We start from the raw sequence: 56,866 nt of genomic DNA on the forward strand, positions 1-56,866 counted from the left end.
CTGGCTGCCGACCGGCGTCGTGCACCGTGTCGGCTCGCCACTCGGCGCCGTGTTCCGCAGTCTGTGGATTGCCGATGAAGCCGGGGCGAACCTACCGAAAGTCCCGACGATCTTCATGATGTCGCCATTGCTCCAAGCTTTGATCATCGAGGCCACGGAATTGGAGGGGCAGGAAGACCGCGACGGCTATTCGAGCCGGGTGACGACACTCATTCTCGACCAGTTTGTGCGGGTACAGCCCTGCCTTCGGCTTTGCCCTGGCAAAAACGCGGCTTTGACGAAGTTGTGCGAGGCGCTCTATCTCGATCCGACCGATGACTTAAGCCCCGAGGAATGGAGCGAGATGCTGAACATGTCGCCGCGAACATTGGCCCGCGGCTTCAACACGGAATTGGGCATGAGCCTGCGCTGGTGGCGCCGGCGCCTGCGGCTCTTCCGGTCGATCGAGCTTTTGGGGGGCGGCCTGGGTGGGACCCAGGTCGCCATGGAACTTCGTTACGGTTCTACCTCCGCCTTCGCCTTTGCTTTCCGCAACGAGATGGGCAGCAGCCCGCAGGTCTACATGCGCAGGCATCTCACCGACGACAACTCGCCGCCCAATAGTGCCCCGCGCAACGCTCATGGCTAGCGACCACGCCGTGGAATTCGCCGATCGACGCCATCAGACTGGCCGATCGAAGGCACGGATTTCCGGGAGGTTTCCGTCGAAACGCTCGACCTGGACATTGGTTAGTTGGCCCGTACCGCCCTGCGCCAAGGCCGAAGTCCCAATATCCCGCGTGAGCACATTCGGATTGCCGTGCACGCAGAGCGACTTTTCCTCATTCGGATCGGCCGGGTCGTACCATGCGCCTGTCGCAAGCTGGATGACGCCGGGCCGAACGCTGTCCGAAAGTGTGATCCCGGCAAGGCACGCGCCGCGCTCATTCGACAACTTGATGATATCACCCTCGCAGATGCCGCGCCCCGCCGCATCTTCGGGATTCATGGTCGCAACCTCGCGGCCCCGGTGCTTCGACGCGACACTATGGCCACCAAAGTCGAGCTGGCTGTGCAGCCGTGTCTTCGGCTGGTTGGCGATCAGCACGAACGGTGTCTTCTCGGTCGGAAGATAGACGGAGCCGAGCCAGGTGGGATGGCCAGGACAATCGGCCTCTCCAAAGCTCGCGATCCGCTCCGAATAGATCTGCAGCTTGCCGCTTGGTGTCGGGAGCGGATGAGCGTCGGGATCATTGCGGAAGGCACGTAGATAACCGCCGTCATCCGGCTGCTGCGGCATAAGCAGCCCCTCGCCGGCCCAGAATTCCTCAAAGCTTGGCGCGGGCAGCCCCTTCTCCACAAGCCCGGCGCGGGTCTCTTCATAAAGATGCTCGAGCCATTGCCGGACGCTCCGCCCCTCCGTGAAAGCCTCGCGCGCGCCAAGCCGCTCGGCGAGGTCCGCGAAGATCGCGTAGTCGTCACGCGCTTCGCCATAAGGGGACACGATGGGATGCATCGGCACAAGCAGCGGGTCGTTGGAGTTTGCGCCGATGTCCTCGCGCTCAAGCGTCATCGTACAGGGCAGGACGACGTCGGCATGGCGCGCGGTCGCCGTCCAGGCAAGCTCGTGCACGACCAGCGTATCGAGCCGGGCGAAGGCCTTGCGCAACCGGTTGAGATCCTGGTGATGATGGAAGGGGTTGCCGCCGGCCCAATAGACCAGCTTGATCTTGGGATAAGTCCGGGTTTCGCCGTTGAAGCGATAGGTCTCGCCGGGATGAAGCAGCATGTCGGCGATGCGCGCGACCGGAATGAAATCGCTGACCCCGTTGCTGCCCTGCGACAGCGTCGGGATCGGCACCGCATTGTAACGCCGCCCGTAATAGGCGACCGCGCCGAGCGCATAGCCATAGCCGCCGCCAGGCAATCCAATCTGTCCCAATGCGGCGGCAAGCACCATGCCCATCCAGACCGGCTGTTCGCCGTGCTCGGCGCGCTGCAGGGAATGCGAGACGACGATCAGCGCACGCTTGCCGGCAAGTCGCCTTGCAAGCACGATGATCCCGTCGGCGGAAACACCCGTAAGCGTAGCCGCCCATTCCGCATCCTTCGGCTGGCCGTCCGCCTCACCCAGGAGGTAGCGCTCGAAAATCGGCCAGCCAGAGGTGTAACGGTCGAGGAAGGCGCGATCGTGGTTGCCTTCGACGACAAGCGTGTGGACGATCGCCATCATCAACGCGGTGTCGCTGCCCGGCATGCAGGAGACCCATTCTGCATTCGCCTCCTCCGGCAGATCGGAGCGCAACGGGCTGACCAGCACGAAATTGCAGCCACGGTCGGCCGCGCTCTTCATGGCGGAGCGCTCGACATGCTTGCTGACGCTGCCGCCCGCGACCATCGCGTTCTTCAGCGCCATGCCGCCGAACGCGACGACGATGTCGGTGTGCTTGGCGATCTGCTCCCAGGAGACGTTGCGCTTGGTAAGCCCCTCGTGGTCACCGATGATATGTGGAATCAGAACCTGCGAGGCGCCGGAGGAATAGCTGGTCACCGAGCGCACATAGCCGCCGCAGGCGACATTGAGAAAGCGGTGGATCTGGCTCTGGGCATGGTGGAAGCGGCCGGCGCTCGACCAGCCGTAGGAGCCGCCGAAAATTGCGCCCACGCCGCCACGGACCCGGATGAGCTCTTGGCCGAGGAGATCAAGCGCCGTCTCCCACGAAACCGGAATAAACTCCTCGCGCCCGCGGCGATCATCCGGACTTGGGCCGTTCTCCAGCCACCCTTTGCGCACCATCGGCTGGGCAATGCGGGCGCGGTGGCGGAGTGCTTTGGGAAAATTCTGGATGATCTCGTTCGGGTCGGGATCATCGGGATACGGCCGGATTTCGAGCCGGTCATCGATCATCCGAGCCGAGAACACGCCCCAATGCGAGGTGTGCGGACGAAAGCGGCTCTCGGCGTCTGGGTGTTGGTCGGCAGCGTCTGGTTCGAGCATCATAGAACCTTTCGTCGGGTCCGGACTCTTTGCGGGTGGAGCGATACACAGAATCCTAGCGCAACCAACATTGGCTGTATCTCGAACAATTGATATTTGATCTAGTACTACAGTTGCGTTTGATGCCTTGCTTTGTAGTGAGAAAGCATTGCGGATGCTTGATGCCTGCGTCGCCAGAGTGACCATGCCAAGATGAGGCGAACTCTAATCGGGGGCTGTAGCAGGAGGCGTTTGATCAGATAGCGGATCTCTGCGACGCTGGGCACGAAGGCCATGGTGTTGGTCAGGCGGCGATTGGCGGGTTTGGACTCGTTTCGTTCGGTTTGCCAGCAGCGGTGCGGCGTAGATCGGCGCCGAGTTTGGCGAGGAATGCAGCGGCTGCCATGACGAGCGTCATGTGCCGCTTCCAAGCATGCCAGGATCGCGCTTCGCAATGATCCAGGCCGAGATCGTCCTTCGCACGCTGGAAGCATTCTTCCACGGTCCAACGCAGCCCGGCAGCGCCCGCCAATTCGCTCAATTCGGTACCGGCGGGCGCAAAGACAAAGTAATAGGCGCGCGCATCGGGTTCGCGTCGGCTGCGCCGGATCAGAAGCCAGCGCTCCCATTGTGGATCCGGGCGAGAGCTGAGAGGAATACGGGCCCAATCATAAAGCCGAAGACCCTTGGCACCTTCGCCTGCTGCATGGCTCTGCCAAACCTCCGGTTTCAACTCATCAGCCATCGTTTCGGGATCGGTCTGCTCGATCCCTTGCTCACGCACAAAGCGCAGGCAATGATTGGAGCGCACTGCCAGAACATAAGGCTGGCCACGGCTTTCCAGCATCCGGCGCAGCTTGGAATCCGAACCATAAAGCGCATCCGCCAATACCCAGGCACAAGGCACGCCGGCATCCAGCGCATCGGCAATGAGCTTGGCTGCAATGGCCGGTTTGGTCGCGAAGGCTTGGGACTGGGGGACGTGAGCCGAAGCACGGCGGGCTTCATCCTCGGCCCACTCCTTCGGTAGATAAAGTTGCCGATCGATCAGGGTCTGACCGTAGCGGCTTGCATAGGCAAGGAAAACACCGATCTGACAGTTCTCGATCCGGCCGGCCGTGCCGGAATATTGTCGTGCGACACCGACTGAATGGGCGCCTTTCTTCAGGAAGCCGGTCTCATCGACCACAAGAACGCCGTCCGCGTCACCGAGAGACTCTATTGCATAAGCGCGAACCGTATCGCGCAATGCGTCAGCATCCCAATGGCTGCGCCCCAGCAGCGATTGCATCCGATAAGGGCGCTCCAGTCCTGCCTGTTCCGCCATCAGCCAGCCAGTCTTGCGCTCTACTCCCGACAACAACCCATCCAGAAAGGCACCGCACGATGCGCGCAATTCTCGGCGACCAAAGACCGAGCCCAACCGCACCTTCAAGGCATCGAGCTCACGATGCCACGCCAGAACCGACCCGGACCAACCCGCAACCGACATTGAACTTCCCTCCCGCCAAATGCGGGAAGTGAATCATGATTTCCGGTAAACCGCAACTGTAGTACTAGAATATCTGCCAAGTTTTTTTCCGGATGATCGCTGCCGACCACCTGACTACGCGCCAATGACCTTTTTCCACTCGTGGATTTTGACCGTGCCGAACAGGCCCGTCTCGCGTAGGATACCGCAAACTCCACGCCTTAGCAGACTAGAGGGACGTATGCTCGACCATAGACCGGGTTGCGTCCTGCCCGGGACAAAATCAACTGTTTTAGTGCAAATCATGCGTAAACCTCGCAGTTGATGGGATTTGAACTAATCACCCGGCTATTCTCCGTAAGTGGCATAGGAGACGTCCGGGAATCGGAATTCACACTGAAGCGTAGGCGCCCGGCGCGAAGAGGCGACGGAGCCGCATCGCCGCACTCAAAAACTGCTAGGTGGCAGCACTCAGGAGACGCCAAATCGCTTGAGCATCGTTCGCAGCCGCAGGTTTTCCTGGCGGAGTTGCTCTATCAGCAGTGTCTTGAGGTATTGGTTATCCGCATCAAGTGCGGCCAAGTCATCAACTGGTCCTTCGACGAAAGCGACGGCCGATCCCTTGCGACGCTCGTCGCTTGCGCTATCGACGTGATTTCCTGAGCGGCTCTCGCCAATGCGCGCTGACGCTTTCCGAGCCTTCCTTTTAGTCGAATGCATTTTCGATTGCGACAGCGGGCCGGCGTGATCGTGATGGTTTTGCGGTGGATTGAGTGGCGCTGGTTCGACCAAAGAACCGACGAGCTGGGACTGATTGCTGGTGCCATGGCCCAGATCGAGCTGATTCGCTGGGTCCTGGTCCTGCGCCACTTCGTCGGATTGGGCGATAGTGTCTAGCCGCAGCTTGGCTTGGAACAGGTGCGGCGCTTCCGTCTCGGCCTGACGGACGAAAGCCTTGAGATCGGTGTTTCCCCAGATCGAATCCGTTTGCGTTGTCGATCGCCGGCGACCTGACTTGAATTCGACGACGAACTTTCGCTGTGGTGTTTTCATATGCTAAACCTCTAAACCTAAACCAAGCTCAAGAAACGTCGAACCGTTTCAGCATTTTCTTGAGCTGGGCGTTCTGCAGCTGAAGCTTCCGAGCGAGCTCACTTCTCAGCTTTTTGATGTCCTCATCAAGGCTTACCACGTCATCGATGAACGCATCGCGAGCTGATGACGGGGACACGCTTTGACCTTCATGCTTGGCGGCAGCTCCCCGCGCGGTTATGCTTGCCTGGAGTTCCTTCGTCCGTTCACGGCGGCTGGGCGGAGATCCTTTCCGAGCCTTAATGCTTGTCTCGTTTGGCACGAGGGCGGCATCTGAATGAAGAGCTTCGCTTGGTGCGGGTGTCCACGCATCGTCACCATCGACCGACGGCGCCGAAGCTTGCATGGCTTCACCACTGCCTTGCTTTTCAGTCAATGGCGATGCCACTTGCTCGACCGGAGCAGCCTCGTTGTAATCCACAGAGGCGGAGACGTCGGTCGACGGAGGTGCCGGCGTCTGCTCCGCCTCGTGATCGAGAGCCGCGGGATCGGTATCATGCCCAATGGAGCTCTCCGGCCCCTTTGCCGCTCGTCGCCGTGACGTCAATTCGGCGAGGAATTTCCACGGTGTTTTCATGGGCATTTCCCCTCGATTAAATCAGGTTGGATGATGCGGCAGCGGCCCTATCCCACTCGCAGGTCGGCCCGGCACGACGAGGCGCCCGGCGGCCGTTTTTTCTGCTGAAGATACGGTGGCTAAGCCGCTTTGGCGGCCGACTTACATGTTGGAGTGCTGATCAATCAAGCCCGAGCCGTTTGCGCAGGTCGGTATTTTCATGGCGCAGCTTTTCCGCCAGCAATTTGCGCAAGCGCTTGTTCTCTTCTTCAAGCTGAAGCAGATCTTCCAGCTCATCGACTGCGGGTGCGGGTGCGGATGTCTTTGCCGTTTGCTCGGCAGGCTTGGGGATCTTATTTCTTCCTCTCCCCCTGGCGGTGCTCTTGGCATCGGAAGGTTTCGCTTCCATCGACCTCGGCTTTCTTCCCCTGCCCCGTCCAGCAGGTTTTGCCGCACCTGCCGCCGGTTCGGTCACCGCCTCGGTCGCGGCAGAAGCCGGGTCGGCAGCTTGCTTTTGACGACGCGGCGCACGCTTCTTCTTAAGGTCAGCCTTTATCGGTGCATCCGGTTCCGCGGCCCCGGCAGCGGCCCCCGTATTATTCTCTTCAGCCATCAGACATCTCCTCTATAGCTAAGTCACTTTTCGACCGAGTGAAGGATGGAGTCAACAAAGGTATCGCGAGCGTAGATATCGAATCGATAACGCCTGACCCCGTAGCCTGCGGACCCTAACTCTTTTGGCTAACTTTTCGCGGGTCATGCATGCGTTCTACTATGCTGGCGGGAAATCTGGAGGGGGCATGCGCTATCGCCTCGTTTGGCAAGCAACACGATCTTAAAGCGGCCGCCCTCGCAGCCTTTGCCGATCATCCCAGCTTTCCGACGGCGCGCAAAGCGTCGTATGGTCGGCAGCCGCATCGAGCGCGAAGACCTCTGGAATGTATTCCCAGTAACGAATGCCTTTGCCGTCACACCCATCTCCTACCAGGAGATCATTGCGATCGCTTGTCGCGTTGGCCTCGACCAAGAACTTTGGAACGGCCTTTCTGCGTGGATCGATCGAAAGATCGCAATAACAGCATCGCGAAAATTGGAACTCCACGAGGTTTGAAATGGATGCTGATATCTGGGATCGAGCGTTCTATGAAGACGGCGAATGGGTTTCCTGGTCCGAAGTAGAAGAACGGCTTCGATACCATGAGTGGCGCGCCAAATATCCGAATGCAGACACATCGTTGATTCCGTATTTTGAGGAGCTCCTGTCGCTGGCAGAAAGCTATCACCTTCAGACAGGTCGTCATCTCAATGTGTACGGAGACATAGGAGAACTCTTCGGCGCCATCACCTTCGGAATAAAGCTGAACAACTCGTACGCGCAGGGTGCTGACGGTCGGCTTGGCAACGACCATGTTGAGATCAAAACCATCACGCCGTTCAAATCCAAAGACGAGGTTTTCGTGAAGGTATCTGGCAACTTCAGCAAGCTTCTCGTCGTGAAGATCAACGCCGACTTCGAAGCCTCATCCCGGATGGTTGATCGCAAGAAGCTTCCCAAGACAGCGAAATCTCTCCTGAGGATAAAATGGAGCGATCTTCCTAACGCCAAGTGAGGTTCGTGCACTCCCCTCAGAGGACGAGACGGTCGACCCGCTGTAGTCATTTGACCATCGGGTAATTTCCACAATGCGTGCAGTTGAAGGGATTCGAACCAAGAGCCATCAAGTTCGAATAAAATCCCATTGTAAAAGCTCGCTTTCCCGGCTCGCGCCCGCGCCTGTTGGTTTCCGGCAGGCTGGCTCGAATGAGATCGCGAACGTTGCCTTACCTGCTTCAGCACGGTTGTCCCAGAAGTCCGCTTGAGTCCAAACGTCTCCGGCCTGAACGAGCGCTGCGTCTGGAAATAAATCCTGATTCTGGATCAAGGGGTTGCCCTCAAAAGCCCGGAAACGGATGGATTTTTTGCCCTTCCCTTGTTGCATTCTTAACGAGATTGAGCCATATCCTACGTCAACAACACCCGCCACGCCTCGGACGGAACTTAGGTTTCGGAACTGCGCACCCCGGCGGGTTTTCCTTTTCTAGGACTTCGAATCTGCTTATGAAATGGCATGAAGTTCGAAAAACCTTCCGTCTCCATCGCTGACCAAATTACGCTGCTTGAAGCGAGGGGAATGGCCGTTCCCGATCGCGCCCATACAGCTCATTGCCTCCAGCATATAAGCTACTACCGTCTGCGTGCCTACTGGCTTCCGTTTGAAGATGCGACGCCGCCAAATGGCGAACATCGATTCAAGAATGGAACCACGTTCGACAATGTGTTGGACCTATACATCTTCGACAGACGGCTCCGATTGCTCGTGATGGATGCTATCGAAAGAATTGAAGTTTCTCTGCGAGGTAGTTGGGCGCATCATCTCGCAATCAAATATGGGCCACACGGCTACCTCGAGCCAGCGCTTTACAATCGCGCCGATCGTTACGCTCAAGCGTTCGCCAAGCTGATTGAAGATCTCAACAGGTCGAAAGACACTTTCATCGTTCATTACAGAAACAAATACGATGATCCGGAACATCCCCCTATATGGATGACGGCAGAGGTTGTTTCACTGGGTCAGCTCTCGATGTGGTACAGTAATTTGAAAAGCCGCGCCGACCGCCAAGCCATTGCGAAAACGTATGGACTTGACGAAACGGTTTTGGTTTCGCTCGCTCATCACCTTACTTACATACGCAACATCTGTGCACATCACGGCCGCCTTTGGAACAAACAGATCACTGTGAAGATGATCGTGCCAAAGTCGCCTGCCAGCCTGAAGTTGGCCATGAATCAGAATGTTCAAGGCCGTCTATATAATACGGTGGCGGTTCTCGGTTATCTAATAGGTATCGTAGCGCCCGGAAACCAATGGCGTCAGCATCTCTTAGAATTGATGAATTCCTGCTCACTCGCAGATGAAAATGCCATGGGCTTTCCCCAGAACTGGAAAAATCTTTCCGCATGGAATTAGATTTCGAAGAAGGTGAACGGATACGAACCCAGCGTCCTATATTGCGTGGAGCCTCCAGGTTCGCTAATCACGTCATTTCCGAGACTTGCGAGAGCGTTGACTTATTCTTCTCTGATCCCCGGGAAGACTGGAGAACTAGCGAAGCTTTGCACCTGATGCCGCCAGTCTTGAAGATTTTCCGTGATCGCTCTGAGCCTGACCCTGTTCTCGCTTCTACCCACGATCGAAGTTACAGGCTGCTCCGAGCTATACGGCGTCCGGTCGGTCTGCGGGTTTCCAAGTCGGAACTATCGCTCGCATTTAGCCGCCTCAGCGATTCTTTTTACGCAAGCGACCGCGTTTGCGCAGACAGCAGGAGGACGGCGTAAAGCCGCGCTTGACCATCAGCGCTGCCAGCAGTTCAGACTGGGCTCCGGTTCAAAGGACAAGTAAAACAGCCGTGCGGAGAGCGTAACAAGGCCGCCCCTCCTCTTTGATAATCTTTTCGAGCGAAAAAATCTAACATTTGATCTTCGGAACGTGAAGTTGCATCTTGAGCATCGCAACCGAGGAACCTAGACAAGCTACGCCTGCGCAAATCATCGAATCACAAAGCATAACGCGCTCGCACAACTGACTGCAGTTTCCGATCCAAGAGGCCGAAATTGGACAGTACGAATGCTCACAGCGCAGACGCCTCCGCCCTGGGGTTTCTTTTTCAGGCCCAGTACGCTCTCCTAAGGCTTTGGAACGAGACAAGCTTCGAAGCTGTCGTCTATCTCGAAACACTCGACGACGTCGTTCTCGAAGCTAATGGTCAAACGATCCTCGAACAGCTCAAACATTCCCTTTCGGCAAAGCCGGATGCCATAACCGTGGCTAGCGTCAACGTCTGGAAGACCTTGAAAGCCTGGATCGACGTGCTTCCCAGTCTGGATCTGCCCAAGACATTGCTGCACCTTGTCACGGTGGCGGACATCTCGCCAACCTCTCCGCTAAAGGTCCTTCTCGACGAGACTGAAGACCGAGACGACCTTCTGGCCGCTCTTCAGGATGAGGCCAGACGCGTCATCCGAGAAAGGGCGGAGGCTGACGCGAAGGGCGTCAAGCCGCTGCCGCATGCAAAGCGGGCGCCGGGTTGCGAAGCATTCCTGAAGCTCTCCGAAAACTTACAGGCCGAAATCCTTTCAAGAGTCCGGATAAAGCCCGGCCAACAGAACATCCGGCACATCGAGGACGAGCTCGCGAAAAGGCTGACGTCCGTGCTCGCGAAGGACCAGTCCCATGTGGCGGCGCTGATGGTGGAATGGTGGAATCGCCAGATCATCCATGCGCACTGCGGAAAGCGCGACAAGGCTATCCACCGCTTCGAACTGGTGAAGCGACACATGGAGATCGTTGCCGACATCGAACACGACAACCTTGTGGACTATTTCGCTGCGGATCTTCCGCCCGACACCTACCGCTCGCATCACATGGTGGAGAACCAGATAAGTCTGGTGGGCGGCACCGAATCGTGGCTTCAGCGAGCCGTTACGAACGAATGGCGAGCTCGCGAATCCCGCTCGCGATGGTCCACCGAAAACCCATCCTGGCGGGAGAGGATCTCCAAGTATGACGACCGGCTTGCGGAGGAGTGGTCTTACAAGCACGTTGACATGTGCGAAGAATGCGGCGGACAATCCGAGGAAGTAAAGAAGACGAAGGGACGCGAACTCCTTAGATGGAGCTTCTACGATGCGCCGGACAAAATCGAGCCCATTGCGTCGAGCGTCACCACGCCCAGCTATATCAGAGGCACGTACCATGTCCTTTCGATCGATGGACGGGTTGGCTGGCATCCTGACTATCTCGCGCTGCTGGGATTCAAGAAATGAATATCGCATACGATCTCTTCGCGGAGACGAATCCCGCCTTCGGCACGTTTGCTCTCGTTGGGTTTTGCCGAAAATACGAGGCAATTGCGGGAAGATCGCCTGAACTCGCCCTGGCGTACCTCGCCCTGCCCATCGCGCTGTCCGATGATCTGGAAACCTCCTTCGAGGAGACTGCCGCAACCACCGGCCTCCTGTCTTGGCTCAACCGATATCCCGACATCCGTCTGGATTTGGGCGCCCGGCTCGACGCCTCGAAGGACATCGTATCGGCCGCGGTGCGGTTCGGGCTTGGTGCAAGAGCGCTGTCGCTCGGACCAGACGGGACGATCGGGCTCGGCGGCCGCAGACCGTCGACGGCACCAGTCGCCGATCTTCCCGAGAGCCCAAAGCGTGCGGTTAGACGGGCGGAGCGCCTCGGCACCTGGATGGGCAAGGCGGGATCAGCAGGAACAATTTTCTCAGCATTCGGAGTGACGCCATGAACCGTTGGAACGTTCGTGAAATTGCTTTCTACGGGACTGGCGGAAGGCGCAGGACGCTCGAATTCGACGTTGACAAAGTCAACGTGATCACGGGGGCTTCGGGCACAGGCAAGTCCGCAATCATCGACGCTATCGACTATTGCCTCGGGTCGAAAGACTGTAAGCTCCCATTCTTCGTGCGAAACCACGCCGAGGCCGTCGCCATTCACTGGGCCCACGGCGAGAGCGACCTCATCGTCGGCAGAAAGATTCCGAAGGCCGGAAGCGGCACCAGCCAGATGTTCGTCAAGACAGGCCGTAACCTCGAGCTTCCGAAAACCTCCGAAGGACTCCAGGGTCCGACCAACCGTGACACCGCACGTGCGATGATCGAAAAGACGTTCGGGATACAAGATACTGACGACCCAGCGGCAGCCGCCAAGGGCGAGAAGGGCCGCGCGACAATTCGCGACGTACCGCCATACCTCTTCCTCTCGGGAGACGTGATCATCAGCCGCGCGACCTTGCTGCACGATCTGAACCGTCCGGAAAAGGCACGGGACATCAAGGCGACAATCCCCTACTTCCTCGGCGCCGTCGACCAGCCGAGCGTCCTCGCCGCTCGGACCCTGCGGCAGCTTGAGGCCGCCCTAGCAAAGATCGAACGCGAGGCCAAGGCACAGGAGCGGAGCCAGAGCCTCCTAACGCAACGCTCCATGGCGCTGTTGACCCAGGCGCAAGGCGTCGGTCTGGTGGCCGAACTGCCGTCAGCCGATGCGTCCGACGAAATCCTTCTCGATCAGCTTGCCGGCGTCGCAAGAAGCGGCGTCTCCTCGACCGACACGAGAGACTCGGAGGCTCGCGCGGCGCTGGAGGAAGAGCGTCGTGGGCTTGTTTCCGAGCTGCAGACCCTTCGCGGAAAGCGGCAGATGCTGAAGACGACGATCCGCGAGGCGACTGGCTACGAAACGGCGGTGTCCGGGCAGTCCCACAAGCTAAGGCTTATCGAGCATCTCAAGCTCGATGACGGGCGATGCCCCGTATGCGATGCAGAAAACAGCGCAGGCCAGGTGATGGCGGAGCAGATCCGAAACTCCTTGAGCATCGTGGCAAACGAAGTTCTTGCGGTCGACGTGATGCGCCCGCGTCTTGATAGCCATTCAGGACACATCGAGAACCTGATCGGGTCTAAGTACAACCGCCTGCGGGAGGTCGAGGCGCAGCTCAGCGGGCTTGTCCGGGTGGAGGAAGAGTCGGTGAAAACGGGGTCTCTTCTTCAGGAGAGGGCTCGGGTCGTAGGTCGCATCGACCAGTTCCTCGAAACGACAGCGAAAGATTTTCAGACAGCATCGACGGACACGACGTCGCTTGTATCCAAGATCGAGGAACTCAGGGATCAGGTCGATCCGCAAGCGCGGAGAGAGCGTCTTCGCGACGCAGAAAACATGGTGAGCGCCTTCGCGACCGAAATGCTTGCCGACCTTCCCACCGAAGTGCCGGCGACGGGCTCACGTGTCGTGTTCTCGTCCACCCTGAACCTTTCGCTAGTCGAGCCGTCCCGTAGGGCGGTACTCGCTATGGCTGAGATCGGATCTGACCAGAACTATCTGTCAATCCATCTCGCCCTTGCCTTCTCGCTTCAGAAGCTCTTCGAGACCATCAGTGCGCCCGTTCCCGGCCTTCTTGTGATCGACCAGATCAGCCGTCCCTATTACCCCAAGGGCGGGGACGAGAAACGGCTGCGAGAAATGGAAAAGGACGACGATCAGGTGGCGATGCAGAAGATCGTCCGATTTCTGTTCGATGAGACTGCACGCCAGACGGGGCTCCAGGTCATCCTCATCGAACACGCCTATATCGAGGAAGACCCGGAATATGTCGCAGCCGTGAAGGGCCGATGGACGAAGGCGTCGGGAGTAAAGCTTATTCCATCCGATTGGCCTCTCCGGAACTAATCGGATTGGCTCTCGGACGACCAGAGGTCAGGACCGCCGGATCATTTACTAGTCGTCTGGACCTCAGGCTCGCCAGAACGGTTCGTCAAGACGGTAGACTGTGCTGACTCGCACCCTGCAACTGTTGCGTCGAATGTCGCCATAATCGCCTCGATGAGCGTGGCGACCGACGAGACCACCGGTCCTTCGACCATAAGGCCGCATTCGAGATTTGCCATTTTTGATCGCGAGAGAAAATTTGCCGATCCGACATAGGCGTCGCTGCCGTCTGCAAGGACGATTTTCGAGTGAAAGGTTTCGTCAGTGTTGCCCCCGCCGTAGATCAAGATTTGCGTTGCCGCTGCACGAAGGGCAGCCTCGTCAACCCCGTACTTCGTGAGCTGCTCGGCAGATTGGAGGATCAGGACTCGCTCACGCGCCTGGGTGCTCGAAAACATGTCGAGCACCCAGGCGCAGCCTACCCGGTCGATGTATGGCGTCATGACGACCAAGCGATGCTGCGCCTTGCGAGCGAGATGTCTGAAGGCGTCCGCCGTCTCCGTCAGGGCAAGCAGCCTGGCGGCAGGCGTCGAGGCTAGCACGGTTTCAATCCTGCTGGGCGAAGGCGGCATCGTGACCACGAATCGGGCGCGACCTTCCTGCGCGAGGGATGATGCTGTCATTGATCGAGCTCCGGATCGAAATAGCCGACGATGTCCGGTGAATTGGCAACCTCCCACTCAGGCGCCGGCCCTCCCTTAAGCACCGAGCGCGACAGGAGCAAGTTGGATGAGCTACAAGACACCTCGCTAACCATGATGCATGCGGGGCAAGCCCCGCCCCTGCTGTCGCAAAGACTTCCCGAACCACAGCGAAGCATCCGGGGTTCGATCGACCTCCGGAGGAAGTCCATGGCGTGGTTGCGCCACATGGCAGAAATGTTGCCGAGATCCGGCGTCATCCCTTTCCGGAAGATCGTGAAGGCCATGTCCGCCGGGAAGACGTACTCGCCTATGCCGTCGCGGTCGAGGCCCGAAGCATCCGCGAGCGAATGGATGAGCTGATGCGAGAACGAGTGTAAAAGCATGTAGGCGAACGGCGCAAGCGTCCGCGGCATACCCTGCCTCTCCTTGTCCTTATAGTCGTCGAGAAACTGTCCGAAATCCTCGTACCGTTCCAGATATGCCTGAGGCAGGCCGACGTCGTCCGGCGGCATATCGACGACACCATTCCGCTTCAGCCATCTACGAATACGGTGCTTGTCCAGTTTGACATAAAGCGCCTCGTTCTTTTGCTGCGTCACATAGATCGGCCGCTGATGGTTTTTCATCTCGTCGAATGCTACCAGCCGGACCGGCATGGGCACGACCCTGTTATTGTGTTCCCGCTGATAGACCGGCGTTGGTGAGACCCGAGAAAAGCCAAAGCTGTATTCACAAATCGGAAGTCCTCTGATGAGGACCATCTGCTCGACACCTGTCTTGTCGAGGACGACCAGCACATCGTTACGGTACCTTGCCAGTTCCGCTGCGACGCCGGCGTTTTCGAACAGAGGGAGATCGGGATTGGTGACGTCCACCGCCGTGTAGCGGGGGCCGCGCATTCCGGCCTTTATGTGTTCTTCGACGAATGCCGCGTGCTCGATCGTCAGGCGGATAGGATCAAACTTCCTCGCCCAGTTCTCTCGCAGGCCGACCTTGTTGGCAATGGCGACGCTGGACAGCTCGCCGCGGCTTATTAGGCCGTCGGTAAACCACTTTTCGCGAAGACTATCCATGTCCGACTTCAAGCCGACTGCGTCCTGCCCCTTTTCCTGCCTCCTTCGATACAGGTTTCGAGTCGCAACGTAATCGTCCCACTCGTCCGATCTGCTCGCCGCCGCGACCGCGTTTTCGATCTCGGCATCCGACGGCTCCCGATATGGGATCGAATGGATCTCCGCCAGCCTACGCAGGAGATCTTCTTGTCGGCCCCGGCTCATCAGCTCGACGACAGTCGCTTCGCGGAGTTCGATGAAGCTCGCACGCTGCGGATAGAACGCGCTGCTGGCACGGTAGGAGACCGGTAGCATGTCGACCTCAACGTACTCGAACTTTCGTCCACCCTTCTGCTGATCAAGCTTCAACTTCAGCAAGACGTGCGGCTCTGCCTTCTTCAACTCACGCGTGGTCTCGCACTCTTCGCATTGGAACCGCCATTCACTAAAGACAGGCGGTTGGTTCTTGAGCTTGAACGTCGTCCACCCGCATGTGCAATTCTGAATTGGCTTCACGTCCTGCTTATCGTCGTCGAAGACGTAGTTGAAGGCGCTCAAAGGTTCGATGGTTCCGTACCAGTGAGCATATACGACGTCGACCTGGGACCATCGGGCGTCATGATCCTTGCATTTTTCCGGAAGGCCGCGCTTCGCTTGTTCTGCGACACTCTTGAATTCTCGCAGCGTCTTGCAGACGCCACACTGGTAGAGAAGCGGATAAGGCACGTATCCGACGACGGTCGGCTGGTTCATGGCGAACCTGGTCGGATCGATTGTCACGTCGCCAGTGCGGTGATCATAGAACGGATCGTCGAGTATGAACTCATCGGGTGCGTTCGGACATCCGTCACGCGCCCTATCACGCCAACTCTGAGCGAATTCCTTGATCCCTTCGAAGATCGTCTGGGTTACGTTCGCTGGCAGAGGGTTCGCAAACTCCTTGACGATTGGAACCGCCTTACAGATCCCCTTGCCGCCTTCCCACGTCATCAGCACGCCGGGTGCATAGCCCGTCGCGATCTGCGAACGCGAGCGGACCATCTTTGGCGGCGTTGCTCTGTTGGCGTCGCCGTCGTCGCCGAAGGAACCCTGTCGACCGTATCCACGCCCTTCGAACCTGCGTGTCCCCAAAGCCATTCTTACCCCTCCCCGCGATCGTCGGCGTCTGTCTCAGCACTGTCGCCACGTTGGCGACGGATCGCCTTCATCACCTTCGCCACGTCGGCCATGTCCACGTTCAATGAGCCGCCCTTGGCAGCGCGATGGAAGTCGGCTGCTGTTATGACGCCTGCCTCGTCGACGTCGCGCAGCGAGGTCATTGGCTTGCGCAGCCTTGCCGCCTGCTCCCAGTACTTCTGCAGCCTAAACTCTATGTCGAGACCACGCAGGCTGGTGCCGAGTTCCTGCGCGGCTCGGTCGGTCGAGGCATGGTAGAAGTTGCGGTACGGGGGACTACCGAAGCCTTCGGTGCCGCGTCCGTTCGCTCCCATCGCCTCGAGCATGAAGCCGCCAAGGTCGTTGGCAAAAGCCAGCAAATCTGCCCTCGCTCGATAGCCAAGAGTTGTGGTGAACTCGTTGGAGCGGAGGTTGAACTTCCTGTCGTCGGGGAGCTCTACGAATTCTTCCGCATCTTTCAGCATGGCCCATGTCTGAACATACGAGGCTGTGACGCGGTCGATTGCGGTCTCGGCCCATCGCTCCACCGCCGGCGGCGAAATCATTCTCTCAAGGAAACGATGAAAGATGTCGTGCGTCTCGATGACGTACCGGTCTCTTCTGCTCTGGGGCGTCGGTAGCAACATGACGAAGCCGACATGCGAGCGGCCGACTCGGCTCGACGCCTGGATGTACTCGGCGATATCGGATGGCAGACCCGCGAAGAACATGCTGTTGAAACGGTCTACGTCGACGCCGTGACTGATGGCGGATGTCGCGACGATACTGCGGAGGGTCTCGCCGACCTCCGGATAGCCGGCGGGTCCGAACGGCGCCTCGGCCTCTTTCATCACGCTCTGGATTTCCTGCATATCCACGCCGCCCGAAATCAAACGGCTGATGAACTTGGTATGCGGCAGGCTTGCCGTCCGATGCTTGTCGGCCACTGCGGAGTGCAACGCGTCGATGATCTGATCTCCGCCCTTCTTATTGGTGACGTAGGCGAGCGCGATACGATGCAGGTCGATCAGCGCCATAATGTCGCCGGCCCTGTCTTCGGCAAGGACGCGGTTGATGGCAGCCCGCCGCCATTCTCCACCCTCGTCGCCGGACACAGCCGAACGGAGTTCTGCAACTGCCGCAGCTGACGTCGAGGGGTCAAGCAGTGCAGACCAGAGGTGGGAGATAACCGTATGGAAGGAGCTGAGCACTCCGACCGTCGTCACCGTGTGGGTGGCGTCATTGGTCATCAAGGAGACGTAGAGCCGCATCCACGGAGCGGTCGCCTCCGGAGCGAGAGACGGCTCCAGCACCGCCGCGCGTTGGACCCTGGCAGCGTTATCCTTCGGTGGGCTCGCAGGCTCTGAGAAGAACGAATGATAGATGTCCGGTCCCGGATAGGGGAAGCGAAGTGGCTTTCGCTGGTATAGCACCTTGAGCTGCCTGTCCGGATTACTGATGGTGGCCGTGGCCGCGATGATCTTTGGAAGCCGAGGCGTCAAAGCGCCGGCCGAGTCCTTGTACCGGCTGACATCGAGCGCTGCTCCCGATATCCGATCAATGGACTTAAAAGTCTTCTCAAGGAGGGTGTCGAACAATGCGCTGAACGTACCGAGGCTATCCTCGAGGAGGTGCGCTTCGTCCTGGATGATCAAGGAAGGGAAAGGATCAAAGAAAACCTTCTCACCTGCGGCATAGGATGGGAACACGCCCGCCACTCCCTCGGCATTGGGACCAGCCTGCAGCTCCTCAACTTTACGCGGATTGCGGAGATGGCCGGCCGAATCGACCCACCGGGCCATTCCGAACATGCCGAGGATTTCCGTGATAGTCGAAGTGCTTTGTCCCAGCATCGCAAGCTTGTCGATGGTGCCGAGCAAGATCGCAGGTGCGCGCTGGTAGATGGTGTCGTCGGTGAGAAGGAAGGGGAGCGGCCCGCATTCGCCATGAGCCTTGTTCCACTCGCACTTTGCATTGAAGCAGACGATCGCGGCTCGCTCCCTCGTCGCACCCGGCGACTTAAATCGGCGCAGCCCGGTCAGCTCGCCGCAGCAAGGGCAGCGGGGCACCTTGTTGTAGGCGGCGACAACCTCGCGGTACCGGTTCGCAATCTTGTCCGTGCCGCTGTCGGCATCGAACGAGCTATCGTCCGGTTGGTCAGCCAGCGTCGGCAGATCGGGCTGCATCTCCGAGTATCTGTTCGGCGTGTTCGACGAACCGACCCAAAAGCCGATCTCGATCGGCCACCCGCCGATCTGCTTCTCGCGCCGTACGATTTCCGCCCATACGATGAGGCGAAGTAGCCGCTGGGCCTGCTGCAGTGTGAGGAGACGCAAGGGATAGCGGATCATCGCGGTGATGCCGCGATTCTTCCCACGAAGGCGGTCGAGGAAGATCGCGAACACAAGCGCGCCGTAGAACGCCTCGGACTTGCCTCCGCCCGTCGGGAAATACAGCAGGCTCGCGGCTTGCTCGTCGCGCTCTGCCTCGAACTCGTGGGCGTATTCCTCCATTCGCGAAGCGAAGGTCGGAATATGGGCAAGTATGAAGGCGAGCTGAAAGAGACGCCATTTGCGTTCCGGATCTTTCGGATCCCGTCTGGCAAAGGATTCGTTGGTCATCAACCATGCGCTCCAAGGAGCGGCCTCTCGGCGAAGCCTAGCATGTTCGGACGGCGCCGAAGTCGCGATCGCCAGTGCGGCCCCGCGAGACTTAACGAGTATCCTGATGCCGCGCTCAATGAGTTTCGCCTCGTAGCGCTGCCCAGCGACGTCCTCTTCAAAACGCTTCCGCTCCCGGACCACCTCGTCGGGCGGAAGGTTGGCGACAACTTTATTGCTAAGTTCGGCGACCTGTCTGTCGATCCATGTGATGTATTCACGGGGAAGATCCAGTAGCGCCGAGACGTCGTGGTCCTTCGCGAGCACGCTGAAACGACACTCGACGTCCACTTGGCGTGGAACGATCCGCGGCTGGGTGAAGCGCGGCGCCCATGTGGTCGAGATTTCCGTAACCTCGCCGGCGTCCGTAGCGACGATCCCGCAGTTCAAGCCGATCGCTGGATAAGAAAGGAAGTCGCGGAAACGGTACGATGGCTCCACGCGGTCCAAATGCACCGGCCGATGGTCGGCCTTGGCAACACGGACCTTCAGCTCGGTTCCGAATAAAGCATTGCATTTGACGGCGGCTTCTCGCGGAGTGAGTTCCCTGCAGGAGTTATCGAGGCTTACCCTCATGGACACCCGCGAGGGATCCATGAAATCGCGTTGGCGCTCGACCTTCAGTTCCAGGCCGCTGAAGTCCGGGAGTATCGCGGCGTCGAGGGGCTCTTGCTTCAGACCTTCGATGAAAGCGTTCCAGCTTGCTTCGCTTTGGGCGTCGGCCGGGCGGACGGTGCGGTTTCGCCAAGCCCACTTGCCCTCCTCACTTTTGAGCCAGTCGGCAAGCTGCGTCGTAATCGCGAGGCGCATGTTGGCTGAATACTCGATGCAAATCTTCTTCAGCGTGTCTTGGCAAGCGGACGCTGGCCATTCGAAGATTGGCAGCTTTAGATCGAGCCTCTTCCACTTCCCAGGAATTGGCGCCGGCGAAACGTGCTGCGTCGGGATCGAGCGCCCCTCGGTAATCAGCTTGCCAATATCGGGCGATGGAGTCGTCTCTTCGCTCTCCGCGGCGCCCTCGGTGGCCGGAACTTCGACCTCCGCTTTGTCGAAGCTCGCCGCCTCGTCGCCGCGTAGCGTGATACCGAACTCGCCGTAGACACTGCGACGAAGCTGATCCTGGATTTCACGCCTTCGCCGATGGAATTCGTCCTTTTGGCCGTGATCCATCGTACCCCAGTCGGGCCGTATCAAGTTTCCGCTAGCGTACAACGCCTCGCGGCGCTCCTTGATTTTCTCGTCGATGGCGGCCTTGGTCTCTCTCGAAAGCCTGAAGTCGATCTCGATCCCATACCGATCGCTGGATATCTCCTCCCAGGTGGGCAGCACTCTGACATAGACGGAAAACCGTGGCACGGCGGTCAGGACGGACCCTGCTTCCGCACAAATGTTGAAGTCCATACCGATAGCGGCGATCTTGATATCGGAGGTTTCGTCCTGGTTCGCACGCGACATGCGCGGCAGAAGTTGCCCAGAGAATACTCCACGCCTTGGCGACTTGCCGTAGACATATCTGCCCGCCTCATCGGTCCCACTCGCGCGCTGCGTGACCATGTTCACCAGCGCGTCGCAGACGGCCTCCTTAAGCTCGACGTCGATCTTCCCAAGTTCCTCGCCTGACTTTGGCTGGATCACGACCTGAACCTCCTGAGGGACCTGATTGGTGAAACATGCTCTTCCGCGAGACGCTGGAGCCGTTTGATCTCGGAGGCTCGCTGCGGTGTGTCTGCGAACGCAGCGGCCGCATGTGGATCGGTCAGGATGTTCCTGTAGGAATCGTGGAACGCCATCCCTGCGCGCATTCTGCTGTTGCGTTGCGCCTTCACTCCCAAGTGCCAGAAGCGGTTGGCGAGTCCCTCCCCGATACCCAGAGCAGAGGTGAACTTGAGAAACATCGCGTGGTGTTGAGGCGCCTGCGTTACGACCTCGTGCAAAGGTGCCCGCAACTGCTTGTCCAGATGCACCCAATAGCGGACTCGCTGCATCTCGAGGTCCGCGTCACCGATCTTTTCGATCAAAGTTCTCATCTTGTCGCTGTCGCTCAGTCCGGGCAACTTGCGGAAGCGCCGGACAACGTCCTCGTGATACTCGCGGATCGCCTCATGGGCGTTTGCTGTGATACTGAGCAACAGCCGAGCGCGATCAATAAAGTTCGCGCTGATCACGCAGAGTTCGTCGCCCTGCCTCACGTCTTGCGCATCGACCTGCTTGAATGCCTCGAGTGATCGGGTCCGGTCATACTGTACCAACCCCGTCCCCGGCCGGGCGATCATTCCCTGCCCGCTTTCCATCGTCAGTTCAATAAGTTCGACGCCGCCTCGGCTAGCCGGACCGGCCAAATCGATCACCGTCTCCGAGGGGAACTGAAGCTCCGCCGGCAGCGGCGGCATCTCGGTTATTTTGATCTGATAGTTTCCGAGACTGCCCAACTCGTCCCCCGATGACTTCGCGTACTTCCTAAGCCGAGACGCTATTTCTTGCTCTTCAATCTCCCCGGCCAACCTGGCAGCATCTCGAGAAGAGAACTGTAGAGTGTCGCCGTCCGCGAGGACGAACACCTGGCTCGGGAGCCAAAGTCGGGCAAAGAACGTGAGCACCCCGTCGCGCGCCGGAGCAACGGCGAAAATCTTCTTGAACTTGTTGCGGTCGGACGTTGGCCGGGCCGTGATGTCGGTTAGACCGCCTGGACCTGAGAACACGATCATATCGTTGTCGAGCCGTCCCTTGAGCTCCGGAATCCGCCTGGAAAGATCGGCCGTCGCAAACTCGGCGAGTGCCTGCGTCCGAAACATGAAGAGCGCCTTTGACGAGGCGTTCAGTATGCTGCGCACGATCGCTTCGAGGAGACTGGACATGGGCGTCGAGCGGGTAAGCCGCGCAATGATATCCTGGGCTTCCCGCAGGAGCGCCACGAGTTCGGAGCCACCGATCTGGCTCGCTGGGACGGAAGGATCGCTCAGAAACTGAACGGCGCCGGCGATCATATAGCTCGACATGAGGTCGGCTGCGGCCGCCTGGCCTTGCTCAGTACTTACAAAGTTGCTGAGCGAGGCGAGCGAGCCGGGAAGCGAGGCATTTCGACGAAGTTTGAAGATGACGTCCTGTACAGCGGCGGCGCCCTGAGCGTCGTGCATGCGCTGCGCCTTGTGTGCAACCGTTCGCAATTCTTCCGCCACCTTGGTGCCAGGGCCATTGAATCCTTTGACAGCAACGTTCTCGCAACCGCACCAGACGGCGCTTTCCTCGTCGCCAGCAAGAATCGACGACGACATTGCCGTGATCGTCTTCGACATAGCCGGCGGCACGGGGCGGTTTCGCACGCGCACGTTTTCATTGAAAATTTCAAAGCGTGCCTTGTCAAATGTCCAGGGGTCTTCCGTCACCACCAGCACGCCGGTCTTCGGGTGGGTCTTTCGGATTGCTTTGAACGTGGCGGCAGCCACACTCGTCCAATCTTCGCCGAGCCTGTTGCGCCCGGTCCGGGTTAGATCGACGATCACCAGATCGAGCCCGCTTCGAACTTTTCGCAGCGAAGCGGCCGGATCGTCGTCCTTTCTCAGGCCGTAGAGGAAATAGCTCGCCTTACTTCCATCGTCGGCATGCCCCTTTATCGTATTATGAACCTTGAGATCGGTCTTCGAACTCGTCCGCCACAGGAGCGTGCCCGAAGAATGCGCCTTGCCGTCGCAGGCGCCGTGAGGAAGTATCTCGTCCAGGGTAGGATGTTCGAACTCGGGATAGGTCCGTCCGTCGCGCGCTTTGCCAGTCAATGTTCGGACCCGGCTCAGCGTGTGGTGGTAGTCCTTTAGTGCGGAAGATTCGTCCTGCCCCACGGCCGAATGCCGTGAAAAGTGCGCCATATGGATGCGGCAGAGGTAGTCCCGATCAATCTGCACATCTCTGGCGGCCTCATGCGTCGTGCGTGCGTAGGGATAGAGAAGAGCCCTGAAACCGTTGGGGCGTTCGAAAGACTGGTGCGAAACGCCGCCGACCTTGATTGACCGCGGCGGGGCTACTGCGACGTCTGCGAGCGCCAGCAGCGATGCCAACGCCGAAAGGCAGATGTCGCGTGCGGGCCACGTCATCACCACCACGGCCTCGCCGCTGTTCATCGCGCCGAGAGCCTCGCGAAGGAGCTTGGTGTAGACGTCCGCCAGAGGGCGCGTGTCCGCTCCGATCGGCTTCAGCGGGATCTCCGACAGCGCAGATAGCCAAGTGTTTGCGTTTCGCACGGCTTCCTGTTGCGGGGCGGGAGCCTCGGTTGCCGATATGGTCCCTGACGCCAACCTCGCCTTTTGGGCTGCCGCCAGTTCTGAACGTCGCTTGAGCTGATCCTGCTGCTGTTTCCGTCGGTCCGAAAGTTCGGTGCCTGGCGCACTTCGGAAATTCGGTCCCGGCCCAGCCATCAGGAAGCCTCCGCCAATCTGTTACCGCCGCCCATCGCGTAGGCGATCAACGCGGCCTTCTCCGGATCCTTTGTCTTGCGCAGAGCCTTGCGAAAGAGTTTCGGCGGCGGCAGGTCTAGCTGCCGCAAAAGCTGGACGGAAACCGTCGCTGTGCCGGACACCGCGCGGTAGCGCTCATCGACGGCCGTGGTGTTCAGCAGTTTCGCCAGCAGCGCGACCTCGTCGGCATCGGGACCGTAGACGACGATCGTATGGTTTTCCGAGACGAAGCCCTTCCACGGTGCAACCGAATCCTTGTCGACGATCGCGGCAAGGATTCGTCTTGGTTGACTATTGTTGGAGGTGCGCTGGACGATAATGGCCGGCGTCGATACGATCGCCTGACTGCCCTCGGGAACGCGCACGAAATCGACGCCGTCACCTGTGCGGTTAACCGGAACGCACGGCTGTCCGGGCCGAACGTTCTTTGCCCAGACCAATGGGAACGCGTTAGTCTCTTCTCCCTTGCAAAACTTCTCCTGCTCCCGGTTCCAAACGAAGTAGCCGGCCTTCGCGACGACGCCGTAGTCTGCGATCGTCGCCCCGCCGCGCTCGCGGTTTGAATCGGACGGTGCTAGCCAAGGCGATGAAATGTCATCCGAAAGCACTCCCGTCGGAACAGGCCGCGTAATGCCCCTCGCCGTGAACTCCGGGAAATTCACCGGTAAGATCGTGCGATGAATGGCGCCTTTCCGCACGAGCAGGACGCTGATATCCTGCTGAACGTCGGCGAAGACGTCCTCGCGATTGGTCACCGTCCCGAGTGCCAAAATCTGGCCCTGGCTGGCGATAAACGATCGCATCTTGTCATAGAACGGTCCGCCCCTGAAACTCGACGGAACGACCAGGGCGACCAACCCGCCTGGTTTAGCCACTCGCAGGCAAAGCTCCGTAAACACGGCGTATTTATTGATATGTCCCGAGTGCGCGACCTTCCTCCAATGATCGTCTTTCAGGGCGGCCGGTGTGATTCTGCCATAGGGTGGGTTCGCTATTACTAGATTGTAAGAAGCGTGCGTGGTGGTATGAAGGCTGTCGTGGGTCTCTACAACACGTCGTCCACGGAATCCGCCGAGCTGCTCGGAGATAAGGTGTTCAGATATCTCGGCAAGGCAACGATCAATCTCGACGCCGTTGAGCCGGTAGGCGATGTCGAGCGGCTTTGCACCGGCGTCTCGCATTCGCGCAGCAATGATGGAAAGGAAGGCCGCTCCACCCGCAGCGGGGTCGAGCACGTCGTGTCGTCTGAGGTCGAATCCATGTTCTACCGCAAGATCGATGACGGCTTCTGCAAGGTACGGCGGCGTGAAATATGCAGCCTGGGCCCGACGGGCTTCCTGCGTCATCATCAGAGTATAGAGGGTTCCAATCCAATAGTTGCGCTCGTTGACCGGAAGGGCCGCGAGCCTGTTCCTCAGCAATGCGACCGGCGCCGCGTCATAGGGTGCCAGATCCATGCACACCGCCCCGAAGTCCGAACCATCAGGAAGCCGTTTCAAAAGCGCGCGCGCGGCCAAACGGGTCACCGTCAGCATCGATAGTTCGCTTAGCCCCCTGCCACTCAAGTCCTCAACCTCAGTCCCCCAAAGACAAAGATACCATGCCAGCGTGCACCCCGAGACTCAACCAGTGATTTTGAATTACTCTTGCAGAGTCTCGCCGCATATGCACGTTGAATCATGCTATATTGTCGCATGCCAAGCGGAATCACGGCTGGGTTTGGTGGCGAACTAAAGATATATTGCAAAAGTCAAACCTTGGGCTTCTTACAAGGTAAACGCAGACGTTCTACATGACTCCCCATGCCCGAGACCTCCCCCTCCCCCTTACCGTCATCTCCCTCAGGCCCAGTTCGCCAACAATCCGCCGCGCCGCCTGCGGCGTGACGTCGAGCGTCTTCGCCACCATGCCAGCCGAAAACAGCCGCCGCGCCATGACGAGTTCGACAAGTTGCGGGAGCCTCGATGACGTCCTGCATCCCTCGAGCTTTCGCTGCATCATCTGCCGCGCCAGCACCAGCCGGTCATGTTCCTTCAACCCGATCTCGGCGGCGATGGTCAGAGCCCGGGTTATGGACAGCAACCGCGTCTCCCGATCACGCTGCCGGCGCCGATCGACGGGAATGGCCTTGTCTTATGATTTCCACGCTTCTTGTTGAGATAAAGAAGCGCCGGAGAGGACGGCCATCCTTCTCCGGCGATGGGGGACGGATCGTGAAATGGCAGGTCGACGTTCTTGCGAATGCCGGGCCGAGCTAGAGTTTGATCGCCCCCATCTTTTCCTATCGTCCTGAACGGATACCTGAGCTTTGGGCTCGGATGACAAGCATAGGAGGCGGAAAAGATGACGGATATTACCATCGGCGCGGACATCTCGAAAGACCATATCGACTTGCACCGCCTGCCGGACGGCCAAACGCTGAATGTTACCAATGACCGCAAGGGCTTTGCTGCCATTCTCAAATGGATCGGCCCAAAGGGCGCGGGGCGCATTGTCTATGAGCCAACCGGCCCCTATCACAAGGCCTTCGAGCGCTTCATGGCGATGCAGGGATTGCAGCTCTGCAAGGTCAATCCCCGCGTTGCCCGGCGCTTTGCAGAGGCCACCGGCCGGCTTGCGAAGACAGACAGGATCGATGCCGCACTGTTGGCCCGCTTCGGCGCGCTTCTTGAACCGCGCATCCTGCAAGCCAACACGCAAATCCACAATGATCTGAAAGAGTTGCATATGGCGCGGCTGGCCCTCATCAAGGACAGGACCGCCGCGAAGAACAGGGCGAAGAACCTGTCCAATCCACTGTTGAAGAGACATAACACCCACCGGCTCAGGCAGATCGAGCGCCAGATCAAGGCCGTGGACGAGGCCATCATGGCGCTCATTGCCGAAGACGCGACCCTGAAGGCCAGGCTCGAGATTCTCATCTCGATCCCTGGCGTGTCGCGGGTCACGGCCTTTACGCTGCTCATCGAGATGCCCGAACTGGGGGAACTTGACGAGAAAGCCGCAGCCGCGCTCTCGGGACTGGCGCCGATCTCCCGTCAGTCCGGACGATGGACCGGACGCGCTTTCATTGCCGGCGGAAGGGCCATCGTCCGGCAAGCACTCTACATGCCGGCCCTCGTTGCATGCCGCTTCAACCCGGAACTCAGCGCCAAATACGACCTCCTCATCAAAGCCGGCAAGCCGCCGAAGGTCGCCATCAACAGCCATCATGCGAAAGATCATCCTGCTGGCAAACGCACTCCTGCGGAAAAACCAAAAATGGACACCAAAAGCCGCTTGATCAAAACGGATACTCTAGCCCCAGATTGGGTGCCGGGCTTTGTAGACCGCTTCTGGGTCTACCAGCTCGGCAACCAGCGCACCGACACCATCGGCGGCATGGGCAAGACGTATGACAGCAAGCCCGTCTTCTACATGGTGGCTGAAGGTCACGCTCGGTCAACCCGCACGGGTTTTCGACGACGCCGCATTCATCCAAACCATTAAAGTGCTATCGATCTTATGAGCGAAATTGGCAATCGATTTGCGTTAGCCGTCGCTTTTGAGACGCATGCCTTCGCATGCGGGCAAAGACGCACCGGGAAACGCATGACTCTTCACAAGACCAACGAGGCCGAGCTGCCCCTTCTTACGGTTAGCTCTAGCGAATTGGATTTCCGAACACTCATCGAGGCTGATTGTCCGCCGCCGATCGCCTTCAAGGACCGTCATGCACTGCAGGCATGGGCTGATGGTAAGGGGCTGGAAATCACCTCGATTGGAAGACGAAATGAAAATGATCACGTCGCAGTCGTCCACGGAAAGATCGTGCCGTACGGACAAAAAAAAAAGGCCTCGCCTACGAACAGGTATGGGCCAGCATCAACTATGAGCGTTACCGCAATGCCGTAAAATTCAAAATCAGGACGACTGAGAAGAGCTTAAAGACGGTTGATCTCTATGACAGCGATCATGCCGTGGCAAAAACACGCTTATCGAAGGTCTGGCCAGATGCATGGGTCAACATGCTGCTCGTTGAAAAAAGTCTGAACCGGTCGATTGGCAGCCTGCTGGAAAAGGACCCGATAACACCGGAGGCCGGAGCAAACCTAATTGTTGCGAACCTCGAATGCATACTGAAGCTGTTTCTTGTAAGGACTGCCGAACTCAAGCGTGACCGGGTGGGCGAATACCTGAAGGAAGCTGAAACGCAGTTTCTTTCCTTTCCCCGCGGCTCGGCCGATCTGATTCACGCGATGATGGGAAACAACGCTTCCGGATTCTTCGCTCATCTGGAACGCGAGCAACTGGCTACAATCACAGCGGTTACCCAGTAACAAACGTCGCCGCACGTCCGGGAGCGGAGGCTGCAAGTAGCAGGTAAGGGCCATCTGCCGCGCGCGGGCCGCACAATGTGCGTGCCCGAACCTTGATCAGGCTGGCGTCGGGTGTCCGCTGTCCGAGGACTAAGGCCGGTCTGGAAGGCACCGTTTTGGCTTTACTGGCACGTTTAGTGTCTTATCTAGCGAGAGAAGCGCACTGCCCGTCGCCACCAAACAACGACGAACCGGTAGCCGACTACAGAACTCCCCACGCCCGAAACCTCCCCCTCCCCGTCATCTCTCTGAGGCCGAGCTCCAAAACAATCCGCCGCGCCGCCTGCGGCGTGACGTCGAGCGCCTTCGCTACCATCCCGGCGGAGATCAGCGGCTTCGTCATGACGAGCTCAACGAGCTCCGGCAACTTCGACGAGGTCCTGCGTCTTTCCAGCTTGCGCTCCATCATTTGCCGAGCCAAAACCAGCCGGTCATGCTCCTTCATGCCGATCTCGCCGGCTGCGATCAGCCCGTGGGCGATGGCGAACAGCCGGGTTTCCCGGTCGCGATGGCGGCGCCGGTCAACGGGAATGGTTTTCAGGCCGAGATTGATGGCGGCGAGATGGGCGCCTGATGTGATGCCCGCTTCCCGCAAGATGGAAGCGGCAAACAGCCGGCCGAGCCAGGGCGCGTGTTGCAGCACGGACAGTTCGTTCCAGGCATCGAGGGCGACGATCGCCCGCAGCACCGCCGGCAGATCACTTGCTTGCCGCAACACGCCTTGCCATTCGTCGAGACGGGCATCCTCGTCCCAGTCGAGATCATAAATCATAGGGTCCCTCTCGGCTGCAGCGCGGCCTTTGGCTCCACCAGGCCGGGTTGCGTTTTCGATCGCGGCCGACGATCGCGCAAGCGTCGCATCGATGGCCGCGATATCGAGACCCGGAAGACTGACGCCGTCATTGTCGTCATCCCCCTCCCCTTCCAGAACTGTGGCAGCCGCGGGCCGCTTTACACCCGCCGGATCCACCGCCTCGGCGCCGAGCGCACCAGTGTCCGACGATTGTCGCAATGTCCGGATACCCTCTGGGGACAGGGCCCAATCCGGCAACTGGCCGGCAATGCGCCGGCGGGTGCGCAAAACGTCGCGGGCGATGGTGAGTTCGTGGGTCGGGGTGCGGGTGTCGCGAAAGGCGTCGTGCAGGATGAGGTCTTCGAGATGGACGAGTTCGCCGTCGATCCACAGCGAGGCGCAGGCGTCGGCGAAATTCTGACGCTCAATCCAGCCAGCGCCGACAGGCGAACGCGCGATGCGCTCGTCCAGACGCGTGAAAGCGATACCAGCGTCGAAAGCCGGCCGCATCAGGGCTGTCATGCTGATTTTCGCGAGGTCGTAAGCCATTGAAATCATGGTAAATGATTTCTTACACGAACTCTATATCAAAGTTAATGTTCCTCACTGAGTGTGGCTGCCAGCCGGCCCTCTCACTTCCGATAAGTACCTCTTATCGGAGGTTATGCGTACAAAGCTATTGTACGCATAGCCATTCGAGCATAATCTGGCGCCCGGATCAGTTTTCGGAGGCCGTCCCATGCCACAGTCGACCTACAAGATCAGCGAGGCGCGCAAGAATTTCGCCGAGGTGCTCGAACGCGCCAACCAGGGCGAAGAGATCATCATCATGCGCGGCAATGAGATCTATGCCCGCGTCGGCCCGGCCGACGGCGGCAAGCGGCCGTTTGGCCTGCTGCGTCATCGCCAACTTCCCGACGATTTGTTCGACGAGGTCGATGCCGAACAGGCGGCGATCGACGCCGGCGACTTCACCGACGATACCGGCATCTGGCAGGGCGCGTCCACCGATCCCAAGAACCACTCATGAAACTGCTGCTCGACAGTCATGCCGTCTACTGGTGGACGATCGGCAGCGACCGCCTTTCCATAAAGGCACGGTCGCTGATCGAGGACAAGGCCAACACGATCCTCGTCAGCGCCGTCTCCTTCTACGAACTCGACAACAAGATGCGGCTGAAGAAGCTCGACTTGAAACCGCAGGAATTGCGCGCCGCGGTGACAGCCAGCGGCCTGCTGACACTTGCCATCAGCGATCTGCATGCCGAGCTGGCGGCCGCTTTCGATTGGGAGCATCGCGATCCCTGGGACCGGATCCTCGCCGCCCAGGCGCGGCTCGAGCATTGCGCTTTCGTCTCGACCGATCTGGTATTCGATGCAGTGCTGCACGAACGTGTCTGGTAGAGGACGTTGAACATGAAAATCCTGGTTGAGATTGACGAGGCCTCGGCACGGCTCGAGGAATTGATTGACCTGGCGGCCGATTGCTGCGCTGACATCGATTGCCGCCGGGGAAGGGACGATGGACGAGGTCCTGAGGCTGGCTGCCGAGGGACGCGCCACCGTGCCCGCTGACGCGACCTCCAACACGGTGATCACTATGACGACCACGGCCTGCGCCGATGAACGTCGTCAATCGCTGCGCTCATGGACGAGGAAGAGGGTGCCATGGATGGCCGGGTGAGATTTGCGCTCGAAAAGCTGCTGAACGTCGCCCACGAGGACACCGGCCAAGGCCGGCGTGTCGCCAACTTCCTGCTTGCTTGGTGGAACGCCGAAGTGCATGGCGGGTTCGATCTCACCGATCTTGCCAATGTCGATCCGCACATCGGCGAGGACATGGCGACGATCTTCACCTTTCTCGCCCGCGAGGAGGACATCCTCTACCCGTATGACTACCGCAGCGAGATCGAGCAGATAATCGCGCCGTGGCAGCCACAGAAGGAGCAGGCCTAATGGTCGCCCGGCCGCGTCAGCCGGCGGTGCCGCAGGCGGTCGAGCGCCGCGCAGAACAACTCGATACGATCGCCGCGGTGCTGCCGATCGACCGACGCGACAAGCTCGCCGAACTGTTGACCGACCAGGATGTCGAGACACTGCGGCATCTCGTCAACGAAGGCATGGGCGAAAACACGCTGCGCGCGCTGACCTCCGATCTCGCCTATCTGGAAGCCTGGTCGTTAGCCGCAACCGGATCTCCCCTGCCCTGGCCGGCGCCGGAGGCGCTGCTGCTGAAATTCGTGGCACATCATCTTAGGAATCCGCGCCAGCGCGAGACTGATCCCGAGCACGGTATGCCGGCCGGCGTCGAGCACGCGTTGCGGGACGGCGGCTTCCTCAGGTCCACCGGCCCGCATGCGCCGGACACCGTGCGGCGGCGGCTTGCGAACTGGTCGACGCTAACGAGATGGCGCGGCGCTCAAGGTGCTTTCGCCTCCCCTGCCCTGAAATCGGCCGTTCGCCTCGCGGTCCGTGCCGTGCCGCGACAACGCCGTCGTAAGAGCGCCAAGGCGGTGACCGGCGACGTGCTGGCGAAGCTGCTGGCAACCTGCGGCGAACACAGTCTCCGCGATCTGCGCGATCGGGCGATCCTCATGGTCGCCTTCGCATCCGGCGGTCGTCGCCGCAGCGAAGTCGCCGGCCTGCGAAGAGAACAATTGAGGATCGAACCGCCGGTCAAAGGGGACGATGGCACAGCCCTCCCGTCTTTGTCGATTCACCTCGGCCGCACCAAGACCTCCGGCGCCGATCAGGACGAAGTTGTCTATTTGACCGGCCGACCTGTAGTCGCCCTGAACGCCTGGCTGGCGGCCGCCAAGATCGAAAGTGGCAGCGTGTTTCGGGCGATCGATCGCTGGGGCAATGTCAGCCGTCGGGCGCTTGATCCCAAGGCCGTCAATGACATTCTCAAGCAACGCGTAAGGATGGCCGGGCTGGAGCCGGGGGAGTTTTCGGCGCACGGGCTGCGATCCGGGTACCTCACGGAGGCTGCGAACCGAGGCATTCCCCTACCCGAAGCGATGGAGCAGTCGCGGCATCGTTCAGTGCAGCAGGCAACCAGCTACTACAATGATGCGTCCCGGCGTAGCGGCCGAGCCGCTCAACTCCTCAAGTAGACCGGGGCCGAAATCAGCGGTTCAGTACCTCATCAGTTGACGGCATGCGAAATCCCTAGGTGTGGCACTCAAGCGTTGGAGCGCACTACCCTTGCTTTCCTGTTTCGCCCGGGCAGGGCATGCCGAACACATGTTGCCACCCCGAGCATCGTCGGGCCTTCAGATTTGGCCCTTGCCGGTACCGCATTGCGGATGCCTCCATTCCGACCGCGGCTATGAGTTCCTCATAGGCGACACCTTTGTCCATAGGCCGAGTTGGCGCTTGGAGAATCGCGGTTGGCCCTAGATGGCTCGAGCTTGCGTAAGAGTCTGAGCCATCGCGCGATTGCCCCGTTTTTCTCAATTCGTAGGACGCTCTAGGCACTCCTTCCGCCGCGGAGACGAACGAAGTAGCGGAAGTATCGGACATGGTGGTCACCGATGCTACCGATCACAGGAAGATCGAATGTTCAAACGACGGCGATCGGCCACGACAATCTTCTATCCAGCCGGGCATACTTGAGGCTTGCTCAAAGAGGTAATGGCGGGAACGCACCTCGGCCCAAAGACAGCACTTAGCTCAGTCCGCTAGGTGCCCTGCCGCGTAGCTCAAAGCCCGCGGCAGGAGTCCGATCCAAATAGTGTTTCGACCAAGCAACCCGCGTCGATCAGCGATCCGCTTCTGCCTTGTCGCGGGAACATTTTAGCATCACCTTTCGGCGAGGGGCCGCTTCAACTGTCACAATAGAGGAGTCAAAAGAAGTGTCCCGGAGGCGAGTTTGCTGTCAGTTCATGGACGCGCTTAGCACGCCGCATAATCTGTGATGGGGGAGGAGCCCCTCGCAAAGGCCTTGATATGCGTCCGTCCTCCAGTCGCAGTTAGCCGCGGCTAACTGCGACTATGAGCCAGGAATTTGCAAACGCTTGAGCCTGCGCCGTCGGTCCCCCTTTGAGGCTTGAATCGCGGCGGCGATATTTGGGCGTGGGGGCCCTTTCTGCAGTGTCGAACTTGTGGACTGGGTTCCGCCAGAACGTCCACTGGGGAGGACCAGGCTAGTCGTTGACGAAGCGCTTCCTGGTCCGGGCGGGTCGGCGGCAGCCTACCCGATGACCCAGTCGGCCGTTAAACGTACCGGAGAAACTGCCGCTAGCCATGCAACTACTGGCCTTATTCGATCCGTTCTGAACGCGTGCTGAAGGAGCACCAAAATGCGTCAAGACCAAAGGATGAGCAGACAGACAGTTCCTTTCCCGTTCACGCACAATGCCGGCTGTAAGTGGCGGCTGCACCGCGGATGCGGCCCCCCCTGGCGAAAAGCGAACCAACAAGAATCACACTTCGACGAGGCACTCAGCGCTAAAGGAAGGCGACCCTAGGCCGCGAAGCTGTGCTTCGCAGGACCCGCCTTCTGCGAACAACCATTCGCCTGCTTGTCGATGTGCCTGACCGAAGCACCAGGTATCTGGAGCGAGTGGCCCCGTTGCACATGCATGAACCGCGCGAAGGTCAGCCAAGCGATCGCGGTTGTTGACGTGCTCGTCCCTGAACCATGATTGTCGCCGAGCAAGATGGGAAGGAGAGCCGTGACCCGGACCACGCGTGATAGGCCTCCTTCCTCACCGCTGGTACTTAACATTTGGCGCGGCCACCAAAGCTCATCGCAGTGTCACCAGCAGCCCGACTTGAGTTGTTGCCTGACCGACCGCAGACTGATCGTCACGACCGATCTTCGGATAGTAGCTGTCTTGGCCTCCTCGAGCCTCGCCGACCTTCGCTCCTGCGGCCAAGAGTCATCATTCCGCGTCGAACCTGTGATACGTGGCTCTAGATTGCCGAGTTAGCCGCGGCTAACTGCGCAAACAGGTCAGGCATATTAACTTTTCGTTAACCAAAAAGCCCTTGCCATCACGAGAGAATCGGGGGCAATAATACAACTGCGGTCAAAACCGAATTCTTCGACCAAAACCGCAGTTAGCTAAATTGGGCGAATCAGCATGACACAGACAGCAGAGAAAATTGTAACGGCGGACACATCCGATCTCAAAGGATTGATTCAGCGCCATTCCTCTGCGCTGTCAATGCAGCTCCAAGCCCATCACGCTACCGTTTTTCCACCGCATTCCGAAAAGGGAATCCGAAACTTTACTCCCGCGGAGACATCCAAGCTCATTGGAATAGGGGAGGGGTACTTGCGCCAAGTCGCCGCCGAAATGCCAAACCTATCCGCGGCGCAAACTGGCGGTCGGCGAAGCTACTCCGTCGAAGACATCCACGAATTGAGGAAGCATCTTGACCAAGGCACGAGGGGAGGGCGCCGCTATCTACCCCATCGCCGCGCTGAAGAGGAACTGCAGGTTATCGCCGTTATGAACTTCAAAGGGGGTTCGGGCAAAACGACAACATCAGCACATCTCGCGCAACACCTCGCTCTTCGTGGGTATCGTGTCCTCGCGATTGACCTCGACCCACAGGCAAGCCTTTCTGCCCTATTCGGCCACCAACCGGAAGTCGATGTCGGTCCGAACGAAACGCTCTACGGCGCCATTCGCTATGACGATCAGCAAAGACCCATCGCAGAAATTGTTCGCGCAACCTATATCCCAGATCTTCACCTGATCCCCGGAAACCTGGAACTCATGGAGTTCGAGCATGACACGCCGCGTGCGCTGATGAAGCGGCAGCCCGGCGACACGCTGTTTTTTGCCCGTATCGGTCAGGCCATTGCACAAGCGCAGAACCTCTATGACGTCGTCGTTATCGACTGCCCGCCCCAGCTCGGCTACCTCACGCTCTCTGCGCTCACGGCGGCCACATCCGTTTTGGTTACGGTCCATCCGCAGATGCTTGATGTAATGTCGATGAACCAATTTCTCGCAATGACCGGAGATCTCCTCGAGGAAATCTCCGCCGCCGGCGCTCGTTCTGACTACAACTGGATGCGCTATCTCGTGACCCGATTTGAACCGAGCGATGGACCACAGAACCAGATGGTTGCGTTCCTACGGTCCATATTCGGAGATCATGTCCTTATTCATCCAATGCTGAAAAGCACTGCCGTCTCCGATGCCGGTCTGACGAATCAAACATTGTATGAAGTTGAGCGCAGCCAATTTACGCGGGCGACCTACGACCGGGCTCTAGAATCGATGAACAACGTCAACGCTGAAATTGAAGGGTTGATCAAAAAGGCGTGGGGTAGGGTCGCATGAGCAGGAAAGACGTTTTCGCCAGTCTTGGCCAGCATGGTGCCGTCGCAGCAGATTCCGCCGAAGTTCGGGTCCAGAAAAACCGCGTGCGGCCGATCCTCGGATCGCCTGAGCTCATTCAAGATACCTCACGTTCACCGGTGGGTGCGATCGGACAGTCACTGAGTGAGGTCAGCGAGCGTAGCCGGCGCGCAGATGACATCGAGAAGCGACTTGCCGAAGGCCATGCGGTTGTTTCCCTGGACACGGCCGATATTGATCCATCGTTCATCCCGGATCGAATGCCAGGAGCGGCGGAGGCCCATGAGCGCCTCGTAAACTCTATCCGAGAACAAGGCCAACAGGTTCCCATTCTGGTCCGCCCACACCCGGACAAGCCGGGCCGGTACCAAGTTGCCTTTGGACATAGACGTCTTCGCGCAATCACTGAACTTGGCACCCGTGTGAACGCGATCGTCCGAGAGTTGACCGATGAGCAGCTCGTTGTGGCGCAGGGCCAAGAGAATAATGAACGGCAGGATCTCACCTATATTGAAAAGGCTCGGTTCGCCGATAAGCTCCAGCAACGCTTCTCCCGCGACGTGATCATGTCAGCCATGTCGGTGTACAAAAGCGACCTATCGAACATGTTGTCGGTAGTGGGGCGCATACCCGATGATTTGATTGACTCGATCGGCCCAGCGCCCTCCATCGGTCGCCGCAACTGGATGGAGCTTGCCGAGCTTCTATCGAGCAAGAAGTTGCTGGATCGAGCAATCGCATTCACTGGAGCAGAAGAAGTCCAAAGCCTTCCGTCCGAAGGGCGCTTCAAGGCGCTCCTCGCACATTTGAAGCCTCGTCCTAAGAAGGCGCAGGCGGACGTTTGGTCATCTCCCGCTGGCGAACGCCTCGCAAAAGTCACGCACAGCGATGCCAAGGTCGAGATGGTGATTGATCGGAAACAAGCGCCCGATTTCGCTGCTTTCGTCCTCGACAAGCTTCAATCGCTGTTTGAAGAGCATCGCTCAAAAAACTGAGCACCTGAAGTCATCGGAATAAGGAGAAAGCCGCAAAAGAAAAAAGCCCCCGAACGTAGCCGTCACGGAAGCTCTTCTCGATGTTTAGCAGCTAGAGAATCGCACTTCCGGGAATCACTGTCAAGAGTCTAGGCGTCATTCGACGAGCGGATTTCTTTTGCCTTTAGAAAGGTGAAGGAAATGGAGAGTGGAAGTGTGACGACGCCCTTCGGGCGGCGGACGATGTCGCTTGGGCTGTTTGCCAGACAGGTGGCATCCCGCAAGATTGAACCTGGCAAATCCATCGATAAATGGAAACTGTATCGAGCGCTCTGCGAGGCGAAGCCTCTTCTCGGCGTGACGGACCGAGCGCTTGCGGTGCTCAACGCACTGCTCAGCTTCTATCCGCACAACGAACTGTCGGAAGAGCACGGTCTCGTCGTGTTCCCGTCGAATGCCCAACTGTCGCTTCGCGCGCACGGCATGGCCGAGCAAACAATCCGGCGGCATGTTTCTGTCCTTGTCGGCGCAGGATTGCTCATCCGTAGGGATAGCCCTAACGGTAAGCGATACGCACGCAAATCCAGATCCGGTGAGATCTACGTCGCCTATGGATTTTCTCTGGCGCCATTGCTGGCCAGATCCGTAGAGATCGAGCAGCTCGCCGCCAAGGTCGTTGCTGAACGGCTGCACCTCCAGCATCTACGCGAACGTTGGACGCTCTGCCGCCGAGATGTCGTCAAGCTGGTCGAAACCGCGTTGCAGGAAAAGGCCGAAGGCGACTGGCCTGAGATTACCCTGGATCTCCAGGAACTGACAGCCAAGCTGCCCCGCGTCCCGACGATCGATCAACTCGAAACCGCGCTTGACGAATTGGAACTGCTTCGCGAGGAGGTGATCAAACAATTGGAATTGCAGCTAAAAAGCCAAAAAGAGAGCGGCAATCCCTGTCAGAATGAGCGGCACATAAAGAATTCACACACCGAATCTCTTACTGAATCTGAACCGTGCTTGGAAACCGATAGGATGGTGACCACGCAAATCGCTCAATTGGCACCGCAATCCGTACCTCAGCGGCGAACTGATCAGCCAAACCGGGAAAATTCAGGCTCATCGACGAGGGGAGGGGACCCCCAATCTGCCGAGTTGAGATCCTTCCCGCTCAGCCTCGTGTTGCAGGCTTGCCCCCAAATATCAGACTACGCTCCCGGCGGCAGGATCGGGAATTGGCGCGATCTGATGTCGGCCTCAGTCGTCGTTCGGTCGATGCTCCAGGTCAGCCCCTCAGCCTATCAGGAGGCCTGCCTAATCATGGGACCCGCAAATGCCGCTGCCGTCATGGCCTGCATTCTCGAGAAAGGAGAGAACATAAACTCAGCCGGCGGCTATCTGCGCGATCTCACCCGGCGGAGCGAGCGTGGCGAGTTCGGGCTAGGACCGATGCTTATGGCTCTGCTGCGCGCCAATGGACAGCAAGAGAGACTGGTCAGTTGAAGGGAGCGGACTTCGTTCCTTTGCCGCCCAGAAGGGACGCACGGATTCGCTGCGTCTTGTCAGGCTGAACTTGGCTTGGACCAGTCGTTTCAACTGACAGGTCTGTGTTTCCCTGTTTCCGGCTGAGTCCCAAGAAGCGCTGTTGGGCGAGCAATCTGTCTTCCGTTGACACAGGTTCGACCGGGCAGCCGTTGATGTCGTGCCTGTACGCGTCGGGCTGAGCGCTCGCAAAATAGTACCGTTTCGAGTGGACAAAAGCGGCAACCGCACGACGGAGCGTAGTAACGGTCACATCCGGTTTGAGTGCGGAGCGAAACTCCTCAAACAGACCGCGGGCGAAAGGGCGGATCGCATCACCTGGCGAAGCGGGCAGAATGCCAGCTGGCTATCTGAGCAGGTTGTTGATGGCAGCTGCTTTTTCAACATCTATGGGTATTGCCGCTACGGGGCCGCGGCTGACCGTCCATGACTTCATGTTCATCGTGCCTCTTTGCAATCGGCAGGCAGGTAGGCGTCGATCGTAACAGACTCAAGACGGACACTTCGACAATCGAGCAGCAGCCCCGCACCCGCTTTGGGAGGACTACAGCACGGGAATAGCTGCATTGCACAAAATTTGGGTTCCTTGTGCCGAATTTCTCGTCATACTGCACGTAGCTGAAGCACATGGCGGTCTACTCCTCCCAGTACCGCTGCATCAGCTGTTCCCCTCTGGAGGTTATTGACCTTCACCCTTTAAAGGGCCGCGGTTTCCGCTGGCCCTCTTTTTTTTTGCCGGCATGGCTTCCAGTCCAATGTCTGGAGGCAACCTAGCAGAGCACCTAAACACGGGCGATCTGCGGCTGTCGGCGGTTCCGACCCAGCTCTGCGTTCGTGAAGTTTGCTGCAACCGAGGCACGCCGACGACGATCAGTGTCCAAAAGGTGAAGGAGGTGCCGCCGGCGACACCGCGATGAACAGAAGTTCGATGCTTCCCAGCTCCATGAGTGTCAGCCGCGCGCTCCGACGAGGCGCTCGCGAGCCTCATGTGTCATTTGTGTAGCGCGCCGTATTTTAGCCAACCCTCAGCCATGTAGGATTCTACAGAAGCCATCATAGATTCCGCGATGTCTAATCGGAGGACCGCAACCATCGATGGAGAGAGATATGTCGATCCCACTCATATCACCAGTATTCCTGCCGGAGGATCATCCCGACCTGCTCGAAAACACGGATCTGCCGGCAAAGGTCATACGGAAGCTGCGCGACGCCTGCTTCACCCGGCTTAGCGATTTTGACAATTTGTCCGACATCGACTTGCTCCGCGAGCCAGGAATTGGTTTGCGTGACGTCCGGATCGCCGGGACGCTCGCGCTCGGCAAAAACTCAGCAATGGTGACAACCCTGTTGACTAGCCTCATCTTCGTGCATCGCTCACCCAGATCTAACCAATTTCCTCACTTCCAGGATGGTGGTCGTCCAAGAGCGGGGAATCGAAACTGTATCGGCAACGATAGAACAGCCATTTTCTCGTTGGCGGACTTTCCCCGGGTCGTCTCTTGCAAAGGTCCAGGACAGGGTCAGAAAGCTACATGTGCCACGGCTTTCGCCGCGTCGTGGTGAGCACGACAATCAGTTCGGGATGGGCAAGCTCGGTCTTGAAGTGCTCCTCGTTCGTTTAGTGAATAATTTGCGCCATCCTGCGACCGATTCTCCGGGGAGGACAGGCGTTGCCGGCAAGGGCAGGCTGGGTGTTTCGTTGCTTGGTTCAAAAATCGCCGTTTGGCAGTTTGTTATTGGCGCTAACGCGCCAGTACGCTGCCATGCTCAATCACCATCGGGTGCGCCAAGCATTTCGAAGAGAGTCTTCGATATCTCGAACTGCCGCGCAATGCCGCGCCCCATGGAGTTTTTAATGATCGTCTCCGTCAGAAGACCCCTTTTTACAAGAAGATTGACGGTTTCCTTCGCGCCGCTGCGTGTCAGCTGCAAAAGCTCGGAAATATTGGTCAAGGTCAGCGGCTGATGGGCCTGGCTCATCGAATAAAGCACCGACATCATGCCGATTTCCTTGAGCCGCGCGGTCGGCGTTTCGTCCTCCAGCGGATGATCCAGGATCTCCTGTAGGACGAGTCCGTTGAACAAGGCGTTGTGCCAATGTGTCTTGATCGCTCTTGTCATGTTTTTTTTAGTGGTTTAAACGCGTCATTATAAGTTTTGCTGCATCGGGCACGATTCGCTTCATCGGTGATCGCAGCCTGTCGTCCTGGAAGGGCCTGTGCATGAAAAAACCTGTGCTCAATTTGCTGTTCCCCATTTGCTGCATAGTATCACTCTATCTTGCTTCCGCTAGTCATACGCGGGCCGACGATTGGGGATGCCAGGTAATTTTATGCCTTTCCAATCCGGGCGGCCCCACGCAATTCGCCGAGTGCCGCCCGCCGGTCGAAAAGCTTTGGCGGCATCTCGCTCGGGGCCATTCCTTCCCGACCTGCAGCGGCGTCGGCTTCCACAGCTCAAAGCCCGGCTATGAACCCTATTACTGCGACGACGGCTACAAGCTCGTCGGCCGCTATGAGCCGCGCGGCCAGGAAGCCACCTGCATCTCGACGACGCTCAGCGAAGTGAGCCACACGCTGTGCCGTTTCGATTCAGATCGGGAAGGAAGCTCTTCCGGATCGGTTCTTTCTCCGCGATGGGAGCGCGTGAACGGTCATTCCAGGTGCATGGCCTATTCCATCACGCGCCCGAATGTTCGATCGCAGCCGCATTATGTCGATGTCACCATTGACGGCTCCGGCACCCATAGGGTCTGGTACTGACCATGGGGGCATTCGTAGATTTCGCCCAAACCTGCGCGCCGGCCGTGCAGGTCGAAACGCTGGCGGCCGTCGTCAGCCTCGAGAGCCGGTTTCAGCCCTACCATCTCCGCCTCAGAAACGGTGACCCGCTGACAGCGCAGCCGACGTCGAAAGCCGAGGCGATCGAACTTGCGACGTCGCTGATGGCTGAGCACCAGCAGATTCAGCTCGGGCTTGGCGGCATTTCAACCGCCGAACTCCAGAAGCTCGGCCTCTCCGTCTCGGACGCCTTCGATCCTTGCCTCAACCTCAAGGCCACAGGCGCTCTGCTCGACGGCTATTACCGGCTCGCCGCCGGCGCCGGGGCTGAACCAGCAAGAGCGGAGGCAGTGATGCTGCAGTCCTATTATGGACGCGGCGATCCCTCGACTGACGCCATGGCCGGATATGATGTGCGGGTGCGCGAGGAAGCCAAGCGTCTGTTGCCGGAGCTGTCCTCACTGACCGTTTCGAGCGCACCCGAACCGGCGGATCTCGACCAACAGCGCGACGTCGAGGACGCGCAGAAGCAATCCGTACAATCGTCTCGAACCGCCGAAGCAATGCCGTGGGATGTGTTCAGCACCCGGCGGCAGTCTTCGGTCCTCGTTTTTCAAAACCGCCGACCGGAGCCAACCGAATGATTTCCAGAGACACTCTTCGCCCTTTCGCCGCATCGACCCTGATGGCCGTAGCCCTCGTCGCATTGCTAGTCGAGCCAGCCTTCGCGCAATCGGCCGGCATCGAGACCGTGCTCCAGAACATTGTCGACATGCTCACCGGCAATATCGCCAAGCTGCTCGCCGTCATCGCGGTGATCATCATCTGCATCGCCTGGATGTTCGGCTACATGGATCTGAGGCGGGCCGGCTTCTGGATCATCGGTATCGGCGGCATTTTTGGCGCCACCGAACTCGTCAACACCATCGTTGGAAGCTGACCCGTGGCGAGCGCCCCGACATTGGAAGAAGACACGCTGTTCTTGGCCTGCACCCGGCCGGCCATGATTGCCGGCGTGACCATGGAGGCGATGGGTTTCAACATCATGCTGACGACCATCCTCTACATCACCGCGGGATCGATCGCCTATGCACTGGTCGGCGTCGTTTTTCATTTCATATTCCGGGCGCTGGTCAAACACGACCACAACATGTTCCGGCTACTTGTCGCCTGGCTTGAAACCCGCGGTCGCTCGCGCAATGCCGCCTATTGGGGCGGCGCAAGCCTCTCTCCGTTGAGACTTCGCAGACGCTATGACGAGAGGGACCTGAGCCTTGCCTAGTCTTGTGACGCTTCGCGCCCGTGAACTCGGGCCGGAAACCTTCATTCCCTATGTCCGCCATGTGGACGAGACGACCCTCGCGCTCTCCTCGAGAGCGATGATGGTGATGCTGGTGCTCGAGGGTGTGTCCTTCGAAACGGCCGACATTCTCGATCTCAACGGGCTGCACCGCGATCTCAATACGCTTTACCGCAACATTGCCGACGAGCGACTGGCGCTCTGGACGCATGTCATCCGTCGGCGCGACAACGCCTATCCCGATGGTGAATTCACAAATCCGTTTTCCGCGGAGCTCAACGCGAAATACCGCGAGCGCATGGTCCGGGAGGATCTGTTTCGCAATGACCTCTATGTCAGCCTGATCTGGCATCCCGATCGCGATCCGGCCGAAAAAGCCGCAAGCTTCGTAAAGCGATTGCGTAGCGCCCGCCGCAGGGGCGGGGAGGTGGACGAAACCGCGCTCAAACACCTTCGCGACAAAGTGACGGATGTGGTCGCCGGCCTCAAGCGCTTCGAGCCAAGATCCCTTGGCCTCTATGAGAAAGACGGCATCCTGTTTTCCGAACCGAGCGAAGTGCTGCATCAGCTTGTCGGCGGACGACGCGAGCCTGTCCCGCTGACCGAGGGCCAGATATCCTCGGCGATCTACTCCGACCGCGTGATCTTCGGCCGCGAAACCGCCGAGATCCGCCACGAGGCGATGAACCGCTATGCCGGCATGTTCGGCTTCAAGGAATATCCCGCTTCGACGCGTTCCGGCATGCTCGACGGCATCCTGACCGCGCCCTTCGAGCTCATCTTGACGCAGTCCTTCGCCTTCGCCTCAAAAGCCGACGCGCGCACGATCATGGGGCGCAAGCAAAACCAGATGGTCAGCGCCGGCGACAAGGCCGCCTCGCAGATCGGCGAGCTCAGCGAAGCGATGGATGATCTGGAATCCAACCGCTTCGTTCTTGGCGAGCACCATCTGACGCTGTCGGTCTTCGCGCCCTCGGTCAGGGAGCTGACCGACAATATGGCCAAGGCCCGCGCCCATCTGACCAATGGCGGCGCGGTGGTCGCCCGTGAGGATCTCGGACTGGAAGCGGCCTGGTGGGCGCAACTGCCGGGCAATACTCGCTTTCGGGCGCGCTCCGGCGCCATTACCTCGAAGAACTTCGCAGCTCTCTCGCCCTATCACTCCTACCCGACGGGACAGAAGGACGGCAATGAATGGGGTTCTGCCGTCGCCATGCTGAAGACCGCGTCGGGCTCGCCGTTTTACTTCAACTTCCATCATGGCGATCTCGGCAACACCTTCGTCTGCGGCCCATCGGGCGCCGGCAAGACCGTGCTTCTCAATTTCATGCTCTCGCAACTCGAAAAGCACGACCCGTATATGGTGTTTTTCGACAAGGATCGTGGCGCCGATCTTTTCGTTCGCGCCGCCGGCGGCAATTACCTGCCGCTCAGGAATGGCGTTCCCACCGGCTGCGCGCCCTTAAAGGCACTCGACCTCAACGCGGCCAATAAGGTGTTCCTGGCGCAATGGGTGGGTAAGCTTGTCGGGTCCGCGACGCGGGAGCTGACCGTCTCAGAACTGCGAGACATCGCCTCGGCCGTGGATGGTCTCGCCGACCTTCCCGTTGAGCGCCGCTCGATCGGCGCGCTTCGGACATTCCTCAACAATACCGATCCAGAGGGTATCGCGTCGCGGCTCAGGCGCTGGGAGAGGGGAGGGCCGCTCGGCTGGGTGTTCGACAATGAGCTCGACGACATTGGCATTGGCGCGAAGTTCATCGGCTACGACATGACCGATTTCCTCGACAACGAGGAGATCCGCACGCCTCTTATGGCCTATCTCTTCTACCGCATCGAGCAACTGATAGACGGTCGCCGCATCATCATCGTCATCGACGAGTTCTGGAAGGCGCTAAAGGACGAGGGTTTTCGCGAGCTCGCCCAGAACAAGCTCAAAACCATCCGCAAGCAGAACGGACTGATGCTGTTTGCCACTCAAAGCCCACGCGACGCGATCGCCTCGCCGATCGCGCATACGATCATTGAGCAATGCCCGACACAGATTTTCCTTCCCAATCCGCGCGGCGACCAAGGCGACTATGTCGACGGCTTCAAGCTGACCGGGCGGGAATTCGAACTGGTTGCACGCGAACTCCCAGTCGAAAGCCGTCGCTTCATCGTCAAGCAGGGCCATAACAGCGTGGTTGCAGAGCTGAACCTCAATGGCTTTGACGACGAACTTGCGATCCTGTCGGGGCGAACCGCCAACGTGGAGCTTGCCGACGCCGTCCGCGCCGAGCTTGGCGACGACCACTGCGAATGGCTCGCCGTATTCCAGCAAAGAAGGAGAGCGCTCTAATGGGTATGCGCCAAACCGCCGCGATCACAACGATCCTGGCTTTGATCCTCCCCGCCAATCACCCCTCAGCCCAAGGCATACCGGTGATCGACCAGACGGCGATCGCCAAGCAGATCGAAAGCATCGCCCAGCTGAAATCCCAGCTCGATGCGCTCAATCAGCAGATCGAGCAGGCCCAGCAACTCTATGGCTCGCTGAACAAGATCACCGACATGGCCGATGTCGCGAGCCTGTTGAACGACCCCGCGATCAGAAGGGCGTTGCCCCCTGACTTCAAGACGGTCGAGAGCCTGTTTAACGGCCAAGGCACCGGCGTCTTCGAGAGTTCGGCCACGAAGTTCCTCGACAGTAACTCCACATACCGGACCGACGCTGAAGATTTCTATGCCCAGGAACTGAGCCGCGTGCAAAATCAGAACGCCGGGCAGATGAGCCTCGGCGAACAAATCTATGATGCCGCGACCAAGCGCATCGACGGCATCGACCAGCTTCGCCAGAAGATCTCCAGCGCAGCCGATGCCAAGGACATTGCCGACCTGCAGGCGCGCTTGCAGGCGGAGTCGGCGTACTTGCAGACCGACGTTCTTCGTATGCAGGGGCTCCAGATGATCCAGAGCGCGCAAGGTGAGGTCGACGACCAGCGCAAAGCGGAGGATTGGCGAAAGCGCATGGACGCCATGGGAGCGGCCCTGCCATGAAGCGCGTTCTCCCACTCATTATGCTGGGCGTGCTCGCTTCATGCTCCGGTGAAACGCAAAAGGTCCATACCGTCGATGAACTTCTCGCCGACGAGCCCCTTCTGGCGAAGATCCTCGGCGAATGCCGCAACAATCCCGGTGAACTCGGCAGCACGTCCAATTGCCAAAATGCCGAAAGCGCCGACGGCAAGCTGCGTCTGGAGCGGATGCGCCAATCGCTTGGAGGCTGATGCATGTACCAGGTCTTCAGCTTCGTCGATGCGCAATTCAAGGCACCGCTCGAAAATTTCATTTCTTCCGGCACGTCGAATATTGCCAATTGGGTCAGCGGACCGCTGACGGCGGCACTCACGCTCTACGTCGTACTTTACGGCTATCTGGTGCTACGCGGCTCGGTGCAGGAACCCGTTCTCGAATTTGCTTTCCGGGCTATCAAGCTTGCCATCATCGTCATGCTGGTCAGGAATGCCAGCGAGTACCAGACCTACGTCACCAATATCTTCTTTGAGACGCTTCCGAAAGAAATCTCCCAGGCGCTGAACAGCGGCACGGCGCCGAGCGCCTCGACCTTCGACAGCCTGCTCGACAAGGGTCAGCGCTGCGCCTACGAGATCTGGTCTCGGGCCTCCTGGCCGGTCGATATCGTTACCGGGATCGGCGGCATGATGGTGATCGGCGCAAGCTTCATCGTCGCGGCGATCGGATATATCGTCTCGCTCTATGCGCGGCTGGCGCTCGCAATCGTACTGGCGATCGGTCCAATTTTCATCGCGCTGGCCATGTTTCAAGCAACACGCCGCTTCACCGAATCCTGGATCGGCCAGCTCGCCAATTTCGTCATCCTTCAGGTCCTTGTCGTGGCAATCGGGTCGCTGCTGATCACCTGCATCGATACAACATTTACCGCCATCGAAGGCTATAGCGACGTGCTGATGCGGCCGATCGCGCTTTGCGCCATCTGCCTCGCCGCGCTCTACGTCTTTTATCAATTGCCCGGCATCGCCTCGGCGCTTGCAGCCGGCGGCGCCTCGCTCACCTACGGATACGGGGCGGCACGCGATGCGCACGAAAGTACGCTTGCCTGGGCCGCCTCCCGGGCCGCCGGCGCGGTCGGGCGCGGCGCGCGATCGCTGAGCCGACGCACGACAGAACGCACGGCCGAATGACGGCCGCCCGGTAAACTCCTCAAGGTAATTCCGCATGATCCGCACGATTTTATCGCTCTTTCTCCTTACCGGTTTGGCGAGCTGCGCCTCGATCTCCTACCCGCTTCCCAAGTGTGACGGCTATGCCCGCCGTCCGCTGAACCGCGCAATGTGGCAGTGGGAGGACAAGAGCCCCACCAGACAGCCGACCTCCGCTGCAACGCCCTATGCCGAGGTGCAGAACCAGGCCGCGCCTGCCGCCTTCGAACAGTTCGACATCGCCGGCTCCTACCGAAACTGCGGGGAGGAATGACATGGTGACCACGGACAGTCTCAAGAGCTATTTCGATAAGGCCCGCCGCTTCGATCAGGACCGCCTCCTTCAGGTCGAGCGATCTGCGCGCATCGCCTGGTCTGTTGCGATCGCCGCCGGCGTACTCGCCGCCGCATCCGTCTTTGCGATCGCGGCGCTGACGCCGCTCAAGACCGTCGAGCCCTTCGTCGTCCGGGTCGACAATTCGACCGGCATTGTTGATGTCGTCTCGGCGCTCACCGCGACCGCCGGCAGCTATGATGAGGCCGTGACTAAGTACTTCGCGGCCAAATATGTGCGGGCTCGCGAAGGTTATGTTTGGAGCGAGGCGGAAGAGAATTTCCGCAACGTGGCACTCCTGTCGACCCAGGCCGAGCAGACCCGATTTGCCGCACTCTATCGCGGCAGCAACCCGGATTCGCCCCAGAACGTCTATGGCCGCGGCGCGACCGCACGCATCAATATCGTGTCGATTTCGCTGATCAACGCCAACGTCGTCTCGGTCCGCTACATGCGTACAGTCACGCGCGGCGAGGAGGTGAAGACCACCCATTGGGTGGCAACGCTCACCTTCTCCTATGCCAACGCCCCGATGTCCTCCACCGACCGCCTGGTCAATCCTCTGGGGTTCGTCGTCAGTGACTATCGCGCCGATCCGGAGACCATCAATTGAGACCGCATTACCTCATTTCCCTTCTGCTGGTCGGAAGTCTCGCATCCTCAGCCCTCGCACTCGAGGTTCCGCGCGGCGCGACCCAGGACAACCGTATCCGTTTCGTCAACTACCAGCCCTATAACATCACGAAGATCGTCGGCGCGCTGAGATCCTCGGTGCAGATCGAGTTTGCCGCCGACGAGGAAATCGCCCATGTCGCACTCGGCAACTCCGTCGCCTGGGAGGTGGCACCGGCCGGACACATTCTCTTCCTGAAACCCCGGGAGAACCAGCCGGTCACTAACATCTCGGTCGTGACCACGCGCCGCGACGGGTCGACCCGCAGCTACCAGATGGAACTGACCGTGCGCGACGGCTCGGTCGCCGCCGGCCAGAACACTTACTTTTATGTGAAATATCGCTACCCGGCCGATGAAGCGGAGAGGCGGCGGCTGGAGGCGGCCGCCCGGGCTCAGGCCGCGCAGTCGGCGGAGGCCGATCGGGTGCTCGGCCTCCACGAAGCCTATGGTCCGCGCAACTGGCGCTATTCGGCGGAAGGGTCGCAAGCACTCGAGCCGCAGGCGGTCTATGACAACGGTAAGGTCACCACCTTCTCTTTCGTCGGAAACCAGGAGATGCCGGCGATCTACATGGAAAATTCCGACGGCACGGAAAGCCTCGTACCAAAATCGGTCTCGGGCAACCTTGTGCTCGTCCATGCGATTAGCCGCAAGTTCATCCTGCGCCGGGGAGGGGATGTGCTCTGCATCTTCAACGAAGCCTACGATCGCGTCGGTATCAATCCCGAGACCAACACGACATCACCGTCCGTCGAACGTGTCATGAAGACGCCGACGGGCGAATAAGGATAGGGAGGTCCAATGGCCGAGGAAGAACCGAACCGGATCCCGGGCGAGCGCGCCGAAACGACCACCGGCCGCAGGCTCGACAACAATCCGGTGCTCAAACGCGGCGCGGTCGCGCTTGCGATCGTCGTCTTCGTCACCTTCGCGCTCTGGTCGATGCGCGGAGAAAACAAGGATGGTGACGGCGCACAGCCCGAGCGCGTCGTCATCCGCCAGACATCGGACTTCGAGCCGGCGAAGGAAAAAGCCGAACCGGTCGTCACGCCGACCGAAGTCAAATTGCCGACGCCGGTCGTCACCGAGGCGGCCCCGTCGGAGGACGATAAGCTGCTCGACGCCGCACGTCGCGCGCCGGTGATCGCTTTTGGCGGCAGATCGCCGTCGACGCATCGCCAGACAGACGAGAAGACGGCCGACGCCACGTCGAACTATCTGCCGCTGGGTGTCAATCCAGTGGGCATCAACACACAAGCCGAAAACGAAGATCAGCGCTTCAACCGCCTGATGACCCCCACCCAGTTGCAGGGGTCGCGCGCCGGCACGCTCGGTAACCGGGACTTCATCGTTGCAATGGGAACCTCGATCCCTTGCGTGCTCGAAACCGCGCTCGCCTCCGACCAGCCGGGCTTCACCAGTTGCGTCATCAATCGGGATGTCCTCTCCGATAATGGCCGCGTCGTGTTGATGGAAAAGGGCACGCAGGTGGTAGGCGAATATCGCGGCGGCCTGCAGCGCGGACAAAAACGCCTGTTTGTACTTTGGAACCGCGCCAAGACCCCGAAAGGCGTGATCGTCACGCTCGCGTCGCCGGCAACCGATGCGCTCGGGCGCGCCGGTATGGACGGCTATGTCGATACCCATTGGTGGGAACGGTTCGGCAGCGCCATTCTGCTATCCATCGTCGGCGACGCGACCTCCTATGCCAACAGCCGGCTGCAGGACAGCGATGTCGATGCCCAGAACACCACAAATGCGGGCAACCAGGCGGCGGCCATCGCGGTCGAGCAGTCGATCAACATTCCGCCGACGCTCATGAAGCATCAGGGCGAACTGGTGTCGATCTTCGTGGCGCGCGACCTCGACTTCTCAAGCGTCTATCGCCTGCGCGTTACCGAACCTCGCAATCGCATCTATGACCGCGCCGTACTCGGGGATTTCCTGCCGGGTTCGAAGCTCGTGACCAAATAGGCTCTCTCATGACCGAAGGCCCAGACGCCGGTGTCGTACGGGAGCTGCTTGTTCCCTTTGCAGACTTCTTGGCTGACGAGACACTCTACGAAGTGATCGTCAATCGGCCCGGGCAAGTCCTGACGGAAGGTGTCGGTGGGTGGCGGACCCATGACCTGCCGGCCCTTTCGTTCCAAAAGTTGATGCGCCTTGCCCGGGCCGTGGCCAGCTTCTCCCATCAATCGATTGATGAAACCCGGCCGATCCTGTCGGCTACGTTGCCCGATGACGAACGCATCCAGATCGTTATTCCGCCGGCAACCGCCAAGGAGACCGTCAGCATCACGATCCGCAAGCCGTCTTCCGTGTCGCTCAGCCTGCAGGATCTGGAGAACGGCGGGCTATTCGCCGACGTCGCTCCGGTAAGCGGCGACGCAGCACCCTCCGACCACCGGCTCTTGGAACTCTATCGAACCGGCGCCCTTAGGGCCTTCCTTCAGGAGGCCGTGCTTGCGCGAAAGAACATCATCATCTCCGGCGCCACGGGCTCGGGCAAGACGACGCTTTCAAAGGCACTGATCCGGCATATTCCGGATCACGAGCGCATCATCTCGATTGAGGACACGCCTGAGCTCGTCATCCCGCAGCCCAACAACGTGCGTCTGTTCTATTCCAAGGGCGGGCAGGGTCTTGCAAAAGTCTCCGCGAAGGAATTGCTTGAATCCTGCCTGCGCATGCGCCCCGATCGCATCCTGCTTCAGGAACTGCGCGATGGGACGGCATTCTATTACATCCGCAATGTGAATTCCGGTCATCCCGGTTCGATCACAACAGTGCATGCGGACTCCGCCGAACTAGCCTTCGAACAGTTGACGCTGCTCGTGAAGGAATCGGACGGCGGCAAGGATCTCGAGCGCCGCGACATCCGTGAGATGCTCAAAATCGCCATCGATGTCGTTGTGCAATGCAGGCGCGTCGACGGGAAGTTTCGAGTGACGGAAATCTATTTTCGGGCCGCTGGATCTGACCCAGACGCCATCAACAGTCACTAGCGCGAATAGCGGGGCGGGGTAAACGGCTTCACTGCCGGCTGGCGGTCACCCACGCCGATCAAGATGATGTGGGTCAGATGATAAGGTCGTCGGCATAGACCGAAAGGACCCATCCCGGCAGGTAGGGAGCTGCCTGCAGCAGGTGGCCCCTTTCAAAGACCAGAACCTGCCGAGGCGGTTCGTTGAGATGTGAATTGTCAAAGACCATGCCCCGGTCGGCACGGAGGACGGCTTGCCGGATCAGCGGCTGCCCACGATCGTAGCGTGCTCGAATCTTTTCTTCCGGGACATCATGGCCGCCTTCTTCGGTGCGTCCCTTGACCCGCGCCACCGAGAGATCGGGACTGTCGACACCGACATGCATGACAATGACGATGTAGCCATGCGTTCGCGCTCTTTCGATGATCTCCAGCTTCGATGGGTGAGAGAAGACAGTCTCCGTCGCAAAACTTTGCCTGCCTCAAACATCTCCGCCCGGCGGTCGCGCGCAATCTCGGCGGCTTTATAAGCCGCTTCCATCGAGTTGTCCTTGAGCTCCTCGCGCTGAATGATGTCGGCATTGATAAAAGGACCCGCGAAGCTTGGAGCAACGCGGGTCTGGTAGAGAGTCGACTTGCCGGCGCCATTTGGTCCGGCAAGCAGGACAAGACTGGGTCTCATGCGGCTGCGTCATCCTTTGCGTAGATGAGGTTGCCACCTGCATCGAGACCAACGCCGCGACCCAACATTCTGCGTTGAGCAAAGAACTCTTGTTCAGCCGTCGTCGCTTCAGCCATCTTGGTCGTGAACGCATCGAGCCAAGCCGCTTCTTCATCCTCTTGGAGTTCGGTCGTATCGAGCCGGCCCTCCAGCGCCAGCTTTATCCGGCCGTAGTCGAAGGTCCCGGAATGCTCGATTGCTCGCCCGATCTTTACCCAATGGGTGATCTGACCGGCAACAGATCGGCTCTGAAGATCGGCTTCGCGACGGATGAGCGCCATAATGTCGTCAGCAAGTTTCACGGATTGAGCCATGGTCATCTCCTGCGTGACTATATGGGTAGCAAAATGCCACCTGAAAATCAAGGTGCGGGGCGGACGAGCCCCCAAGGCTGGTGATGTCGACACCTTCATGGCGCAGAGGCCGGTGTGGGGGATGACCGAGATTTGCTACAGAGGCGCGACCTGAGTGGTACGTGGCCAGATTTCAGAAGCGCTGGGCGTGGGTCGAGCTTGTGACCAAATTGAACTGATCTGTAAATCACGCCTGTGGTCGACTGGATTTTAGGCTTCGGAGGCGGCTCGACCATGAGATCGAACAGGGGTCAAGGCTTTACATGAGCGGCGGGCTAAATTATATATTCTCCACAAGGAGAATGATTATGGCCAGCACATCACACGCCTACACGCCAACCGAAGCGGCGGCTGTCAGCGAGATCGCTGTGAAGTCGGTGCACAATGCGATCGACAAGCGCATCATCGAGACTCATCTTGTTGGCAGCAGGGGGCGAGCACTCACCGATGAGGATCTGCTTCGGTTGAAGCTCTGGTATGGCGTCGGATCGATCTTGTCTGCCGAGCGGCGCAAGCGCCTCTTCGACACCATCGACCAGAACCCCGATGCCAAAACCGTGAGGGCAGACGATTATCTCATTATCGACGTTGCGCGGGCACGAGAACAACTGGCCGCGCGGGCCGAGGCGCTTCGAGAAGCCGAACGAATGATTGAAAGCGTGAAAGGCGTCGTGGGCGGCGAGCCGGTTTTCAAGCGAACCCGTGTTCCCGTGCGAACGATTGCCGCGATGAAGATCCAAGGCGCAAGTACAGCGGAAATCGTCGAGGGCTATCCTTCGCTCACCGAGCGCATGGTGGAACTTGCCGAGATCTGGGTTGCGGCCCACCCCGCCAGAGGACGTCCGAAGAAGCTTTCGGAGCAGGGCCTGAAGGTGAAATCCGTGAAGCACCTGAGCCTTCGGAGCGAGAACGCCTCAAAACCGTCTGGCTCGACCTCGTGAGGTTTCTTATCGATGAATGCCTTCACACGTCTCTCGTGGCGGTGGCTCAAGCGCACGGCCACGATTGTTTTCATGTGAACTGGCTGGGACTGAGCGGCGAAACCGACTGGGACCTGATGCCTCGGATCATCGAGGAGGATTTTACTTTCGTAACGAACAATGCCCGCGACTTCCGGAAGCTCTACGCCAAGGAAGAGCTGCACGCGGGTCTGGTGATTATCGTCCCGCAGGTGCTGCCTGTGCTGCAACGAGACTTGTTTGCCATCATACTGCAGGATTTGGCGGACACCCAGGATATGGTCAACGAAGTCATCGAAGTGACCCTCGATGGCGAAGACGCTGTTCTCACGCGCTATTCGCTTCCAGAGGCATAGCGGTCTTCCCACGGAGATCATTGTCCTCCAATCGTCGACAGGTCGATCCGCATCTCGGCCGATCCAACGTTTTCGCTTTTCTCGACGCTTTGAGCGTCTGTATCGGCAGCCGGTAGGCATAAAGGGAAGGCGCCTGGCGATCAACATGCAATCGCCGTCGGGTTGGCCGCTTAAGAAGCGCGCCGGATGTGGCGGGCGAGGGAGGTGAGAGGGGGAGGGGGGAAGGGGTGTTCGCGACGGGTTAAGGTGGTCGGAGAGAGGCTCCGGCCGGCCCGTCATGGAGAACCGACATGGCTCAGGCCATCCAGAAAATTACCCTTAGCGCGGCGCGCGACATTCCCTTCAACAAGCTGGTCCTCAGCCAGAACAACGTTCGCCGGATCAAGGCCGGCGTTTCGATCGAAGACCTTGCGGAAGACATCGCGCGGCGCGGCTTGCTTGCCAGCCTCAATGTCAGGGCTGAGCTCGACGGCGATGGCAACGAGACCGGTTTCTACCGGGTTCCGGCCGGCGGTCGCCGCTACCGTGCCCTGGAGCGACTGGTCTCCCAGAAGCGGCTCGCGAAAACCGCCGGTGTCCCCTGCATCGTCAGCCAGGCGGCAACGCCGGAGGTCGAGGATTCCCTTGCCGAAAACGTGCATCGGGTCGACCTCCACCCGCTCGACCAGTTTCGGGCCTTCCAGACTTTGAAGGAACAGGGGCAGGATGAAGACGACATCGCCGCCCGATTCTTCGTCTCCGTCGCGACGGTGCGGCAAAGGTTGCGGCTTGCAGCGGTCTCACCGCGCCTTCTCGATCTCTACGCCAGCGACGAGATGACCCTGCAGCAGGTCATGGCGTTCTCGATCACCAATGATCATGTCCGGCAGGAACAGGTTTGGGACACGATTTCGCGCCAGCATGTCCGCGAGCCCTATTACATCCGCCGGCTTCTGACCGAAACGGCAATCCGGGCGAGCGACCGCCGCGCCGTCTATATCGGTATCGAAGCCTATGAGGCTGCCGGCGGTGTGGTCATGCGCGACCTCTTCGACGAGGACAATGGCGGCTGGCTGCAGGACCCGGCCCTTGTCGAGCAGCTCGTCATTGAGAAGCTCAATGCCGACGCCGAGGCGATCAGGTCCGCTGAAGGCTGGAAATGGGTCGATGCTGCCTTCGATTTCCCCTACGGCCATACGTCGGGGCTTCGCCGCTTCTACGGCGAGCAGCCGGAGATGACCGCGGATGAGCTGGAGCGCTACGATGCCGTCAAAGCCGAGTACGACGCGCTCGATGCAGCTTATGCCGAGGCCGAAGACTATAGTGAAGACACCGAGCGCAAACTGGAGGAACTTGGCGGCGAACTCGACCGGCTGAACGACCGCGCTTACGTGTTTGACGGCGACGAAGTCGCGCGCGGCGGCGCATTCATCTCGCTCGGTGCAAACGGCGAGCTCAAGATCGAGCGAGGTTTCGTCCGTCCAGAGGACGAACCGAAGATGGACGTTGATAGGAGCGACGCGTCGGAAGGTGATTACGATGTCGCCGGCGGCCGTCCGACCGGTTCTGCCGACGGCAACGCGGCGCATGGTGTCGGCTCCGTGAATGCCGAAAGCGAAGAAGAGGATGGTTCGCTTCGGCCGCTCTCCGAACGCCTGGTCCTGGATTTGACGGCAACCCGCACCGTGGCGCTGCGCAATGCGCTCGCCAATGATCCTGTCATTGCATTCGTCGCTGTGCTGCACGCCTTCGTGCTGAAGACCTTCTATCTCTACGGGTCCGATACATGCCTGGAGGTGACGCTGCAGAGCGCCCGATTCTCGCAGACGCCGGCGCTTGGTGATACCGCGTGGGCCAAGGAGATCGACCAGCGGCAGGAAGCATGGGGTCAGGATCTCCCCAAGGATCCCGACGCGCTTTGGGGCTTCCTGATCGGGCTCGACGACGCTAGCCGGCAGGCACTCTTTGCACATTGCGCCTCGCTGTCGTTGAATGCGGTCATCGAACCCTGGAACAAGCGCAGCCGCGCGATCGCGCATGCCGACCAGGTCGCACGATCGATCGGTTTCGACATGGTCGAGGCCGGTTGGACGCCAACGGCCGACAACTACCTGGGTCGGGTCACCAAGGCTCATATCCTCCAGGCCGTGCAGGAAGCGAAAGGCGAGCAATCGGCACAGCTGATCGGCCATCTGAAGAAGAGCGATATGGCGCGTGAGGCCGAACGGCTCATCGCCGGAAGCGGATGGTTGCCGCAGCCGCTCCGCGCGGCCGAAGACGTCACCAGCGATGATGTCTCCACAAAGGTCGAGAACACCGGTGTCACTCCTGACGCCGAGGTTGGCGCCGCGCTCCCCGCCTTCCTGACGGAAGACCTCGATTCCTGCGATCGGGACGACGACGCGGATCGAGAAGACGGCTACGGCCATCTCGACGCCGCTGAGTAAACCGATCTCCCCATCTCATCCAAGGCCCGGCCCCACAGCTGGGCCTTTCTTTTTAAGGAGCATTCCGATGCCCGACTATACGATTGAAACCACCTATCGTCTGCCGGTCTTCCGCCATCGCACCTATCGCGCCGAGTCGTGCGATGCCGCATGTCGCGCGGCAATTGAGGACAACGATTGGGACGACGCCCGGCATGACTACGAATCCGCAGGCGAGACTCATGTGACCGGCATCTGGCAAGGCGCCGATGCCGCCTATCGCGCTCCGGCCATCACAATTCGCTCTGAGTTGAAGGAACCGGTTCAGCGCAAGGCGGTGCACTTCGAAATCCTGCTCGGGGTCCTGAAGATCATCCTCGCCGACATCCGGTCGGACAGGCCAACCGCCTCCGATTGGGTCGCAAGAGCGTCGTGGGCGGTCGCCCGCGCGGAGGCGATCCTTGCCGGCGCACCCGATCCCGAATCCCTATCCGGGACGATCATAGGAGGCGAGAGCGATGGCTGAGATCATCGAGACCGTCGTCTATCGGTTCCATGAGCTGTCGGATGCGGCGAAGGACAGCGCCCGCGCCTGGTACAGCGAAGGCGGCTTTGACTACGACTGGTTCGATTTTGTCTATGAAGATTTCGAGCGCATCTGCGAAATCCTCGGCCTCCGCCTCAAGACACGCACGGTCCGTCTCCAGGGCGGCGGCTCCCGCCAGGATCCCTGTATCTGGTTCAGTGGGTTCTGGAGCCAGGGAGATGGTGCGTGCTTCGAAGCCTACTATTCCCACGGCAAGCAGGCGCCGCGCCGGATCAGGAAATACGCGCCGCGGGATGCAGAGTTGCATCGGATCGCCGACATGCTCCAAGCAATTCAGAAGCGCAATTTCTACCAGCTCCGCGCGGATGCCACCCATCGTGGCCACTACTACCATGCCTATTGCATGGCGATCTCGGTTGAGCGGGACAGTCCGTCGTACCAGGCAATGACGATCAACGCGGAGGAAGCCGTCATCGAGAGCCTCCGCGATCTTGCTCGCTGGCTCTACCGGCAACTCGAGCGCGAATACCAGTATCTAACGTCGGACCAGGCCGTCGACGCGGCGATTTCGGCCAACGGCTACACCTTTACCGCATCCGGCCAGCGCTTCGGCTGATCCGCGCCGGTGCGGCCAATCTCAGAGGAAGAGGGCCGTCAGGCGGGGGCGGTCAAGATGCGGCGGAGGGAGAGAAGAAGTCTCGCCCGTCACGGGTGCGGAAACCTGCCGTCGCGAACTCACATCTGACCACATCATCGGCTGCCACCGCCTCCGGCAGTCACCATCCCCAACAGCCCGGCCCAGTGCCGGGCGTTCTCGTTTCAGGAGACTCCTATGAACACGATGATTTACAGCGTTCAACCGGCATCGTCCGGCTTCAAGGTCGAAATTTCCCGCGGCGAACGCATCGGACGGGTTTCATCCGAATGGTTCTCGCGCCCCGACGACGAGCGATACCTGTCGCTTTCCGAACTCCATCATGCCGTCAAGTCTAGGGCCGAGCGAGCGCGTGTCCGGACAGTGGAAACCTCGGCGATCCGCGTCGAAGCGACCCGCAGCAATGCCGAGCGACTAGAACTGGTGGTGCCGGGCGGACGCCAGCCGATCGCGCCGACCCATTGGAGCTACGGCCAGCTTTGCAGCCTGGTCGGCGCTCCCGCGAGCTACATGCGCCAGCTTCCCGCGCCGCTTGCCGCGATCAACCTGCAGCACGGCCTCCTCGACGGCCGCACTGAGCTCGTAAAGACGCTGGAGATGGACGACGGCCGCACCGAGCTCAGGGCTGTGACGGGTCCCGACTATGGCAGGATCTGGGATCACGCGCTCGTCTCGGCGATCATGAACATCGCCGGTAATGGGACTGGAGATACCCTGTGGAAAATACCAGGGGTCCTCGATTGGTCTTCCATGACCCACAACCCCTTCGTCGACATCACCAAAGACACGACGACACTCTATGCCTCCGACCGCGATGTCTTCGTATTTTTGGTCGATGACACCCACCCGATCGAGGCGGGGCGGTTGCCGAACGGCGAGCCCGATTTGTATTTCCGCGGCTTTTATGCCTGGAACAGCGAGGTCGGCTCGAAAACACTTGGAATCGCGAGCTTTTACCTGCGTGCCGTTTGTGCCAACAGGAATTTGTGGGGCACCGAAAATTTCCAGGAAATCACCATCCGGCACTCTAAGTTCGCGGCACAGCGCTTTGCCCATGAGGCAGCACCGGCGCTGACGAATTTCGCCAATTCCTCGCCCGCCGCCTTTGTGGCCGGCATCCGCGCGGCACGCGAGCGGGTCGTTGCGCGAAACGACGAGGATCGCACGGATTTCCTGCGTAAGCGCGGCTTCTCCAAGGCCGAATCCGGCAAGATCATCGAGACGGTGCTTTGCGAAGAAGGTCG

General features: G+C 59.5%; 51 protein-coding genes and 3 pseudogenes (1 of these 54 cut by a window edge). 38 read left to right on the forward strand and 16 right to left on the reverse strand.

Features of this window, described 5'->3' with window-relative positions; translation table 11 throughout:
* The coding region (locus ACQ7C1_RS26745; protein ID WP_430960443.1) for an AraC family transcriptional regulator at positions 1–628 on the forward strand (628 nt) is incomplete at its 5' end.
* 33 nt (positions 629–661) lie between these two features.
* Here the strand turns inward: ACQ7C1_RS26745 and ACQ7C1_RS26750 are convergent.
* From ACQ7C1_RS26750 to ACQ7C1_RS26770, 5 genes are all read right to left on the reverse strand, one after another.
* A complete protein-coding gene (locus ACQ7C1_RS26750; protein ID WP_430960444.1) occupies positions 662–2,980 on the reverse strand; it encodes a molybdopterin guanine dinucleotide-containing S/N-oxide reductase in 2,319 nt (772 codons plus the stop codon).
* Positions 2,981–3,260: 280 nt separating this feature from the next.
* The gene (locus ACQ7C1_RS26755) at positions 3,261–4,448 is read right to left on the reverse strand and encodes an IS701 family transposase (RefSeq protein WP_216755744.1); all 1,188 of its coding nucleotides are present in this window, start codon (positions 4,446–4,448) and stop codon (positions 3,261–3,263) included.
* 450 nt (positions 4,449–4,898) lie between these two features.
* Positions 4,899–5,480 carry a hypothetical protein gene (locus tag ACQ7C1_RS26760; protein WP_430960445.1) on the reverse strand — a complete coding sequence of 194 codons (582 nt, stop codon included), beginning with the start codon at positions 5,478–5,480 and terminating at the stop codon, positions 4,899–4,901.
* Positions 5,481–5,508: 28 nt separating this feature from the next.
* The gene (locus ACQ7C1_RS26765) at positions 5,509–6,096 is read right to left on the reverse strand and encodes a hypothetical protein (RefSeq protein WP_430960446.1); all 588 of its coding nucleotides are present in this window, start codon (positions 6,094–6,096) and stop codon (positions 5,509–5,511) included.
* A 160-nt stretch (positions 6,097–6,256) separates the two neighbouring features.
* On the reverse strand, positions 6,257–6,688 hold the full coding sequence (locus ACQ7C1_RS26770) for a SyrB2 regulator (RefSeq protein ID WP_430960447.1): 432 nt from the start codon (positions 6,686–6,688) through the stop codon (positions 6,257–6,259).
* Between the two features lie 499 nt (positions 6,689–7,187).
* Between ACQ7C1_RS26770 and ACQ7C1_RS26775 the strand changes: the two genes are divergently transcribed.
* From ACQ7C1_RS26775 to ACQ7C1_RS26795, 5 genes are all read left to right on the forward strand, one after another.
* The gene (locus ACQ7C1_RS26775) at positions 7,188–7,685 is read left to right on the forward strand and encodes a hypothetical protein (RefSeq protein WP_430960448.1); all 498 of its coding nucleotides are present in this window, start codon (positions 7,188–7,190) and stop codon (positions 7,683–7,685) included.
* Positions 7,686–8,183: 498 nt separating this feature from the next.
* The gene (locus tag ACQ7C1_RS26780) at positions 8,184–9,083 is read left to right on the forward strand and encodes an Abi family protein (RefSeq protein ID WP_430960449.1); all 900 of its coding nucleotides are present in this window, start codon (positions 8,184–8,186) and stop codon (positions 9,081–9,083) included.
* 644 nt (positions 9,084–9,727) lie between these two features.
* Positions 9,728–10,939, forward strand: coding sequence for an ABC-three component system protein (locus tag ACQ7C1_RS26785; protein ID WP_430960450.1), 1,212 nt, complete (start codon positions 9,728–9,730; stop codon positions 10,937–10,939).
* A complete protein-coding gene (locus tag ACQ7C1_RS26790; RefSeq protein WP_430960451.1) occupies positions 10,936–11,421 on the forward strand; it encodes a three component ABC system middle component in 486 nt (161 codons plus the stop codon). The genes ACQ7C1_RS26785 and ACQ7C1_RS26790 overlap by 4 nt, the downstream gene beginning before the upstream one ends.
* On the forward strand, positions 11,418–13,355 hold the full coding sequence (locus tag ACQ7C1_RS26795; protein WP_430960452.1) for a DUF3732 domain-containing protein: 1,938 nt from the start codon (positions 11,418–11,420) through the stop codon (positions 13,353–13,355). Before ACQ7C1_RS26790 ends, ACQ7C1_RS26795 begins: the two co-directional genes overlap by 4 nt.
* A gap of 41 nt (positions 13,356–13,396) precedes the next feature.
* Here the strand turns inward: ACQ7C1_RS26795 and ACQ7C1_RS26800 are convergent, their stop codons facing one another.
* The 6 genes and pseudogenes from ACQ7C1_RS26800 to ACQ7C1_RS26825 form a co-directional block, all read right to left on the reverse strand.
* Positions 13,397–14,017 carry a phospholipase D-like domain-containing protein gene (locus ACQ7C1_RS26800; RefSeq protein ID WP_430960453.1) on the reverse strand — a complete coding sequence of 207 codons (621 nt, stop codon included), beginning with the start codon at positions 14,015–14,017 and terminating at the stop codon, positions 13,397–13,399.
* Positions 14,014–16,227, reverse strand: coding sequence for a hypothetical protein (locus ACQ7C1_RS26805; protein WP_430960454.1), 2,214 nt, complete (start codon positions 16,225–16,227; stop codon positions 14,014–14,016). The genes ACQ7C1_RS26800 and ACQ7C1_RS26805 overlap by 4 nt, the downstream gene beginning before the upstream one ends.
* 2 nt (positions 16,228–16,229) lie before the next feature.
* Entirely contained in the window at positions 16,230–20,540 is a 4,311-nt protein-coding gene (locus ACQ7C1_RS26810) for a DEAD/DEAH box helicase family protein (RefSeq protein WP_430960455.1), read from the reverse strand.
* Positions 20,537–23,311, reverse strand: a complete 2,775-nt coding sequence (locus tag ACQ7C1_RS26815) for a hypothetical protein (protein ID WP_430960456.1) — start codon at positions 23,309–23,311, stop codon at positions 20,537–20,539. Before ACQ7C1_RS26815 ends, ACQ7C1_RS26810 begins: the two co-directional genes overlap by 4 nt.
* The gene (locus tag ACQ7C1_RS26820; protein ID WP_430960457.1) at positions 23,311–24,885 is read right to left on the reverse strand and encodes an N-6 DNA methylase; all 1,575 of its coding nucleotides are present in this window, start codon (positions 24,883–24,885) and stop codon (positions 23,311–23,313) included. The genes ACQ7C1_RS26815 and ACQ7C1_RS26820 overlap by 1 nt, the downstream gene beginning before the upstream one ends.
* A gap of 253 nt (positions 24,886–25,138) precedes the next feature.
* A pseudogene (locus tag ACQ7C1_RS26825) lies at positions 25,139–25,480 on the reverse strand (helix-turn-helix domain-containing protein); the annotation flags it as partial.
* A gap of 213 nt (positions 25,481–25,693) precedes the next feature.
* Between ACQ7C1_RS26825 and ACQ7C1_RS26830 the strand changes: the two are divergent.
* From ACQ7C1_RS26830 to ACQ7C1_RS26845, 4 genes and pseudogenes are all read left to right on the forward strand, one after another.
* Positions 25,694–26,633, forward strand: a pseudogene (locus tag ACQ7C1_RS26830) (IS110 family transposase).
* Entirely contained in the window at positions 26,612–26,839 is a 228-nt protein-coding gene (locus ACQ7C1_RS26835) for a hypothetical protein (RefSeq protein WP_430960458.1), read from the forward strand. Before ACQ7C1_RS26830 ends, ACQ7C1_RS26835 begins: the two are co-directional and overlap by 22 nt.
* A gap of 102 nt (positions 26,840–26,941) precedes the next feature.
* The gene (locus tag ACQ7C1_RS26840) at positions 26,942–27,244 is read left to right on the forward strand and encodes a hypothetical protein (protein ID WP_430960459.1); all 303 of its coding nucleotides are present in this window, start codon (positions 26,942–26,944) and stop codon (positions 27,242–27,244) included.
* 65 nt (positions 27,245–27,309) lie between these two features.
* Entirely contained in the window at positions 27,310–27,669 is a 360-nt protein-coding gene (locus tag ACQ7C1_RS26845) for a hypothetical protein (protein ID WP_430960460.1), read from the forward strand.
* A 241-nt stretch (positions 27,670–27,910) separates the two neighbouring features.
* On the opposite strand, the gene ACQ7C1_RS26850 is transcribed toward ACQ7C1_RS26845, so the two are convergent.
* The gene (locus ACQ7C1_RS26850) at positions 27,911–29,059 is read right to left on the reverse strand and encodes an RHE_PE00001 family protein (protein ID WP_430960461.1); all 1,149 of its coding nucleotides are present in this window, start codon (positions 29,057–29,059) and stop codon (positions 27,911–27,913) included.
* A gap of 181 nt (positions 29,060–29,240) precedes the next feature.
* Here ACQ7C1_RS26850 and ACQ7C1_RS26855 point away from each other — a divergent pair, with 181 nt between their 5' ends.
* The 8 genes from ACQ7C1_RS26855 to repC all read left to right on the forward strand — a co-directional run bounded on the left by ACQ7C1_RS26855 (position 29,241) and on the right by repC (position 37,292).
* A complete protein-coding gene (locus tag ACQ7C1_RS26855; protein WP_430960462.1) occupies positions 29,241–29,531 on the forward strand; it encodes a type II toxin-antitoxin system Phd/YefM family antitoxin in 291 nt (96 codons plus the stop codon).
* Positions 29,528–29,905, forward strand: a complete 378-nt coding sequence (locus tag ACQ7C1_RS26860) for a type II toxin-antitoxin system VapC family toxin (RefSeq protein WP_430960463.1) — start codon at positions 29,528–29,530, stop codon at positions 29,903–29,905. The genes ACQ7C1_RS26855 and ACQ7C1_RS26860 overlap by 4 nt, the downstream gene beginning before the upstream one ends.
* 64 nt (positions 29,906–29,969) lie before the next feature.
* Positions 29,970–30,185, forward strand: coding sequence for a hypothetical protein (locus ACQ7C1_RS26865; protein WP_430960464.1), 216 nt, complete (start codon positions 29,970–29,972; stop codon positions 30,183–30,185).
* Complete coding sequence (locus tag ACQ7C1_RS26870) at positions 30,170–30,457, forward strand: DUF7673 family protein (protein ID WP_430960465.1); 288 nt, start codon at positions 30,170–30,172, stop codon at positions 30,455–30,457. Before ACQ7C1_RS26865 ends, ACQ7C1_RS26870 begins: the two co-directional genes overlap by 16 nt.
* Positions 30,457–31,617: a site-specific integrase gene (locus tag ACQ7C1_RS26875; RefSeq protein WP_430960466.1), complete on the forward strand. Its 1,161-nt coding sequence runs from the start codon at positions 30,457–30,459 to the stop codon at positions 31,615–31,617. Before ACQ7C1_RS26870 ends, ACQ7C1_RS26875 begins: the two co-directional genes overlap by 1 nt.
* Positions 31,618–33,591: 1,974 nt before the next feature.
* On the forward strand, positions 33,592–34,806 hold the full coding sequence (gene repA, locus ACQ7C1_RS26880) for a plasmid partitioning protein RepA (protein WP_413990732.1): 1,215 nt from the start codon (positions 33,592–33,594) through the stop codon (positions 34,804–34,806).
* On the forward strand, positions 34,803–35,819 hold the full coding sequence (repB, locus tag ACQ7C1_RS26885; RefSeq protein WP_430960467.1) for a plasmid partitioning protein RepB: 1,017 nt from the start codon (positions 34,803–34,805) through the stop codon (positions 35,817–35,819). Before repA ends, repB begins: the two co-directional genes overlap by 4 nt.
* Before the next feature lie 180 nt (positions 35,820–35,999).
* Positions 36,000–37,292, forward strand: coding sequence for a plasmid replication protein RepC (gene repC / locus ACQ7C1_RS26890; protein ID WP_430960468.1), 1,293 nt, complete (start codon positions 36,000–36,002; stop codon positions 37,290–37,292).
* On the opposite strand, the pseudogene ACQ7C1_RS26895 reads toward repC, so the two are convergent.
* Positions 37,285–37,767: pseudogene (locus tag ACQ7C1_RS26895) on the reverse strand (ProQ/FINO family protein). The gene repC and the pseudogene ACQ7C1_RS26895 sit on opposite strands and share 8 nt — an antisense overlap.
* Before the next feature lie 671 nt (positions 37,768–38,438).
* Here ACQ7C1_RS26895 and ACQ7C1_RS26900 point away from each other — a divergent pair.
* Positions 38,439–38,894 (forward strand): hypothetical protein, encoded by a 456-nt coding sequence (locus tag ACQ7C1_RS26900; RefSeq protein ID WP_430960469.1) that lies wholly within the window; start codon positions 38,439–38,441, stop codon positions 38,892–38,894.
* A gap of 204 nt (positions 38,895–39,098) precedes the next feature.
* Here the strand turns inward: ACQ7C1_RS26900 and ACQ7C1_RS26905 are convergent, their stop codons facing one another.
* On the reverse strand, positions 39,099–39,452 hold the full coding sequence (locus ACQ7C1_RS26905) for a MarR family transcriptional regulator (RefSeq protein WP_430960470.1): 354 nt from the start codon (positions 39,450–39,452) through the stop codon (positions 39,099–39,101).
* A gap of 101 nt (positions 39,453–39,553) precedes the next feature.
* On the opposite strand from ACQ7C1_RS26905, the gene ACQ7C1_RS26910 reads away from it, so the two are divergent.
* The 13 genes from ACQ7C1_RS26910 to virB11 are packed head-to-tail and all read left to right on the forward strand — an operon-like array spanning position 39,554 to position 49,648.
* Positions 39,554–40,093, forward strand: coding sequence for a hypothetical protein (locus tag ACQ7C1_RS26910; RefSeq protein ID WP_430960471.1), 540 nt, complete (start codon positions 39,554–39,556; stop codon positions 40,091–40,093).
* 2 nt (positions 40,094–40,095) lie between these two features.
* Positions 40,096–40,755: a lytic transglycosylase domain-containing protein gene (locus ACQ7C1_RS26915; RefSeq protein WP_430960472.1), complete on the forward strand. Its 660-nt coding sequence runs from the start codon at positions 40,096–40,098 to the stop codon at positions 40,753–40,755.
* On the forward strand, positions 40,752–41,051 hold the full coding sequence (locus ACQ7C1_RS26920; protein ID WP_278026079.1) for a TrbC/VirB2 family protein: 300 nt from the start codon (positions 40,752–40,754) through the stop codon (positions 41,049–41,051). The genes ACQ7C1_RS26915 and ACQ7C1_RS26920 overlap by 4 nt, the downstream gene beginning before the upstream one ends.
* A 3-nt stretch (positions 41,052–41,054) precedes the next feature.
* Entirely contained in the window at positions 41,055–41,393 is a 339-nt protein-coding gene (locus ACQ7C1_RS26925; protein ID WP_069460906.1) for a type IV secretion system protein VirB3, read from the forward strand.
* Positions 41,386–43,752, forward strand: a complete 2,367-nt coding sequence (locus tag ACQ7C1_RS26930; RefSeq protein ID WP_430960473.1) for a VirB4 family type IV secretion/conjugal transfer ATPase — start codon at positions 41,386–41,388, stop codon at positions 43,750–43,752. Before ACQ7C1_RS26925 ends, ACQ7C1_RS26930 begins: the two co-directional genes overlap by 8 nt.
* Positions 43,753–43,757: 5 nt before the next feature.
* Positions 43,758–44,450: a P-type DNA transfer protein VirB5 gene (gene virB5 / locus ACQ7C1_RS26935; RefSeq protein WP_430960514.1), complete on the forward strand. Its 693-nt coding sequence runs from the start codon at positions 43,758–43,760 to the stop codon at positions 44,448–44,450.
* The gene (locus ACQ7C1_RS26940; RefSeq protein ID WP_430960474.1) at positions 44,447–44,680 is read left to right on the forward strand and encodes an EexN family lipoprotein; all 234 of its coding nucleotides are present in this window, start codon (positions 44,447–44,449) and stop codon (positions 44,678–44,680) included. The genes virB5 and ACQ7C1_RS26940 overlap by 4 nt, the downstream gene beginning before the upstream one ends.
* A gap of 3 nt (positions 44,681–44,683) precedes the next feature.
* Positions 44,684–45,616, forward strand: a complete 933-nt coding sequence (locus ACQ7C1_RS26945; RefSeq protein ID WP_430960475.1) for a type IV secretion system protein — start codon at positions 44,684–44,686, stop codon at positions 45,614–45,616.
* A 34-nt stretch (positions 45,617–45,650) separates the two neighbouring features.
* Positions 45,651–45,908: a hypothetical protein gene (locus ACQ7C1_RS26950; protein WP_278026074.1), complete on the forward strand. Its 258-nt coding sequence runs from the start codon at positions 45,651–45,653 to the stop codon at positions 45,906–45,908.
* A gap of 1 nt (position 45,909) precedes the next feature.
* Positions 45,910–46,581, forward strand: a complete 672-nt coding sequence (locus ACQ7C1_RS26955; RefSeq protein ID WP_430960476.1) for a virB8 family protein — start codon at positions 45,910–45,912, stop codon at positions 46,579–46,581.
* Positions 46,578–47,429: a P-type conjugative transfer protein VirB9 gene (gene virB9 / locus ACQ7C1_RS26960; protein WP_430960477.1), complete on the forward strand. Its 852-nt coding sequence runs from the start codon at positions 46,578–46,580 to the stop codon at positions 47,427–47,429. Before ACQ7C1_RS26955 ends, virB9 begins: the two co-directional genes overlap by 4 nt.
* Before the next feature lie 15 nt (positions 47,430–47,444).
* Positions 47,445–48,617: a type IV secretion system protein VirB10 gene (gene virB10 / locus ACQ7C1_RS26965; RefSeq protein ID WP_430960478.1), complete on the forward strand. Its 1,173-nt coding sequence runs from the start codon at positions 47,445–47,447 to the stop codon at positions 48,615–48,617.
* Between the two features lie 8 nt (positions 48,618–48,625).
* Complete coding sequence (gene virB11 / locus ACQ7C1_RS26970; RefSeq protein ID WP_430960479.1) at positions 48,626–49,648, forward strand: P-type DNA transfer ATPase VirB11; 1,023 nt, start codon at positions 48,626–48,628, stop codon at positions 49,646–49,648.
* Between the two features lie 73 nt (positions 49,649–49,721).
* Here virB11 and ACQ7C1_RS26975 read toward each other — a convergent pair whose 3' ends face one another.
* Positions 49,722–50,012, reverse strand: a complete 291-nt coding sequence (locus ACQ7C1_RS26975; RefSeq protein ID WP_430960480.1) for a hypothetical protein — start codon at positions 50,010–50,012, stop codon at positions 49,722–49,724.
* A 292-nt stretch (positions 50,013–50,304) separates the two neighbouring features.
* Positions 50,305–50,661 carry a TA system antitoxin ParD family protein gene (locus tag ACQ7C1_RS26980; RefSeq protein WP_430960481.1) on the reverse strand — a complete coding sequence of 119 codons (357 nt, stop codon included), beginning with the start codon at positions 50,659–50,661 and terminating at the stop codon, positions 50,305–50,307.
* Between the two features lie 347 nt (positions 50,662–51,008).
* On the opposite strand from ACQ7C1_RS26980, the gene ACQ7C1_RS26985 reads away from it, so the two are divergent.
* From ACQ7C1_RS26985 to ACQ7C1_RS27010, 6 genes are all read left to right on the forward strand, one after another.
* Positions 51,009–51,641 (forward strand): DUF433 domain-containing protein, encoded by a 633-nt coding sequence (locus ACQ7C1_RS26985; RefSeq protein ID WP_430960482.1) that lies wholly within the window; start codon positions 51,009–51,011, stop codon positions 51,639–51,641.
* A complete protein-coding gene (locus ACQ7C1_RS26990) occupies positions 51,638–52,015 on the forward strand; it encodes a DUF5615 family PIN-like protein (protein WP_430960483.1) in 378 nt (125 codons plus the stop codon). The genes ACQ7C1_RS26985 and ACQ7C1_RS26990 overlap by 4 nt, the downstream gene beginning before the upstream one ends.
* A 290-nt stretch (positions 52,016–52,305) precedes the next feature.
* Positions 52,306–54,441 carry a ParB/RepB/Spo0J family partition protein gene (locus ACQ7C1_RS26995; protein WP_430960484.1) on the forward strand — a complete coding sequence of 712 codons (2,136 nt, stop codon included), beginning with the start codon at positions 52,306–52,308 and terminating at the stop codon, positions 54,439–54,441.
* A 67-nt stretch (positions 54,442–54,508) separates the two neighbouring features.
* A complete protein-coding gene (locus ACQ7C1_RS27000) occupies positions 54,509–54,946 on the forward strand; it encodes a hypothetical protein (protein WP_430960485.1) in 438 nt (145 codons plus the stop codon).
* On the forward strand, positions 54,939–55,583 hold the full coding sequence (locus ACQ7C1_RS27005; RefSeq protein WP_430960486.1) for an antitoxin of toxin-antitoxin stability system: 645 nt from the start codon (positions 54,939–54,941) through the stop codon (positions 55,581–55,583). The genes ACQ7C1_RS27000 and ACQ7C1_RS27005 overlap by 8 nt, the downstream gene beginning before the upstream one ends.
* A gap of 216 nt (positions 55,584–55,799) precedes the next feature.
* On the forward strand, positions 55,800–56,866 hold the 5' portion of the coding sequence (locus ACQ7C1_RS27010; RefSeq protein ID WP_430960487.1) for a DUF932 domain-containing protein. It continues 124 nt past the right edge of the window; 1,067 of the gene's 1,191 nt are visible here — the first part of the coding sequence; the start codon lies at positions 55,800–55,802; the stop codon falls past the right edge of the window.

Source organism: Rhizobium sp. Nf11,1 (assembly GCF_050587665.1).
In the GTDB taxonomy this organism is placed as follows: domain Bacteria; phylum Pseudomonadota; class Alphaproteobacteria; order Rhizobiales; family Rhizobiaceae; genus Rhizobium.

What these genes read in the sequence shown, in the direction of transcription:
- virB11 (WP_430960479.1), top strand. Translation starts at nt 48,626, where the DNA reads ATGACCGAAGGCCCAGACGCCGGTGTCGTACGGGAGCTGCTTGTTCCC.
- ACQ7C1_RS26950 (WP_278026074.1), top strand. Translation starts at nt 45,651, where the DNA reads ATGATCCGCACGATTTTATCGCTCTTTCTCCTTACCGGTTTGGCGAGC.
- ACQ7C1_RS26975 (WP_430960480.1), bottom strand. Translation starts at nt 50,012, where the DNA reads ATGCATGTCGGTGTCGACAGTCCCGATCTCTCGGTGGCGCGGGTCAAG.
- ACQ7C1_RS26905 (WP_430960470.1), bottom strand. Translation starts at nt 39,452, where the DNA reads ATGACAAGAGCGATCAAGACACATTGGCACAACGCCTTGTTCAACGGA.
- repC (WP_430960468.1), top strand. Translation starts at nt 36,000, where the DNA reads ATGGAGAGTGGAAGTGTGACGACGCCCTTCGGGCGGCGGACGATGTCG.
- ACQ7C1_RS26805 (WP_430960454.1), bottom strand. Translation starts at nt 16,227, where the DNA reads ATGGCTTTGGGGACACGCAGGTTCGAAGGGCGTGGATACGGTCGACAG.
- ACQ7C1_RS26815 (WP_430960456.1), bottom strand. Translation starts at nt 23,311, where the DNA reads ATGGCTGGGCCGGGACCGAATTTCCGAAGTGCGCCAGGCACCGAACTT.
- ACQ7C1_RS26920 (WP_278026079.1), top strand. Translation starts at nt 40,752, where the DNA reads ATGATTTCCAGAGACACTCTTCGCCCTTTCGCCGCATCGACCCTGATG.
- ACQ7C1_RS26775 (WP_430960448.1), top strand. Translation starts at nt 7,188, where the DNA reads ATGGATGCTGATATCTGGGATCGAGCGTTCTATGAAGACGGCGAATGG.
- ACQ7C1_RS26765 (WP_430960446.1), bottom strand. Translation starts at nt 6,096, where the DNA reads ATGAAAACACCGTGGAAATTCCTCGCCGAATTGACGTCACGGCGACGA.
- ACQ7C1_RS26835 (WP_430960458.1), top strand. Translation starts at nt 26,612, where the DNA reads ATGGACACCAAAAGCCGCTTGATCAAAACGGATACTCTAGCCCCAGAT.
- ACQ7C1_RS26860 (WP_430960463.1), top strand. Translation starts at nt 29,528, where the DNA reads ATGAAACTGCTGCTCGACAGTCATGCCGTCTACTGGTGGACGATCGGC.
- ACQ7C1_RS26820 (WP_430960457.1), bottom strand. Translation starts at nt 24,885, where the DNA reads ATGCTGACGGTGACCCGTTTGGCCGCGCGCGCGCTTTTGAAACGGCTT.
- virB10 (WP_430960478.1), top strand. Translation starts at nt 47,445, where the DNA reads ATGGCCGAGGAAGAACCGAACCGGATCCCGGGCGAGCGCGCCGAAACG.
- ACQ7C1_RS26980 (WP_430960481.1), bottom strand. Translation starts at nt 50,661, where the DNA reads ATGGCTCAATCCGTGAAACTTGCTGACGACATTATGGCGCTCATCCGT.
- ACQ7C1_RS27005 (WP_430960486.1), top strand. Translation starts at nt 54,939, where the DNA reads ATGGCTGAGATCATCGAGACCGTCGTCTATCGGTTCCATGAGCTGTCG.
- ACQ7C1_RS26760 (WP_430960445.1), bottom strand. Translation starts at nt 5,480, where the DNA reads ATGAAAACACCACAGCGAAAGTTCGTCGTCGAATTCAAGTCAGGTCGC.
- ACQ7C1_RS26800 (WP_430960453.1), bottom strand. Translation starts at nt 14,017, where the DNA reads ATGACAGCATCATCCCTCGCGCAGGAAGGTCGCGCCCGATTCGTGGTC.
- ACQ7C1_RS26780 (WP_430960449.1), top strand. Translation starts at nt 8,184, where the DNA reads ATGAAGTTCGAAAAACCTTCCGTCTCCATCGCTGACCAAATTACGCTG.
- repA (WP_413990732.1), top strand. Translation starts at nt 33,592, where the DNA reads ATGACACAGACAGCAGAGAAAATTGTAACGGCGGACACATCCGATCTC.
- ACQ7C1_RS26790 (WP_430960451.1), top strand. Translation starts at nt 10,936, where the DNA reads ATGAATATCGCATACGATCTCTTCGCGGAGACGAATCCCGCCTTCGGC.
- ACQ7C1_RS26870 (WP_430960465.1), top strand. Translation starts at nt 30,170, where the DNA reads ATGGATGGCCGGGTGAGATTTGCGCTCGAAAAGCTGCTGAACGTCGCC.
- ACQ7C1_RS26945 (WP_430960475.1), top strand. Translation starts at nt 44,684, where the DNA reads ATGTACCAGGTCTTCAGCTTCGTCGATGCGCAATTCAAGGCACCGCTC.
- ACQ7C1_RS26910 (WP_430960471.1), top strand. Translation starts at nt 39,554, where the DNA reads ATGAAAAAACCTGTGCTCAATTTGCTGTTCCCCATTTGCTGCATAGTA.
- ACQ7C1_RS26770 (WP_430960447.1), bottom strand. Translation starts at nt 6,688, where the DNA reads ATGGCTGAAGAGAATAATACGGGGGCCGCTGCCGGGGCCGCGGAACCG.
- ACQ7C1_RS26755 (WP_216755744.1), bottom strand. Translation starts at nt 4,448, where the DNA reads ATGTCGGTTGCGGGTTGGTCCGGGTCGGTTCTGGCGTGGCATCGTGAG.
- ACQ7C1_RS26915 (WP_430960472.1), top strand. Translation starts at nt 40,096, where the DNA reads ATGGGGGCATTCGTAGATTTCGCCCAAACCTGCGCGCCGGCCGTGCAG.
- ACQ7C1_RS26900 (WP_430960469.1), top strand. Translation starts at nt 38,439, where the DNA reads ATGTCGATCCCACTCATATCACCAGTATTCCTGCCGGAGGATCATCCC.
- repB (WP_430960467.1), top strand. Translation starts at nt 34,803, where the DNA reads ATGAGCAGGAAAGACGTTTTCGCCAGTCTTGGCCAGCATGGTGCCGTC.
- ACQ7C1_RS26855 (WP_430960462.1), top strand. Translation starts at nt 29,241, where the DNA reads ATGCCACAGTCGACCTACAAGATCAGCGAGGCGCGCAAGAATTTCGCC.
- virB5 (WP_430960514.1), top strand. Translation starts at nt 43,758, where the DNA reads ATGCGCCAAACCGCCGCGATCACAACGATCCTGGCTTTGATCCTCCCC.
- ACQ7C1_RS26750 (WP_430960444.1), bottom strand. Translation starts at nt 2,980, where the DNA reads ATGATGCTCGAACCAGACGCTGCCGACCAACACCCAGACGCCGAGAGC.
- ACQ7C1_RS26875 (WP_430960466.1), top strand. Translation starts at nt 30,457, where the DNA reads ATGGTCGCCCGGCCGCGTCAGCCGGCGGTGCCGCAGGCGGTCGAGCGC.
- ACQ7C1_RS26985 (WP_430960482.1), top strand. Translation starts at nt 51,009, where the DNA reads ATGGCCAGCACATCACACGCCTACACGCCAACCGAAGCGGCGGCTGTC.
- ACQ7C1_RS26840 (WP_430960459.1), top strand. Translation starts at nt 26,942, where the DNA reads ATGACTCTTCACAAGACCAACGAGGCCGAGCTGCCCCTTCTTACGGTT.
- ACQ7C1_RS26795 (WP_430960452.1), top strand. Translation starts at nt 11,418, where the DNA reads ATGAACCGTTGGAACGTTCGTGAAATTGCTTTCTACGGGACTGGCGGA.
- ACQ7C1_RS26850 (WP_430960461.1), bottom strand. Translation starts at nt 29,059, where the DNA reads ATGATTTCAATGGCTTACGACCTCGCGAAAATCAGCATGACAGCCCTG.
- ACQ7C1_RS26940 (WP_430960474.1), top strand. Translation starts at nt 44,447, where the DNA reads ATGAAGCGCGTTCTCCCACTCATTATGCTGGGCGTGCTCGCTTCATGC.
- ACQ7C1_RS27000 (WP_430960485.1), top strand. Translation starts at nt 54,509, where the DNA reads ATGCCCGACTATACGATTGAAACCACCTATCGTCTGCCGGTCTTCCGC.
- ACQ7C1_RS26955 (WP_430960476.1), top strand. Translation starts at nt 45,910, where the DNA reads ATGGTGACCACGGACAGTCTCAAGAGCTATTTCGATAAGGCCCGCCGC.
- ACQ7C1_RS26995 (WP_430960484.1), top strand. Translation starts at nt 52,306, where the DNA reads ATGGCTCAGGCCATCCAGAAAATTACCCTTAGCGCGGCGCGCGACATT.